Origin of the sequence: Chryseobacterium sp. sg2396 (genome assembly GCF_042610505.1) — a bacterium.
GTDB lineage: Bacteria > Bacteroidota > Bacteroidia > Flavobacteriales > Weeksellaceae > Chryseobacterium.
Window position 1 is genome coordinate 1 of the sequence record NZ_JBHGAQ010000022.1, and the last position, 55386, is coordinate 55386.

The 55386-nt window shown below is 41.3% G+C and carries 50 protein-coding genes and 1 pseudogene; 20 read left to right on the top strand and 31 right to left on the bottom strand.

Features of this window, described 5'->3' with window-relative positions; genetic code table 11:
- Positions 1 to 972: RHS repeat-associated core domain-containing protein (locus ACED20_RS18610; RefSeq protein WP_378106254.1), on the top strand; the 972-nt coding region annotated here is incomplete at its 5' end.
- Between the two features lie 4 nt (positions 973 to 976).
- Positions 977 to 1420 (top strand): hypothetical protein, encoded by a 444-nt coding sequence (locus tag ACED20_RS18615; RefSeq protein ID WP_378106256.1) that lies wholly within the window; start codon positions 977 to 979, stop codon positions 1418 to 1420.
- A gap of 134 nt (positions 1421 to 1554) precedes the next feature.
- On the opposite strand, the gene ACED20_RS18620 is transcribed toward ACED20_RS18615, so the two are convergent.
- From ACED20_RS18620 to ACED20_RS18640, 5 genes are all read right to left on the bottom strand, one after another.
- Positions 1555 to 2136 carry a TIGR00730 family Rossman fold protein gene (locus tag ACED20_RS18620; RefSeq protein ID WP_345767368.1) on the bottom strand — a complete coding sequence of 194 codons (582 nt, stop codon included), beginning with the start codon at positions 2134 to 2136 and terminating at the stop codon, positions 1555 to 1557.
- A 79-nt stretch (positions 2137 to 2215) separates the two neighbouring features.
- A complete protein-coding gene (locus ACED20_RS18625; protein ID WP_345767369.1) occupies positions 2216 to 3661 on the bottom strand; it encodes an aminoacyl-histidine dipeptidase in 1446 nt (481 codons plus the stop codon).
- A gap of 85 nt (positions 3662 to 3746) precedes the next feature.
- Positions 3747 to 4238, bottom strand: coding sequence for a hypothetical protein (locus ACED20_RS18630; RefSeq protein ID WP_345767370.1), 492 nt, complete (start codon positions 4236 to 4238; stop codon positions 3747 to 3749).
- Positions 4239 to 4272: 34 nt separating this feature from the next.
- Positions 4273 to 4632: a hypothetical protein gene (locus ACED20_RS18635; protein WP_294306829.1), complete on the bottom strand. Its 360-nt coding sequence runs from the start codon at positions 4630 to 4632 to the stop codon at positions 4273 to 4275.
- A 114-nt stretch (positions 4633 to 4746) separates the two neighbouring features.
- Complete coding sequence (locus ACED20_RS18640; RefSeq protein WP_294306826.1) at positions 4747 to 5352, bottom strand: hypothetical protein; 606 nt, start codon at positions 5350 to 5352, stop codon at positions 4747 to 4749.
- Positions 5353 to 5539: 187 nt separating this feature from the next.
- Between ACED20_RS18640 and recR the strand changes: the two genes are divergently transcribed.
- The 3 genes from recR to ACED20_RS18655 are packed head-to-tail and all read left to right on the top strand — an operon-like array spanning position 5540 to position 7821.
- Positions 5540 to 6154: a recombination mediator RecR gene (recR, locus tag ACED20_RS18645; protein ID WP_294203625.1), complete on the top strand. Its 615-nt coding sequence runs from the start codon at positions 5540 to 5542 to the stop codon at positions 6152 to 6154.
- 14 nt (positions 6155 to 6168) lie between these two features.
- Positions 6169 to 6972, top strand: a complete 804-nt coding sequence (locus ACED20_RS18650; protein WP_294203624.1) for a glycosyltransferase family 2 protein — start codon at positions 6169 to 6171, stop codon at positions 6970 to 6972.
- Positions 6973 to 6981: 9 nt separating this feature from the next.
- Positions 6982 to 7821 (top strand): glycosyltransferase family 2 protein, encoded by an 840-nt coding sequence (locus tag ACED20_RS18655; protein ID WP_378106289.1) that lies wholly within the window; start codon positions 6982 to 6984, stop codon positions 7819 to 7821.
- Positions 7822 to 7921: 100 nt separating this feature from the next.
- Here the strand turns inward: ACED20_RS18655 and secG are convergent, their stop codons facing one another.
- From secG to ACED20_RS18670, 3 genes are all read right to left on the bottom strand, one after another.
- Positions 7922 to 8269: a preprotein translocase subunit SecG gene (secG, locus tag ACED20_RS18660; RefSeq protein ID WP_294203620.1), complete on the bottom strand. Its 348-nt coding sequence runs from the start codon at positions 8267 to 8269 to the stop codon at positions 7922 to 7924.
- A 130-nt stretch (positions 8270 to 8399) separates the two neighbouring features.
- Positions 8400 to 10445: a M16 family metallopeptidase gene (locus ACED20_RS18665; RefSeq protein WP_378106260.1), complete on the bottom strand. Its 2046-nt coding sequence runs from the start codon at positions 10443 to 10445 to the stop codon at positions 8400 to 8402.
- A 51-nt stretch (positions 10446 to 10496) separates the two neighbouring features.
- A complete protein-coding gene (locus tag ACED20_RS18670) occupies positions 10497 to 11810 on the bottom strand; it encodes a pitrilysin family protein (protein WP_294294268.1) in 1314 nt (437 codons plus the stop codon).
- 182 nt (positions 11811 to 11992) lie between these two features.
- Here ACED20_RS18670 and ACED20_RS18675 point away from each other — a divergent pair, with 182 nt between their 5' ends.
- From ACED20_RS18675 to ACED20_RS18695, 5 genes are all read left to right on the top strand, one after another.
- A complete protein-coding gene (locus tag ACED20_RS18675; protein ID WP_378106263.1) occupies positions 11993 to 13846 on the top strand; it encodes an ATP-binding protein in 1854 nt (617 codons plus the stop codon).
- A gap of 3 nt (positions 13847 to 13849) precedes the next feature.
- Positions 13850 to 14224, top strand: coding sequence for a PleD family two-component system response regulator (locus ACED20_RS18680; RefSeq protein WP_294203614.1), 375 nt, complete (start codon positions 13850 to 13852; stop codon positions 14222 to 14224).
- A gap of 185 nt (positions 14225 to 14409) precedes the next feature.
- The gene (locus tag ACED20_RS18685) at positions 14410 to 16743 is read left to right on the top strand and encodes an ATP-dependent helicase (protein WP_294203612.1); all 2334 of its coding nucleotides are present in this window, start codon (positions 14410 to 14412) and stop codon (positions 16741 to 16743) included.
- Between the two features lie 334 nt (positions 16744 to 17077).
- On the top strand, positions 17078 to 17896 hold the full coding sequence (locus ACED20_RS18690) for an alpha/beta hydrolase (protein WP_345767376.1): 819 nt from the start codon (positions 17078 to 17080) through the stop codon (positions 17894 to 17896).
- Between the two features lie 90 nt (positions 17897 to 17986).
- Entirely contained in the window at positions 17987 to 18754 is a 768-nt protein-coding gene (locus ACED20_RS18695) for a phospholipase D-like domain-containing protein (RefSeq protein WP_378106265.1), read from the top strand.
- 294 nt (positions 18755 to 19048) lie between these two features.
- Here the strand turns inward: ACED20_RS18695 and ACED20_RS18700 are convergent, their stop codons facing one another.
- The 5 genes from ACED20_RS18700 to ACED20_RS18720 form a co-directional block, all read right to left on the bottom strand.
- Positions 19049 to 20890 carry a carbon starvation protein A gene (locus ACED20_RS18700; RefSeq protein WP_294203607.1) on the bottom strand — a complete coding sequence of 614 codons (1842 nt, stop codon included), beginning with the start codon at positions 20888 to 20890 and terminating at the stop codon, positions 19049 to 19051.
- A gap of 191 nt (positions 20891 to 21081) precedes the next feature.
- A complete protein-coding gene (locus tag ACED20_RS18705) occupies positions 21082 to 22173 on the bottom strand; it encodes a serine hydrolase domain-containing protein (RefSeq protein WP_378106267.1) in 1092 nt (363 codons plus the stop codon).
- Between the two features lie 105 nt (positions 22174 to 22278).
- Positions 22279 to 23298, bottom strand: a complete 1020-nt coding sequence (locus ACED20_RS18710; RefSeq protein ID WP_378106269.1) for an alpha/beta hydrolase fold domain-containing protein — start codon at positions 23296 to 23298, stop codon at positions 22279 to 22281.
- Between the two features lie 99 nt (positions 23299 to 23397).
- Positions 23398 to 23781, bottom strand: a complete 384-nt coding sequence (locus ACED20_RS18715; RefSeq protein WP_294294276.1) for a DUF3037 domain-containing protein — start codon at positions 23779 to 23781, stop codon at positions 23398 to 23400.
- A complete protein-coding gene (locus tag ACED20_RS18720) occupies positions 23768 to 24541 on the bottom strand; it encodes a HipA family kinase (protein WP_378106272.1) in 774 nt (257 codons plus the stop codon). Before ACED20_RS18720 ends, ACED20_RS18715 begins: the two co-directional genes overlap by 14 nt.
- 191 nt (positions 24542 to 24732) lie before the next feature.
- Between ACED20_RS18720 and ACED20_RS18725 the strand changes: the two genes are divergently transcribed.
- Together ACED20_RS18725 and ACED20_RS18730 are read left to right on the top strand one after the other, a co-directional pair.
- Positions 24733 to 25581 (top strand): alpha/beta hydrolase family protein, encoded by an 849-nt coding sequence (locus tag ACED20_RS18725; protein ID WP_378106274.1) that lies wholly within the window; start codon positions 24733 to 24735, stop codon positions 25579 to 25581.
- Positions 25582 to 26042: 461 nt separating this feature from the next.
- Positions 26043 to 26258: a hypothetical protein gene (locus ACED20_RS18730; protein ID WP_294203597.1), complete on the top strand. Its 216-nt coding sequence runs from the start codon at positions 26043 to 26045 to the stop codon at positions 26256 to 26258.
- 80 nt (positions 26259 to 26338) lie between these two features.
- Here ACED20_RS18730 and ACED20_RS18735 read toward each other — a convergent pair whose 3' ends face one another.
- From ACED20_RS18735 to ACED20_RS18760, 6 genes are all read right to left on the bottom strand, one after another.
- On the bottom strand, positions 26339 to 27160 hold the full coding sequence (locus ACED20_RS18735) for a flavin reductase family protein (RefSeq protein ID WP_294313182.1): 822 nt from the start codon (positions 27158 to 27160) through the stop codon (positions 26339 to 26341).
- A 90-nt stretch (positions 27161 to 27250) separates the two neighbouring features.
- Complete coding sequence (gene fahA / locus ACED20_RS18740) at positions 27251 to 28498, bottom strand: fumarylacetoacetase (RefSeq protein ID WP_294324451.1); 1248 nt, start codon at positions 28496 to 28498, stop codon at positions 27251 to 27253.
- A gap of 117 nt (positions 28499 to 28615) precedes the next feature.
- Positions 28616 to 29101 (bottom strand): hypothetical protein, encoded by a 486-nt coding sequence (locus ACED20_RS18745; protein WP_294200527.1) that lies wholly within the window; start codon positions 29099 to 29101, stop codon positions 28616 to 28618.
- A 71-nt stretch (positions 29102 to 29172) separates the two neighbouring features.
- Positions 29173 to 30303 (bottom strand): 4-hydroxyphenylpyruvate dioxygenase, encoded by a 1131-nt coding sequence (hppD, locus tag ACED20_RS18750; protein ID WP_294200528.1) that lies wholly within the window; start codon positions 30301 to 30303, stop codon positions 29173 to 29175.
- A gap of 347 nt (positions 30304 to 30650) precedes the next feature.
- A complete protein-coding gene (locus ACED20_RS18755) occupies positions 30651 to 31925 on the bottom strand; it encodes an acetyl-CoA hydrolase/transferase family protein (protein ID WP_295222523.1) in 1275 nt (424 codons plus the stop codon).
- A gap of 210 nt (positions 31926 to 32135) precedes the next feature.
- Positions 32136 to 33323 (bottom strand): homogentisate 1,2-dioxygenase, encoded by a 1188-nt coding sequence (locus ACED20_RS18760; protein WP_378106277.1) that lies wholly within the window; start codon positions 33321 to 33323, stop codon positions 32136 to 32138.
- A gap of 528 nt (positions 33324 to 33851) precedes the next feature.
- Between ACED20_RS18760 and ACED20_RS18765 the strand changes: the two genes are divergently transcribed.
- Both ACED20_RS18765 and ACED20_RS18770 read left to right on the top strand, forming a co-directional pair.
- Positions 33852 to 35924 (top strand): TonB-dependent receptor plug domain-containing protein, encoded by a 2073-nt coding sequence (locus ACED20_RS18765; protein ID WP_378106279.1) that lies wholly within the window; start codon positions 33852 to 33854, stop codon positions 35922 to 35924.
- Between the two features lie 294 nt (positions 35925 to 36218).
- Positions 36219 to 36617: a thiol:disulfide interchange protein gene (locus ACED20_RS18770; protein WP_378106280.1), complete on the top strand. Its 399-nt coding sequence runs from the start codon at positions 36219 to 36221 to the stop codon at positions 36615 to 36617.
- A gap of 212 nt (positions 36618 to 36829) precedes the next feature.
- Here ACED20_RS18770 and ACED20_RS18775 read toward each other — a convergent pair whose 3' ends face one another.
- From ACED20_RS18775 to ACED20_RS18790, 4 genes are all read right to left on the bottom strand, one after another.
- Complete coding sequence (locus ACED20_RS18775; RefSeq protein WP_378106282.1) at positions 36830 to 37684, bottom strand: glycine betaine ABC transporter substrate-binding protein; 855 nt, start codon at positions 37682 to 37684, stop codon at positions 36830 to 36832.
- A gap of 1 nt (position 37685) precedes the next feature.
- The gene (locus ACED20_RS18780) at positions 37686 to 38513 is read right to left on the bottom strand and encodes a proline/glycine betaine ABC transporter permease (RefSeq protein WP_294226038.1); all 828 of its coding nucleotides are present in this window, start codon (positions 38511 to 38513) and stop codon (positions 37686 to 37688) included.
- Between the two features lie 6 nt (positions 38514 to 38519).
- The gene (locus ACED20_RS18785; protein ID WP_378106284.1) at positions 38520 to 39770 is read right to left on the bottom strand and encodes a glycine betaine/L-proline ABC transporter ATP-binding protein; all 1251 of its coding nucleotides are present in this window, start codon (positions 39768 to 39770) and stop codon (positions 38520 to 38522) included.
- A 1374-nt stretch (positions 39771 to 41144) separates the two neighbouring features.
- The gene (locus tag ACED20_RS18790; RefSeq protein WP_294199548.1) at positions 41145 to 41510 is read right to left on the bottom strand and encodes a DUF1304 domain-containing protein; all 366 of its coding nucleotides are present in this window, start codon (positions 41508 to 41510) and stop codon (positions 41145 to 41147) included.
- A gap of 228 nt (positions 41511 to 41738) precedes the next feature.
- Between ACED20_RS18790 and ACED20_RS18795 the strand changes: the two genes are divergently transcribed.
- Positions 41739 to 42311 carry a Crp/Fnr family transcriptional regulator gene (locus tag ACED20_RS18795; protein WP_378106286.1) on the top strand — a complete coding sequence of 191 codons (573 nt, stop codon included), beginning with the start codon at positions 41739 to 41741 and terminating at the stop codon, positions 42309 to 42311.
- A 1738-nt stretch (positions 42312 to 44049) separates the two neighbouring features.
- On the opposite strand, the gene ACED20_RS18800 is transcribed toward ACED20_RS18795, so the two are convergent.
- Entirely contained in the window at positions 44050 to 44322 is a 273-nt protein-coding gene (locus ACED20_RS18800; RefSeq protein ID WP_294229681.1) for a hypothetical protein, read from the bottom strand.
- Positions 44323 to 44395: 73 nt separating this feature from the next.
- Here ACED20_RS18800 and ACED20_RS18805 point away from each other — a divergent pair, with 73 nt between their 5' ends.
- A complete protein-coding gene (locus ACED20_RS18805; protein WP_294308184.1) occupies positions 44396 to 44839 on the top strand; it encodes a carboxymuconolactone decarboxylase family protein in 444 nt (147 codons plus the stop codon).
- 284 nt (positions 44840 to 45123) lie between these two features.
- On the opposite strand, the gene ACED20_RS18810 is transcribed toward ACED20_RS18805, so the two are convergent.
- From ACED20_RS18810 to ACED20_RS18820, 3 genes are read right to left on the bottom strand one after another with little or no spacing between them, the layout of a single operon-like run.
- Positions 45124 to 45411, bottom strand: a complete 288-nt coding sequence (locus tag ACED20_RS18810; protein WP_294229683.1) for a putative quinol monooxygenase — start codon at positions 45409 to 45411, stop codon at positions 45124 to 45126.
- Positions 45412 to 45414: 3 nt separating this feature from the next.
- Positions 45415 to 46299, bottom strand: a complete 885-nt coding sequence (locus ACED20_RS18815; RefSeq protein ID WP_294226052.1) for an NAD-dependent epimerase/dehydratase family protein — start codon at positions 46297 to 46299, stop codon at positions 45415 to 45417.
- A gap of 4 nt (positions 46300 to 46303) precedes the next feature.
- Positions 46304 to 46918, bottom strand: a complete 615-nt coding sequence (locus ACED20_RS18820) for an NAD(P)H-dependent oxidoreductase (protein WP_294226054.1) — start codon at positions 46916 to 46918, stop codon at positions 46304 to 46306.
- 221 nt (positions 46919 to 47139) lie between these two features.
- On the opposite strand from ACED20_RS18820, the gene ACED20_RS18825 reads away from it, so the two are divergent.
- From ACED20_RS18825 to ACED20_RS18835, 3 genes are all read left to right on the top strand, one after another.
- A complete protein-coding gene (locus ACED20_RS18825; RefSeq protein WP_294240202.1) occupies positions 47140 to 48051 on the top strand; it encodes a LysR family transcriptional regulator in 912 nt (303 codons plus the stop codon).
- Positions 48052 to 48075: 24 nt separating this feature from the next.
- Positions 48076 to 48951, top strand: coding sequence for an aldo/keto reductase (locus ACED20_RS18830; RefSeq protein WP_294201364.1), 876 nt, complete (start codon positions 48076 to 48078; stop codon positions 48949 to 48951).
- Positions 48952 to 49124: 173 nt separating this feature from the next.
- Positions 49125 to 49571 (top strand): lipocalin family protein, encoded by a 447-nt coding sequence (locus tag ACED20_RS18835; RefSeq protein WP_294201365.1) that lies wholly within the window; start codon positions 49125 to 49127, stop codon positions 49569 to 49571.
- Positions 49572 to 49848: 277 nt separating this feature from the next.
- On the opposite strand, the gene murC is transcribed toward ACED20_RS18835, so the two are convergent.
- From murC to ACED20_RS18855, 4 genes are read right to left on the bottom strand one after another with little or no spacing between them, the layout of a single operon-like run.
- Entirely contained in the window at positions 49849 to 51186 is a 1338-nt protein-coding gene (gene murC / locus ACED20_RS18840) for a UDP-N-acetylmuramate--L-alanine ligase (RefSeq protein WP_294201367.1), read from the bottom strand.
- A gap of 4 nt (positions 51187 to 51190) precedes the next feature.
- Positions 51191 to 51628, bottom strand: a complete 438-nt coding sequence (locus tag ACED20_RS18845; protein ID WP_294201369.1) for a hypothetical protein — start codon at positions 51626 to 51628, stop codon at positions 51191 to 51193.
- A gap of 12 nt (positions 51629 to 51640) precedes the next feature.
- Positions 51641 to 52447 (bottom strand): 1-acyl-sn-glycerol-3-phosphate acyltransferase, encoded by an 807-nt coding sequence (locus tag ACED20_RS18850; RefSeq protein WP_294226071.1) that lies wholly within the window; start codon positions 52445 to 52447, stop codon positions 51641 to 51643.
- Between the two features lie 26 nt (positions 52448 to 52473).
- Positions 52474 to 53100, bottom strand: a complete 627-nt coding sequence (locus tag ACED20_RS18855) for a CoA pyrophosphatase (protein ID WP_294201372.1) — start codon at positions 53098 to 53100, stop codon at positions 52474 to 52476.
- A gap of 1204 nt (positions 53101 to 54304) precedes the next feature.
- On the opposite strand from ACED20_RS18855, the pseudogene ACED20_RS18860 reads away from it, so the two are divergent.
- Positions 54305 to 55386: pseudogene (locus ACED20_RS18860) on the top strand (T9SS C-terminal target domain-containing protein); the annotation flags it as partial.

Below are 55386 nucleotides of genomic sequence, written 5' to 3' on the forward strand. Positions count from 1 at the left end.
AAAAAAGATCAGTATATTTACCAGTATAAAGATCATTTGGGAAATGTAAGGATCAGTTTCGGAAGAAACAGCTCAGGAGCTTTGCAACTGGTGGATGTAAATGATTATTATCCGTTTGGAATGAATCATCTGAAGAGTGGGAATTCTTTCTTTGGGGCTGGGTCTTACAAGAACTATAAATTTCAGGAGCAGGAGTTGCAAGAGACTGGTTTCTATAACTTTAAGTGGCGAAATTATATGCCGGACGTGGGAAGGTTCTTTAACATAGACCCGCTTGCTGAAAAATTACCTTATAACAGTACTTATGCATTTGCAGAAAATAGAGTTATTGATGGTAGAGAGTTAGAAGGTTTAGAATGGGTAACAGTAAAAAATGATCAAGGAAAAACAATAGAAAGAAAATTGACTGTATCAGTAACGAATGATGCTGGACTTAATGAAAGGCAATATAATAGATTAATAGAGTCAATAAAAACAGATTTTTCAAGTGTATTTGGAGCTGACGGAGCAAGAGCTCAATTAACAATTTCGGATAATTCAACTATGAAAGTTAACTTAAGTAATCAAGTAAGTACACCATTGACGGATGCAAATGACAGTGAATATTCAACTTATCAAGGAGGTGTAACCGCAATCAGAGGAGAGAGTCAAGTAAATTCATTTAGTGTTACTGCTAAAGTTGATGGCACTCGACGAGAAACAAGTGATATTACCAGATCATTTAATCATGAAGCTGCGCATTCTGCTGGGTTAGATCATCCTTGGGAAAATAGAGATCATGTTTCCGATGTTAATCAGAATTCACCAACTGTTCAGCCAAATACAATTAAAAGCAATCTATTAAATTCAGGAGCTAATCCTAATGACAACTATAAATTAAATGCGAGTGGAACAAATTTAACTCCAGGTCAATTTAATTCGATGGATCGTAAAATCCAAAGTCAACAACCACGGCCGCCGCAAAATCCATAAAATTATGAAAGTATATATATTTTTTTTAATATGTTTGTTATTTAGCTGTAAAAGTCATAAAAATTCTATCCAGAAAAGTATATGTAGCAATAATTACGAAATTCAATATGACAAATCAAAAAAAAATTTATTGTCTAAAAAAGAAAAGGATAAAAATTATTTTTTAATTTATTTTGAAAACAATTTTAATGATAAAGTAAAATTAGATATTAATAAAAACAACATTTTTGATAGGTCAGTTATAACGAATAATAGCAACCCTGATGAGTATACAGGAAAATTAATATATAAAATGGATGGAAGTGATAAATATATTATGAATATACAGGGAGAAAATACTAAAACATGTTTTGAAATACCTCTTAATAAGTCATTTAGAATTATATATTTATTTTATTATCAAAATAAATGGATTATAAGATTTTCGAATCAGATAAGGACAAATTAAATAGTCGCTCCTTAACAAAATATCTTTCTCCCACTATCGCACGATTACATCGTGTAGCAGATAACAAAGAGCCCATCGTATTCACGGTGGGTTTGTGTGTTATGAAAGTCTTTAAGCTTGAATCTAAGTATCATTTAAACTTCCTCTTTAGAAATCCACTTTCCAACCGTGGGTGCTTTGTAATTCTTCATCATTTCCAAAAGATCTTCAATACGATCGCTGATCAGCAGCATATCCCGGTTGACCTGTTTTAAAAAACCTTTATCCACCATTGTCTGAACCATTCTAATAAGGTCATCATAAAAGCCATCAATATTCAGAATTCCGATCGGTTTTTGGTGAAGACCGAGCTGCGCCCAGGTAATCATTTCAAAGAATTCTTCCAGCGTTCCGTAGCCTCCGGGAAGAACGATCACGCCGTCGCAGAGATCATTCATTTTGGTTTTTCTTTCGTGCATGGTTTCCACGAGAATGAGTTCGGTCAGTTGTTTGTGGGCAATTTCTTTCGATTGTAAAAAATGGGGGAGAACACCGATAACTTTCCCGTTGGAATTCAACGCTCCATCTGCCACAGCACCCATAAGGCCGACATCTGCTCCGCCATATACCAATCGGATGTCCTGTCTGGCCAGGGTTTGTCCCAATAAGGTTGCCTGTTCTTTATAAATATCGTCCGAACCGAAACTCGATCCGCAGAATACGGTAATGCTTTTCATGATTTAATTTTAGATAAATAAAACAAAAATATCCAAAATCAAAAGACTTTGGATATTTCAGTATAGCAATTTTAGAATTTTATTTCTGTGGAATATTCGCTAAAATATCTTTCAGGAAGCTCCAGAATTTCTGGGTGGAAGGGATGTTGGCCTTTTCATCCGGCGAGTGCGCACCACGGATCGTCGGTCCGAAACTTACCATTTCCATTTCAGGGTAATTGGCCCCGATGATTCCGCATTCCAGTCCGGCGTGGCAGGCTACGACATGAGGTTTCTCCGTGAATTTTTCCGTATAGATCTTCTCCATCAGCTGAACGATCTCAGAACCCGGCTTCGGCTTCCATCCCGGATAAGAACCGCTGAAAACCGTATTCATTCCGGCCAGATCCGCTACCGATTTCAACTGTTCCGCCACAGAATCCTTTGACGATTCCACAGATGATCTGGAAAGATTTAAAATTTTTAAGGAACCTTCTTTTAATTCGACTCTTGCCAAATTGTTTGACGATTCCACTAAATCCTTTACATCCGGACTCATTCGGTATACCCCGTTGTGAAGTGATTTTAAAGCTAAAATGATTTTCTTTGAATCCGCCTCAGAAATAGCATGATCTGAAGTGGTGGCGTGTTCAATATTGATCTGAAGACCTGTTTCAATGCCTGCAAATTCTTCCAGGATTTCATTTTTAAGGCCGTTGGTCAGTTCATCTATGAATTCCTGTGCATTTCTAACAGAGGCAATCGCTACGGCTTCTCTCGGGATGGCATTTCGCAATCCGCCGCCGTCGATGGAAACCAGCTGTATGTTTTCTTTTTCCAGCGCTTTGTATAAAAGACGCCCCACAATGATGTTGGCATTCCCGAAACCTTTGTGGATATCCATTCCCGAATGGCCGCCCTGAAGTCCTTTTACTTCAAACCGGATGATCTGGCCTTTGGCCGCCTCGGTTTTATAATTCTGGGAAATTGTAACATCGATTCCTCCGGCACAGCCGATATCAATTTCATCGTCTTCTTCCGTATCCAGGTTGAGCAGGATGTCACCGGTCAGTTGTCCCGGTTTCAGACCTAAAGCCCCCGTCATTCCCGTTTCTTCATCGATGGTAAACAGGGCCTCCAGCGCGGAATGCGGGATGTCCGAACTTTCCAGGACCGACATAATCGTGGCTACACCGAGTCCGTTATCGGCTCCCAGGGTTGTTCCTTTTGCCCGTACCCAGTCGCCGTCGACTTCCATTCGGATACCTTCCGTTTCAAAGTCGAAATTCACATCATTGTTTTTCTGGCAGACCATATCCAGATGCGACTGAAGCACAACGGATTTCCGGTCTTCCATACCTGCGGTTGCCGGTTTCCTGATGATTACATTTCCTACGGTATCCACCGTGGTTTCAAGTCCGAGGTTTTCACCGAATTCTTTGATGAAGGCAATAACTCTTTCTTCTTTTTTTGACGGTCTCGGAACTGCATTTAATCGGGAAAAATTCTTCCAGATCACCTGCGGTTCTATGTTCGATAATTCCATTGAATTTATTTTTATCAAAATTACAAAATAAAAAAAAGCTTCCGTAAAAACGGAAGCTATATTTTTGCAGGAAGCCATAAGCCGTCTAACATCCGCATTCTCCATAGATCGGCAGCGTTACAACGGTTCCGTCAGGTTTTTCGATCCTGATGGTTCCTTCAAACAGCAGGGCTTCTTCGCTTTTGATTTTCTTTCCCTGTACGGAAATTTTATAATCGCCGCTTTCGATTTCTTTGCTCAGTTCTTCATCCACTTCCATATCGCTGGAAGAGATCAGGTTCATGGCTACTCGTTTCCCGTCCAGTTTCATGTAAGCGGTTTTCCCGGCATCATCGGCATAGATGTACTTTTCGTTTTCAAAATCAGTCTTGTTCTTGGCAAAATAACAGGAGCATTCTTTGATTTCTTTTGGGAAAGGAAAAGTGTCTACCAATATTTTACCGGAGGAAGTTTCTGCTTTTACCGTATCCTGAACAATCGTTACAGAATCTTTTTTTGCTGAACCGGAAATGGTTTCCTTATCCTTTTTACAAGCCACCAACAGGAAAGCTGAAAAGAAAATGATTACATATTTCATCGTAATATTATTTAATTAAAATTTAATTCTGAAATTAGAATTCATCAATTTTCTTCAGAATCGTATTTACCCAGTCTGTATTATCAACTGCTATAATAATTGTTTTAAAACCAAATTTTTTTCCTTCGATTTCCACCCCTGTTGAATCATCGATATGAACATCAATACCGAATTCAGGAGGAAATCTAGAAATATTTCCTCTATTTCTGATCTTTTTCTCATGCAGTTGCTGATTAATAACAAAATCAACCGGAATACCATGAGACAAAAACATTAATTTGATTTTAAAAACATTTCTGTAAGAAGTCGTGTAAATATAAATTTTATGTTTTCGGTCTCTTAATGCCCTAAATAATTCAATTGTTCCCAATCGGATTCTTTCAGCTCTGATCATTTTAGCAAAAAAAGATCTTTTTTCTAAAGAGAATCTGCTGTTGGAAATAATCGTATCATCTAAATCAAATGATATTTTAATAGATTGAAAACTGCTGGAATATTACTGTTGATATTATCCTCTTGCTCTCTCAAGCAGCGTCATCATCAGCAATGAAAGAATGACCAAACTTTCTTCTTCATCATCAATGTCGATCAGGCGGTCGAGCTGGAATCTTCTTCCGAAGAAAGACGGCATTTTTTTCAGTTTGAAATAGGCTTTTCCATCCATCCCCGTTACGGTATACGAAGGATTCAGGAAATAGCCTGTAAACATCCCGATCACCGGGATTTCTCCTACCATATTATCAAACACTTTCACCCATCCGTTGTCTTCCTGAATTTTGAATTTCGGCTGATCGTTGGCGTCCAGAATATCGTAGCTTGCTTTCCAGATGGAACGCATCCCTTTTCTGGCCAGTCTTCCGAAGCTTCGGCCAGTAGCAATTTCGCTTAAAGAATAGGAAGCGTTAAAATCGATCCATTGGTTGGCTTTGATTCTGAAAAGTTCTTTGGATTTGCTCTCGTCATTGAAAACAATCACATCTTCTTTCAGTTTGAACATTTTCTGACGGACGTAAGCTACATAATTCCCGTTTCTGTCCGTAATGTTGAAATCGCTCGAAAGCGTGGTAATCTTAAATTTAAAATCCAGCGGATAATTTAAGTTGTTAAGCGCCATTTGGTTTATTTTTCAAGTTAATATTTAGTGGATCAAAGATAAGATTTTTAATTGAAGAAGGGAAATAGGCAATAGAAGGTTTCCTATTTTTTAAAATAGAAGATACATGGTGTTTTCTGTTAAATTCTGAATTAAAACGGATGGATATCTTCTCTAAACTCTCAACAATAATCACTATTTTTGTGTTATGGATTACCCAAGTAAAGTATTGGCAAAGGCGGTGGAGGAAATCGCCGGGCTTCCCGGAATCGGAAGGAAAACAGCTTTGCGACTGGCGCTACATTTATTGAAGCAGCCCAATTCCAGGGCAGTGAGCCTCGGAACATCCCTTATCAGCCTTGTAAACGATATAAAATACTGTAAAGAATGTCATAATTTTTCAGATTTCGATGTCTGTGAAATATGCAGCAACGATAAGCGGAATGATGAACTGATCTGCATTGTGGAAGATGTAAGGGATGTGATTGCGATTGAAAATACCGGGAAGTACACTGGAAAATACCTGATTCTGGGCGGTAAAATTTCCCCAATGGAAGGGGTAGGGCCGAACCAGCTGAATATCCCGAGCATTGAAAAAAAGCTTAATGAGGGCACAGTGAAGGAATTTATTTTTGCGCTGAGTGCTACAATGGAAGGTGATACGACTGCATATTATATTTATAAAAAATTTAAAAATTCAGGTGTGAATTTTTCCAGTATCGCAAGAGGGATCTCGGTAGGAGATGAGCTTGAATATGCCGATGAGATTTCATTGGGCAGATCGATCATGAATAGGCTTCCTTACAGTGAAGGAAATCCTTAATGTAAATTTTCAAGATGATTTCCGTTATCATTCCGTTATATAATGCTGAAAAAACCATCCTGTCTGCACTGGATTCTATAAAAGCACAGACTGTGGATAAAAAGGAATTTGAAATCATTATCGTCAACGACGGCTCTACAGACGGAAGCAAAGAGGTTGTGGAATTATTCATCAGAGAAAATCCTGATTTGAATATAAAATTTTTGGAACAGTCCAATACCGGTGTTTCAAAAGCCAGGAATTCGGGTCTGAGAATAGCTTCAGGCCAATATATTGCCCTGCTGGATTCGGATGACGAATGGCTTCCGGAAAAAACCGAAAAGCAGCTGGCATTGCTTACGGATAAAAATATATCGGTAGATTTTATCGCTACCCGCCGGAATAACAATAAAATCCTTTTGCCGTACCGCGTGAAGAATAATATAGCGGAAATTACCTTTAAAAAACTGCTCCTGCGCAATGAAGCACAGCCTTCTACGGTTATCTTTAAGCGAAAAGTGCTGGAAAATACCGGATTTTTCAACGAAGACCAGCGGTACGCTGAAGACCTGAACTACTGGATGAAGATCTCCAGGAACAACAAAATGTATATTCTCAATGAAAGCCTGCTGATTGCCGGTGGAGGAAAGAGGACATTCGGGGTTTCCGGGCTTTCGGCCGATCTTTCCGCAATGGAAAAAGGTTTTCAGCGGAACCTGAAGGAAATGTATGCCTTAAAAAATATAAATTTTATTCAATATCTTCTACTGAAGGCTTTTTATAAGACGAAATACTTACTTTTGCTGACGAGAACCTATTATTATAATTTAAAAAAATAACCTAAGGAGATTCATATGAAGTTGTCCGTCATTATCGTCAACTATAATGTCACTCAATTGCTTCGGAACTGTCTTGCGTCGTTACGCAAATACCTGCCGGATACAGGCTGTGAAATAGTCGTGGTAGATAATGCTTCTGCAGATTCTTCCTGGCGAGAACTCATTCCCGAATTCCCGGAAGTTCTTTTTATCTCCTCCGAAACAAACGACGGTTTTGCCAAAGCCAACAATAAAGCCGTTAATGTCGCCAAAGGTGAATACATTCTGCTCCTGAATCCGGATACGGAGCTGGAGGGTTTTTATATGAATGAAATTCTGGACTTCGCTGTTTCCCAAAAAAATTTCGGATGCCTGGGCGTACGGATGCATGATGCGGAAGGCCGTTTTCTGCCGGAAAGCAAACGTTCGGTACCGGATATGTTCAATTCTTTTGAAAAGCTTTTTACCAACTTTAAAAAGAACAGTTCAAAGTCCTATTACCGCTTTGATCTCGATGAGCAGGCCGTGGCAGAAGTGGAGGTGCTTACCGGAGCTTTCCTTCTTATAAAAAGAGAGGTTTACGAAGACGTAGGCGGGCTGGACGAATCGTATTTTATGTACGGGGAAGATATTGATCTTTGCTATACGGTGCTGAGAAAAGGCTTCAGGAACTTTTATTATGGCAAAGCTTCGATCCTTCATCATAAAGGTGAAAGCACCGTAAAAGATGAAGTGTATCTGGAACGCTTTTATGGAGCCATGCATATTTTCATTGATAAATATTATAAAAGGTCCAAACCCTTACAATATTCCTTTCTGAAAGCCGGGCTGAATCTGCGGCATAAAATTGAAAAGATTAAGTTGAAGTAACAGGAAATCGGGCTAAGAGTTTTTTACCCGGATTTATGACATTAAAATAAAAAAGCAACTCCATACAGAGTTGCTTTTTCTATGTAAAATAATTATTTGCTTATTTAGTCGGTGCCGGTGTCTGAACCGGAGCAGTTGTAGAAGAAGGCGCAGCTTTCTGATTAGCCGGAGCTTCTTTTTTGGCAGGAACCTGAACCGGTGTCGCAGCCGATGGCTTACCTGTAATGACAACGCTTAACAGAATAAGAACGATAATTGTTCCCCCAAGCGTCCATGTTGCTTTTTCCATAAAGTCGTTGGTTCTCTGTACCCCGAACTGTGCGGAAGATGCACCTCCGAACGTGCTGGAAAGGCCTCCTCCTTTTGGATTTTGAGCCATGACAATGATTACCAGTAAGATGCTGGCGATCATAATAAGAACCATCAATAGTATAAATATAGAATCCATTAATTTGATATCTTTTTGAATGGGCAAATTTAATCTTTTTTTGCGGAATAGCAAAGAAAGAATCCTTTAAATGTTCCAAAAATAAAAAACGGCAACCAAAGCTGCCGTTTTTATGTAAATAAGAAGGTTTTTATTTAAAATCAGAATCTTTTGCCTGATTGATCTCGTAAGACTTCACGTTCATGGTCATGTCCATTCCCATCTGGTTTACAGAGATCGTGTAAGGCATTTTTACACCTGCCACATCTTTATAATTAGAGAATAAGGTAGGGACGCTGATCTCCTGTCCCTGTGCTTTTACCGTTCTGGTTTCCCCGGTCTTTAATCCGGTTTTAACGCTGTAGTAATAGGTTGTTTCAGGACCTTTGATTGCGTAAGAATCCTCACCACCGATTTTCTCGATGCCTGTCAGCTTATATTCAGGAGATTTGGCGAAAGTCATTTCTTCGAAAACCTCGGTATTCTTCTGTTTTTCGGCGATCTGCTCAGGAGTTACAGGAACTTTTCTGCCCATTTGCTCAGCATATCCGGTTTTCCCGTCAAAGACATCTTTAAAAACAGTCTGTCCCATAGTGGTAACCTGGGTCAACTCTTTTCCGCCCTGTGCCTTAATCGTTTTCACTTCGAGACTCTGCCCCTGCATAGACATCGCAGCGTTTATGGTATACGAAGAAATTTTGGAAACGTTCGCTTTCCCTCCGATGGCATCGATGTATTTATCGGCAACAGAAGCTACCGTTACATTGGCATCCACTTTTTTCGCAGATGGCTTTGCTACAGGATTGGCCTCCGTATCATAATATTTTACAGGGTATCCTAATTTTTCCAGTCCTTCAGAAATATCGGAAGCTTTACCGGCGATGAAAATTCTGCTTTGGTTTGGCATAATCGTCGATTTTACGGCATTCGATACATCGGCAGCCGTTACTTTATCGATAGATTTGAGGTAATTGGTGTAGAAATCATCCGGAAGATCTTGGATCTTCTGGTTCAGGGCAAATCTCGCAATCGTTGCAGGCTGCTCCAGGGCAAGGATGAAAGAACCTTTAAGCTTGGCCTTTGCATTTTCAAGTTCTTCAGGCTTTACGGCAGAAATGGCGTTAAGCTCGTTCATGAATTCTTTTACCGCTTTATCCGTTACTTCGTTCCTTACGCTTGCACTTGCAGAAAACTGCGGCGAATATTTGCTGGCGCTCATGTTTGAATAAGCTCCGTAGGTAAATCCGTTTTTCTCACGAAGGTTCATGAAAAGCCTTGCTTCACCACCACCGCCAAGGATATAGTTGGCAATGGTTGCCGGGAAGTAGTTGGCATCCTTCATCTTCAGCGTATTCAGATTGTTTAGGGAAACTACAGACTGTACGGCAGAAGGAACGTCTACCACATCGATCTCGGTTTTTGCAACATTGGCAGCGGGTTCTACCGGAGTCATCGGTGTGTTGGCTTTTTTCCATCCGCTGAAAGCCTTTTCAACCAAGGACTTTACTTTATCGAATTTCACATCTCCTACGATCACCAGATAAGCATTATCCGGAGCGTAATATTTTTTATAAATATTCTGTACGTCAGCCAGCTGGATTCTGTTGATGGATTCAACGGTTTCAAATTCGCCTCTTGACGTGTTTTTTCCGTACATCAAAGCGTTTGAAACCCTTGAAGCAATAGCAGAAGCATTTTTTTCTTCAGATTTCAGACCCTCGATTGCTCTGGCCTTGGAATCCTGGATTTCCTCTGCTGAAAATTTAGGATTAACGATAGCATCTGCCATTAAGCCCAGTACTTCAGGGAAATATTTTGAAAGTGAGTTGGCGGAAGCTCCGTTGGAAGAGAAATTCAGGTTAGCCCCAAGATAATCCACCTTTTTATTGAAGGCATCTTTGCTCATGCTTGTGGTACCGTTTTCAAACTGTTCCGCCATGATTTCGCTTACTCCCGTTACGTTTCCTTCATAGTAAGGAGGTCTGTCCATGGTAAGGCTTGCACTTACACGCGGAAGCTTGTTGTTTTCCACCACCATTACGGTAAGGCCGTTGCTCATCTTGAAAGTCTTCGGTTTTGCAATATTGATGGCCGGTGTCGGGCCCGGCTTCGGCATGGCGTTAAGATCTATTTTCTGTGCTGAAAACATTCCTGCGAAGAAAAACGCTGCAGCTATATATGTTAATTGCTTTTTCATTTGTAAAAATTTAATTTTTAATAATCATTTTTTAACTTAAAATCCAATAAGTTACTTTTTCTCAGGTACGTAGTTAATGATTACTCTTTGGTTGGAATTAAGATACTTTTTAGCAGCATTCTGAAGATCCTGTCTGGTGATCGATCTGTAAATATCGATCTCTTTATTGATTAGGTTTGTGTCTCCCATCAGTACGTGGTTCGTAGCCAATGAAGCCGCAATTCCCTGGATGCTTGAGTTGGCGTTCACAAACTGGTTCTCAAACTGGTTCTGAAGCTTCTGGTAATCTTCTTCGGAGATCAGGGTTGTCTGCAGCTTTTTTATTTCCGCATCGATGTCTGCCTGAAGAGCCGCTTTTGTAGTCTGCCCCATCGGGATTGCGAAGAAGGCAAAAATTCCATAATCCTCAAGACCCTGGTTGAAAGCCTGTACCTGAAGGGCTTTCTTATCCTGGTCCACTAATTTTTTATATAAAACGGAAGATTTACCGTTGCTTAAATAAGAAGAAAGCATGTCTAAAACATACGCATCTTTTTCTTTATTTGCCGGAGTTCTGTAGGCAAATACATATGCCGGAAGCTGGATGTTAGGATCCGTTGCCGTAACTTCTTTTTCCTGGGTGATCGGCGCGTCTTTCGCGTAGTTTTTAGGGTAAACCGTTCCTTTCGGAATGCCTCCGTAATATTCCTGGATCCATTTTTTAGTCTCTTCAGGCTTAATATCTCCTGCTACAACCAATGTTGCGTTGTTCGGAACATAGAACTTCTTATAGAAAGCCTGGAACTCTTCAAGCTTCGCTTCGTTAAGATCTTCCATAGAACCGATCGTCGGCCAGTTGTACGGGTGGTTGGTGAATAAGTTTTTCTGAATGGTAGTAAAAAGGTTTCCGTAGGGCTGGTTGTCCATTCTCAGCCTTTTTTCCTCTTTTACAACTTCTCTCTGAGTATCAACCCCGATCTGGTTGATAACGGCGTGACGCATTCTTTCCGCTTCCATCCAAAGTCCCAACTGTTCGTTGTTGGATGGGAAAGTTTCGTAGTAATACGTTCTGTCGTTGGTAGTATTAGCGTTGTTTTGCCCCCCGTTGGAAGATACGATCTTGAACCAGTCGCCTCTTTTGATGTTAGGAGTTCCTTCAAATAAAAGATGTTCAAAGAAGTGTGCAAAACCCGTTCTTCCTTTTACTTCATCTTTGGCACCAACATGGTACATTACCCCTGTAGTTACTACCGGAGCAGAATTATCCTGATGAAGAATTACGTGAAGACCATTCGGCAAGTCATATTCCTCAAATTTAATTTGTTGTGCATTCAGGGCCATTCCGAAGAAAGCCGCTGCAGCAACAGAAAGAAGTCGCTTTTTCATAAAGTAGAAATTGTTTTGTCAATAAGTCCCAAAAATACGTTAATTGTTACATTATTGAAATAAAATTTGTATCCGCAAAAATTTCTTTTCATAAGTTTTTTCAAATCATAAAAAGTGGTATTAAATTTATTAGTAAGAATTAGAATAAAAACTAATTTTGTAAATAAGAAATCCCTTTAATAATGAAAAACATTTCACACCAGAATATTTCTCATGATTCACTGGTCACTTTATTCAGCCAGGCACCGGTGGCGATGTCTTTGCTGATGGGTGACGATTTTATCATCAGTAATGCAAATGAGCAGATGCTTGAGCTTTGGGGGAGGGATGCTTCGGTAATAGGCGAATCGATATTTAAGGCAATTCCGGAAATAAAATCACAGGGGTTTGTAGAGATCCTGAATAATGTTTATCGGAAAGGTGAGGTTTTCAACGGTAATAAATGGCCCGTATTTTTAAATAAATATGGAAGCTATGAAGAGCATTTCTTTAATTTCATTTATTCACCGGTTTATAATGAGGAAAAAAAAGTAATAGCAATAAGCGTAGCCGCTACGGAGGTTACTGATCAGGTTATCTCGGAACGTAGGTTAATAGACAGCGAATACCGTTTTGAGGATCTTATTAAAAAATCGGATTACTGTATTGCGATTTATGAGACCGAAGATCTTTATATAGAGCTTGCCAATGAGCCGATGCTGAAGACATGGGGAAAAGATGCTTCGGTTATTGGAATGAAACTCGAAGATGCACTTCCTGAGCTGGAAGGCCAGCCGTTTATCGGTATCCTGAGAGATATTTTCAAAACAGGAAAGACTTATATGGCTACGGAAGATTCAGCAGACCTTGTCGTAGACGGTAGGCTTCAGACTTTTTATTATAACTTTTCATATAAGCCCTTAAAAAATTCTGCCGGTGAAGTATATGCGATCTATAATACGGCTGTAAATGTTACGGATCTTGTAGCCGCCAGGAAAGAAGTACAGGAAAGGGAAAAGAAATACCGCGACCTTGCTGATTCCATGCCGCAGTTTGTCTGGACCAGTGACAGGCATGGCAGGATCAATTACATGAATGACAATTGGTATAAACACATGGGATTCGATAAAAATGAAGATCCCAACGAAGCGCTCAGAAAAATTATCAGACCTGACATTTACCCTAAAATTTCAAAGATCTGGGAAGAAAGTGTAAGAACGGGTAAATCTTTCGAGGTAGAATATGAATTTGCAGATCCTGAAAATTCAGAGGTTTACCGATGGTTTTTGGGAAGGGCAATACCCAATTTTGATCAGAACGGAGAAATCAGTGAGTGGATCGGAACCTTTACGGATATTGATGATTTTAAACAGCTGCAGACACAGAAGGATAATTTTCTGGGAATTGCCAGCCACGAACTGAAAACACCGCTTACGAGCCTTAAACTATATACTCAGTTCATTGAGACAAACCTCAGCAAGCAGGGTGATCTTAAAAATGCTGAGGTAGCCAAAAGAATGAACAGCCAGATCGATAAACTGACGGAGCTTGTGAATGATTTACTGGATGTTACCAAAATCCAGAATGGAAAGATTCAGCTCAATGAATCAGAATTCGATTTTGACCAGCTTGCAGAAGATGTAATTGTAGAGCAGCAGATGACAGCAAGGCACAAAATTATTTTCCATAACAATGAAATCGGAAACGTAACGGCAGACCGGCACCGGATCTCACAGGTGATGAGCAATCTCATCAGCAATGCCATCAAATATTCTCCTGATGCTGATGAAATTATTGTATCTACTGAAATAAGCTGTAATATGGTAAAATTCAGTGTAAAAGATTTCGGAATTGGCATACCGGAAGATAAGCGGCAGAAAGTTTTTGAGCAGTATTACCGGGTAAGCGGTACCAAGGAACATACGTTTCCGGGCTTAGGATTAGGACTTTACATCTCATCGGAAATTATTAAAAGGACGGGTGGCAAAATATATGTTCACTCAATTGAAGGAAAGGGGTCTGATTTTTGCTTCGAGATACCTAAAATTAAAATATAAAACATGTCTACTTCTACCCAAATTTTAGTCTTGGATGACAGTCCTGCAATTGTTGATTCTATTGAAATGATGATGGAACTCGAAGGATTAAGCGTTGCCAAGTTCTATAAAGGATCAGATATGCTCAATGCCTTGATTTCACAACCCAAACCTGACGTTATCCTCATGGACATGTGGCTTTCCGGTGAAGATGGACGCGATATTTGCCGCACCATAAGAGCTGATGAAAATCTTCGTGATATTCCTGTACTTATCATGTCTGCCAGCCGCGGCCTTGAACAATCTGCCCTTGATGCCGGCGCCAACGATTTTATTGCGAAACCTTTTGATATGGGTGATATGATTACTCGCGTAAGAACCTATATCAAGGAAAATTAAACCATTTACATTTATCATTCTCATAAATTACAGTAAACCTTCAGGACTCCTAAAATTCTGAAGGTTTATTATATGTTATGTAATTAAATCCGGAGATCAATACTGACTAGCGTATAGATGTTTACGAATCAGAATTTGAATTCTCCTTATAATACACTAATTTTGTATTCCTAATTTTTTGCAGTATGGAGGATTATTTGAAAGGACTGAATGAATCACAATTTGATGCCGTTACCACGCTTGAAGGACCTTTGATGGTGCTTGCAGGAGCAGGCTCCGGGAAGACACGTGTTCTTACCATGCGGATCGCCCATCTTATTACCAATGGAGTAGACCCCTTCAATATCCTGGCCCTTACTTTTACCAATAAAGCAGCAAAAGAAATGAAGGATCGTATTGCAAAAGTTGTGGGACAAAGCAATGCGAAAAGCTTATGGATGGGAACTTTTCACTCCGTTTTTGCGAGAATTCTCAGAAGCGAGGCGCATTATCTGGGCTATCCCTCCAACTTTACGATTTACGATCAGCAGGATGCCCTCAATGTCATCAAGAAAGTCCTGAAGGACATGAACATCGATGCGGATTTATACAAACCCAAAAAAGTCCAGGCAAGAATCTCCACCTACAAAAATAATCTGATTACGGTAAAAGCCTACTTCAACAATCCGGAATTGCTCGAAGCGGATGAGAAAGCCAATATGAAATTCATCGGGCAAATCTATCAGCGGTACGTGGAACAGTGCTTCAAAAACGGATCGATGGACTTCGATGATTTGCTGCTTAAAACCAATGAGCTGCTGACCCGGTTTCCGGAGGTGCTGGCAAAATATCAGGACCGTTTCCGGTATATCCTTGTGGATGAGTACCAGGATACCAACCATTCCCAGTATCTGATCGTTAAAGCACTGGCTTCAAAATTTGAAAACATCTGCGTGGTAGGTGACGATGCCCAGTCGATTTATTCGTTTCGTGGAGCGAACATCTACAACATCTTAAACTTTAAAAAAGATTATCCTGATGCCATCACCGTGGCCTTGGAGCAGAACTACCGTTCTACCCAGAATATCGTGAATGCGGCTAATGTCGTAATTGCCAAAAACCTTCAGCAGTTTAAGAAAAATGTTTTCAGCGAAAATGAAGAAGGGGAAAAAATCAAAGTATACCGGTCGCTTTCCGATGCGGATGAAGCCAATTTCGTAGCCGGAAACATCTGGGAAACCCGGAACCGGGAGCAACGTAAATACAGCGACTTTGCTATTTTGTACAGAACCAACTCCCAGACGCGTGCTTTTGAAGATGCGCTGAGACGTAAGAATATTCCGTATAAAGTGTTTGGAGGATTGTCTTTTTATCAGAGAAAAGAAGTAAAGGATTTGATTGCCTATCTAAGGCTTCTTGTGAATGAAAACGATTCCGAGGCACTGATGCGGATCATCAATTATCCGGTGAGGGGAATCGGCGAAACCACCCAGAATAAACTGGTCGTTTTCGCAGATGCACAGAACGTTTCCGTATCGAAAGTACTGGATAATCTGCCGATGTATGCGCCGCAGTTGGGCGTAAATAACGGCGTTTTAAACAAGCTCAATGATTTCTGGTCGATGATCAAAGCCTTTCAGGTATTGCTGAAAACCGAAACCGCATATAATGTAGCGATGGAAGTGGCCAAACGGAGCGGACTGATCAAATTCCTGAAGGACGACCAAACGCCGGAAGGAATTTCGAGAGTGGAAAACGTTCAGGAATTGATGAATTCAATGCAGGGATTCATCGAAGAACAGATGCAGCTGGAAGACGGAGATCCGAGTTTGCCGAATTTCCTGGAAAATATTGCGCTTTCTGCCGATACGCAGGATAAGAATAACGATGAAGATATGGTTTCCCTGATGACCATTCACCTTTCAAAAGGACTCGAATTTCCGGTTGTCCATCTGGTAGGTTTGGAAGAAAACCTTTTCCCGAGCTTCATGAGTTCGGCAACCCGTGAAGACCTGGAAGAAGAGAGGCGTTTGTTTTATGTGGCCTTAACAAGGGCCGAAAAGCAGGCCTTTTTCTCTTATGCGGTGTCCCGTTTCCAATGGGGGAAAATTACCGATGCGGAGCCGTCAAGGTTTTTAAGTGAAATCGATGACGAATACATTGAATTTGTAAATCCGGCGATCGAAAAACGGTTTATCAATAATGCTGGAGTTAAATCCAATATCTTCGACGAACATCCTTCGGAAATGAGGAGTTTCAAAAAAGTAGAAAAGAAAACGATTGAAAGATCAGACAGTTCAAAGCCTGTCGCGGAGCCCCGCAAGCTCAAACCTGTCAGCACAGCCAAGATCATCAACCCGAGCGGTGCTTCTTCCCAGGATATTGAAGTGGGCGATAAGGTAAGACATGACCGTTTCGGAGTCGGGGAGGTAACCTTCCTGGACGGAACCGATCCGCAGAACATCAAAGCTAAAGTTGTCTTCCAGCACGAGGGCGAGAAGAACCTGATTTTAAAATACGCTAAACTGACGAAGATTTAAATTTCCACGATGCTGATTTTCAATAGTAGTACTGTAGTCAGATAAGATGCAATCATCTGTGAAAATTGGTGTAAGCTATGAGAAATTTTTTCCACCACAAAAGTCACAAAAGATATTGAAATTGCTCATTAAAGCTGAATACTTTATGGTATAAAAAGTACACAAAAATTTTAAAAAATCTTTGATTTTTAATCTCATGTGTTCTAAAAATATTTTCAAGCTATTCAAACTTTCTCTGTGACTTATGTGTTAAAAATAAACACAATCATCTGTGAAAATCTGCATCATCTGCGGGGAAATACAGATTTCGTATCTTAGCCATAAAAGTTTTACAATGAAAAGGATTCTCTTATTTTTAGTCTTTGCCTTATGTTCGGTACCTTTATTTTCCCAGGAATACAATGCCATACAGAATATTCATTATTACGATGATAAAACAGACAAGTCCGATGCTTACATTAATGAAAGATGCGTGCTGGATATGTATATTCCCAAAAACATAAAGAATTTCCCTACCGTGATCTGGTTTCACGGAGGCGGCTTAACAGGCGGACAGAAAGAAATTCCCGAAGCTTTAAAAAATAAAGGAATCGCTGTAATCGGAGTAAATTACAGGCTTTCTCCCAAAGTAAACGCCCCGAAATATATTGAAGATGCCGCTGCTGCCACAGCCTGGGTTTTTAAAAACATTAAGAATTACGGCGGAAGGAAAGATCTGATTTTCATTTCAGGACATTCGGCCGGTGGATACCTGGCGATTATGGTAGGGTTAAATAAAATGTATTTGAATAAATATGGGATCGATGCCAACAATTTCGCGGGAATTATTCCTTTCAGTGGACAGATGATTTCGCACTTCACCATCCGGAAAGAAAAAGGAATCGACGAATTGGATGCCAGGATCGACGAGTATGCACCGCTTCATTTCATCAGGGCAGACGCGTCGCCATTGCTGCTGATTACCGGCGACCGGGAAAAAGAACTCTTGGGAAGATATGAGGAAAATGCGTACATGGCAAGAATGATGAAGTTAAAAGGACATAAGGAAACAACTTTGTATGAGCTTCAGGGTTTCGACCACGGCGGAATGGCGCAACCTGCATTTCCGCTGTTAATCAACGAAATCAGAAGGGTAGAGAAACTGAAGAAATAAAATTTCCATAAAAAATTAAACATTAGCTTTGCAGAATTTATTTTGCAAAGTTTTTTTATTCTTTGAAATGTGAATTAAATTATATTCGGTATGGGAATTTTCTACAACAATGCGGTTTGCGATATTTATATAGGGAAAAGTGCAGGGGCCAAGATGATGCAGGACATCAGGAATGCTCAGAAAAATGTAAAGATCGTTTCGCCCTATCTTTCGCCTTTCCTCATCAAGGAACTGATTCATCTTCATTCCAGAGGAATTAAGATCAGGCTCATTACCAGTGATGAAATCGAGGATTTTTATGGATATGACAAAAATATTCATAAACTCATCATCCAGCACAGGCATGTTGATGAAAAAGCAAAGCAAACGAGAGATAATCTTCTCAGCTTAGCAGGAACTTTGCTTTTTGCTATGATCGGATTAAGCGTTGTCCTGCTACCTGTGATGTACCTGTTAAGCAATTTCAAACTTGCATATGGCTTTGTTCTGGTTGTACTGATGTTTTTCTTAAGAGATTCGATCGTAAAAAAAATTAAAAAAACGAAAGTTTATCATTACACCTACAAACAGTTGTTCCCGTTTAAGGTTTTTGTTTCTCCGAACAGCGGAAATGCTGCCCATAAAACTTTTATTCACAGTAAGATTTACATCATTGATGACGAGATTGCCTATCTGGGTTCTCTTAACTTTACCGGAAGCGGAGTGAAAGACAATCATGAGACCCGAATCAGAACCACGGATCCGAATGCGGTAGCCAGGATCATCGAAGAAGTAAAAGAAGTTTTTTATCATTCCAACCTGCCTGAAAGGGATATCCAGTTCTGGGGCAGTCAGCTGTACGACGAACCGGATAATTAAAGTGAATGGTCAATTTGCTTCGCAGTTAATGGTGAATTTTGAATAGTCATTAATTGACAAGCGCAGCGAATTGACTACTCACAATTGACTTTCTACAGTTGTTCATGGTCAGTTTTGCTTCGCAGGTGAAAGGTGAATTTTGAATAGTCATTAATTGATAAGCCTAGCGAATTGACTACTCACAATTGACTTTCTACAATTGCTCATGGTCAATTTCGCTTCGCAAGTGAATGGTGAATTGCAGACATACATGAATTGACAAGCGCAGCGAATTCACCATTGACCATTCACCTATTAGCGCTCCACCAATTCCTTCACCTGTTCTCCGTAAAAATCCGTTTCCGTTTTATCGGTTTTCAGCAGCTGATACCATTTCCGGAATGCTCCGATAAAGACAACCAGCATTAAAACCATCGCCACGACGGCTAAAGTCGCCAGAAGATATTGTCCTTTGGGAATATAAATACTTGTCACCTGGATATATCCGGCCCAGAAGGTAATCACCGCCATAAAAACGCCCGGAATAGCTGAGCATAAAGCATATTTACCGCGGTTTAAACGGATGAGCATGGTGGTACAGACAATCAGTCCGCAGGCAGCTAAAAGCTGGTTGCTGATTCCGAACAGCGGCCAGATACTGCTTACGTTTCCGGTAAAGACCAGATAGCCCCATGCAAAAGTGAAAACCAGGCTGCTGATGATAATTCCCGGCATCCAGTTTTTATCGTTGAACTTCGGAATAACGGAGCCCAGCATTTCCTGCAGAAAAAATCTTCCTACCCTTGTCCCTGCATCAATAGCTGTAAGAATAAACACGGCCTCGAACATGATGGCGAAATTATACCAGTATGCCATCAGTTGGTCCATGTAAGGGATCTTATTGAAAATATGGGCCATGCCAACCGCCAGGGAGACCGCACCTCCGGTTCTTCCGTGAAGATCAAGGCCTATTTTCTGTGAGAAATAATCAATATCAACGCCATGCAGAGCAGGATGGGCAGCGAGGAATGCGTCATAAGATTCTTTCGGAGTATTTATAGCGAAATAATCTCCGGGCATTAAAGTACATGCTGCAATTAAAGCCATTAATGCGACAAAACCTTCTACCAGCATCGCCCCGTATCCTACAAAAAGGATTTCTCTTTCTTTATTCAGCATTTTCGGAGTGGTTCCGGTGGCAATGACTGCGTGGAATCCTGAAATTGCCCCGCAGGCAATTACGATAAAGATGAATGGTAATACAGGACCACCGATTACCGGGCCTCCGCCATTTATAAATTGAGTAAGAGCCGGCATCTGTACGGTGGGATGGATAACGATCACCCCAATGGCCAGCATAATGATAGTTCCGATTTTCAGGTAGGTGGAAAGGTAATCTCTTGGAACAAGCAGCAGCCAAACCGGTAATACCGAAGCGAGAAATCCGTACAGCGGAATTGCAATGGAAATTGTTGTGATATCCCATGAAAAAAGGCTGTTTATAGTTTCATTCTGCATCAGGTTATGTCCGCCGATAATCCCTGCAATCAGGAGTACACCTCCTAAAATACTTGCAAATGTTACCGAGTTTTTTCTGTATCGCATGATCAGTCCCATGATAATCGCAATCGGCATGGTGATAATGACCGTAAAAAGCGACCAGGAAGCTTCATGCATCGCGTTGATGCAGGCTAAAGACAGCCCGGCAAGCGTAAGAATCAGGATGAACAGAATGGCAAATCCTGCTACCGTTCCCGTTGTTTTACCGATCTCTTTGGAAGCAATGGTGGCTAAACTCTGGCCTTTATGACGTACGGAAGCAAACAGCACGACCATATCATGAACCCCGCCTCCCAGTACACAGCCGATCAGGATCCATAAAGCGCCGGGCAGATAGCCGAACTGTGCTGCAAGAACCGGTCCTACCAAAGGGCCTGCTGCAGCAATAGCAGCGAAATGATGCCCGAACAAAACATTTTTATTCGTCGCTACATAATCTTTGCCGTCTGCAAATTCTAAGGCTGGTGTGGTATTTTGGTTGTTCAGCTTCAGCACTTTATTGGCCATGAAAATTCCGTAAAAACGATAAGCAATAGCAAAAATCAATACCGAGACGAAAACGATGGTTAGGGCGTTGATGTTATTTAATGAATCCATACCGTACAGTTTTTTTATAAGTAAATAATTAAATTTTTGAGTGATTTTGTTTTGAATACTATAAACAATTGCCAAGTTAATTATTTTAGACACATAAAATGACAGTATGTATATTAATTTAGCAAATTGATAGATTGTTCAGGTATAGTTGATTGATATTTATGGTGCTACGAATCGATAGATATATCAATTTAGTTGATAACAGCATTTATTTTCTGCCAAAGCACATCATCGAAATCAGAAAGTGCGGGATTTACATTGTCCGCAGCATCACCCATTCTGATGATTACGATTTTTTTTCCGGGAACCACGTAAATTTTCTGGTCATTTTTTCCTAACGCACAGAACATATCATCCGGTGCGCTCGGAATGAGCTTTCCGCTGAATTGATACTGGCTTTGCGGGAGGTGATAACTGGATTTTCCATTGAGCCACCATAAATATCCGTAAGCCAGGTTGATACTCTGAGAAGTATTAACAGAATTTTGGAAATAGGTGGAATTGACGATCTGAGTACCATTCCAGTTGCCGTTATTCAGGGCCATCAGGCCAAATCGTGCCATGCTTCTCGTCGTACTCCAGTAGACGCTGTTGTCGCCGCTTTGGATCCAGCTTCCGGTCATTCCGATCTTATCCCGCAGTTTTGCATTGAAATACTGAGGCCAGGTCTGGCCGGTCGCTGCAGCAACAACATACTGGAGCTTAACATAAACGTTATGATAGGCCCAGCGTGTTCCGGCATCGGCTTTATACTTTAGATTGGCCAGGCTCACATCATCACCCAGGCTGTCGTCCAGCCCAGAGGTCATTGTTAAAAGATTCCGGCAGGTAATCAGGTTTTCTTTGGCTAACGGTTCGCTGGTCCATCCGGTTCCGATATATGCGGAAACTTTATTGTTGATATTCAGAAATCCTTCCTGCTCGGCAATGCCCGTTACCGCCGAGGTTAAAGTTTTTCCGGCACTCGCCCAATACCATGGCGTTGAAGCCGTATGTCCCGAGAAGTAATTCTCCATGACGATTCGTCCGTTCTGAATGACCATAAAGCTCTTGGAATGCTTGGTCTCAAGATAATTCAGCAGATCCTGGACTTTATCCTGATGCCATCCCAGAGAAGAAAATGATTTTGTTTCCCAGGTATCGCTGTTCAATGGCGGGAAGTACATGGCTTCCGAAGAGGTTGGGATTTCAGTGGTTGCAGGATTTTCATCTGCGCTTCCGCCACTACACCCACAGCCGATTATGCAAAGCGCAAAAACAGAAAGTAGATTTTTTATATTCATAGGAAATTAGGTTGAATTTTGTTTTTTTAGATGATCAAAAGACCATTTGGTTAAAACAAAATATTAAATCCAACCTAACTTTAGAATTAAATCGAAAAACAAGTTTTACTTTTTATGAGTAACGATAAATTGTATCATTTCATCGGTGAGCTGATCCATATAAGCTTTATCTGTTTTTCCGAAACCGTGAATGCCATCCTTCACCACAACCAGGGTCGCTTCGATATTTTGTTTTTTCAGCTTTCTGACCAGTTTTTTAGAGTGTTTCAAAGGGGCCGCTTTATCCTTATCGCCGTGAAGAATGAAAGTGGGGATTCCGCCTTCCGTATCATTGATGGGCGAAACGGTTTCCAGATAGTCGATGGCTTTTCTCTTTTCGTCATTGATATCATAGCCTGAGATTCCGTAAACCAGTTTTTGTCTGATTTCAACAATCGGCTTGAAAAATAAACCTACAATAGAAACGGGAACTTTGCCTAATCTAGTGTGTAAAAGCTTATTCAGATCCGTAGGCCCGTAATTGTCTACTACATAATTTACCTTTGAAGAATAAGAAGAAAGTTCAGGGCTACCCGGATATTCATTATCAGTAGTATAAGCTGCTAACAGCGAGAGGTGGGCTCCTGACGAGGCTCCGAAAAAACCGATATTATCAGGATCGAAATTAAACTGCTCCGCATTTTTCCGTACCCATCTCACGGCATCTTTCGTATCTTCAATAGGGATAGGGAAATGTACCGTTTCACTGACCAGGGTATAATCGATGCTGATGACGGCATAATTCTTTTCTACAAGTTTTAAAATAAAGTTCTCTATATAATTACCGGCCCTTACCACCTGATCACCTTTGGCCCAGGCACCGCCATGGACATAAATAACCACCGGAAGTTTACCGGTTGCCGGGTTTTTCGGACGGTAGAGATCCAGGGAAACCGGTTTTCCCAAGGAATTGTTTTTATAAACGATATTTTGGGTCAATGCGGTTCTTTCCGGAAGGATGGTGCTGGCAGGAAACTTCTGTTCAGGCAGTTCCTGAGAAAATCCTGATGTAAAGGAAGCTAAAAGGAAAATAAAAAACAGGTTTAAAGAAAACCTGTATAGTATGCTTTGTTGAAATTGTTTCATAAATACTGTGCGGAGAACGTCTGATTTTTCTCCGCAAAAAAGGGTATCAAAAGTCTTACCAATTATTACCTCTCAACTCTGGCCATTGTTTTTTTCCGTTTATAAAACCAATTCCTGAAATAACTTTTCAAATGTTTTTTCAAGATCTTTAGATTTTCCGGGATGTGGTCTTGAAGTCTGTACGGAAGCACTTCGTACGGCTGTGAGCCACCGGAACCGGTCTGGGATATCAAGTAGGGCAATTGGTCCTCCGTCTTTTTTTCCTTCGGCAATTTTTTTGAAGCTTTCCAGATTTTGGCGCACATCATCATAATCCAGCTTGCTTCTCATCAGCCGGAATTTATCGGGACACAGGTAAAAATCTACTTTGATAAATTTCTCTTTTTTTGAAAACATTACCAGTCCGATGTTGAAGAACTCTTCTCTCTCAACCTTCGGAACCAGACGAATCACTGCGTATTCGTAAATTTTATCCTCTTGCATTTTTGGCTTCGTTTAAAAAAATTTCAGAATGTTCAAGTCTTGTCTTCAGGAAATTGAAGTAGATGTCACGGATTTCGTCCGGGCTTTCTTCGGCATCTTCCCAATGCAGCCAATCCTGTGGAATCAGGTCTGTGATTTGCCTGAAAACGCCTTCATTCAACACTTTTTTTGCGAATGTATCGGCTTCGTCCAGCATGGTAGCCTGAGGAAGCAGAACGTGATCTTTTACATACTTAAACGGCGTTTTTGCTGCCGTATCGAAATTCTGCCATGAATGATGGAAATAGAAAGAAGCCCCATTATCGATGATCCATAATTCTTTATGCCACATTAGCATATTGGTATTTTTAAAAGTACGGTCGATATTGGTAATAAAGGCATCCAGCCAGACAATTTTAGAAGCCAGAAGTGGATCGATACGAATGCCCGGATCATAGGTAATGGATTCGGAAAGGTAGTGTAATCCCAGATTCAGCCCTTCCGAATTCTTCAGTAGGTCCTGGATTTCCTCATCGGCTTCCGTTCTCCCGAAATCTACGTCAAGGTTCACAAAAACCAGCTCCGGAATTTTCAATCTCAGTGCTTCGGTAATTTTCCCCCCGAGCAGTTCGGAGATCAGCATCTTGACCCCATGGCCCGCACCACGGAATTTCAATACATATTTAAAATCATCATCAGCTTCTGCCAGCGCAGGAAGCGACCCTCCCTCACGAAGCGGCAGGATATAACGCATTACGGTTACCGTTCTTAAATCCAGCATACGGCAAAAATAAGGTTTTCCTTTGTGTTTATTTCTATTTTTAATATTTTTAAATGAAAATCATCCTCCCGTTAAAAGGTAGGACTGTCACCTGAAGAATGGGGGGAGATTTTGATTTAACAGGAATAAATTCTTTATTATTTGTTCTGTACAAAAAGGGAGTAATAGAAAATTAAGCAAGCAAAATAGATATGGAAATCACAAAAAAACAGAATATCATCATTCCGAATCCCGAAACAAAAGACTTTCTAGCGGATGCTTTTTATCCGGAAGGCGGTGAAAAATTACCGCTGGTTATCTTTGTGCACGGCTATAAAGGTTACAAAGACTGGGGTGCATGGAACCTGATGGCGGAGAAATTTGTCAAGGCCGGATTTTTCTTTGTTAAATTTAATTTTTCACATAACGGAACGACGGTCGACAACCCGTTTAACTTTGGTGATCTCGAAGCTTTCGGGAATAACAATTACTCCAGAGAGCTTTCCGATTTAGGTGTGGTCATCGATTATTTTACTGCGGATCCTGCAGTAGACAAAGACAAGATTATCCTGATCGGTCACAGCAGGGGAGGAGCAATTTCCATTATTAAAACCTATGAAGACGAAAGGATCCACGGGCTGATAACATTGGCAAGTGTGGATACCTTAGACCGTTTCCCGAAGAATGAAGCCTTTGAAAACTGGAAAAGAGCAGGGGTTTATTATGTAATGAACGGGAGAACGAAGCAGGAAATGCCGCATTATTACCAGTTTTACGAAGATTATGAAAAGGATATGCACCGATTTGATGTAGAGCGGGCCACGGAAATGGCAAAAGCCTATTTTTTAATTATCCACGGTACAAATGATGAAAGTGTAAATGTAAAGAATGCCGAGCATCTTCATCTGCTGCATCCGAATTCTGAATTGTTTTTAATTGAAAATGCCAATCACACTTTCGGCGCAAAAGAGCCCTGGGAAAAAAACGAGCTTCCGAAAGACCTGAATACTGTAGTGGAAAAATGTATTGCATTTATAAATGATAAATTAGAGCTTGTGTAATGTGTTGAATTTTAGAGCGGTATTTGGATTTTATAGTTTTTTTCATATATTAGTGACAGAAACAATATCAAAATTACGACTATGAAAAATCTAAAAAAACTAAGCAGAGAAGCTAAAAAAAGTATTGTTGGACAAGGAGCTACATGTCCTCCAAGCGGATGTTACAGGTTTTATTTGAGCGACGGGCAGGGAAGCTGCATCGTGCCGCCTTGTAATTCAGATTATGGGACGGAAGTCGGTGGACAATGTTGCTTTTAAAAAAGAAAAATCAGCGGCTGTTCGGAAGAACAGCCTTTTAATTTATCCATATTGCAAAATAGTTCACTGATGATTCATTGTTTATTAGACCTCTTAAATTCTAAAGTGCCCCAACAGAAATTTTATAAGATATAAAAAATTTTATGATTAGGCATGATAATTTTTCATACCTTAGTGAAAATTAATCCGCTAAATCATACGTTATGAAAAACTTAAGTTTAAAAAACGCCCAAAAATTAAGCAGGGCATCTCAGAAAAATGTTCTGGGAATGGGACCGATATCACCTTCCTGTGCTCCGGCCGGATGTTATGATCAATCTATTAATAACAGCAATGACCGATGCTTTATCCTTTCCTGTCCTTCGGTATATGGTTATATGCAAACCGTTAACGGAACCCGTAAGTGCTGTTTCTTTTAGATAGCAAATATTTTTTGAGCTTTTAAAGTAAATAATAAAGGAGTGAAAATTTTCACTCCTTTTGCTTTTTATAGTTTTCACTATTTGATTAATATTTTCCAGGCTTCTTCAATCTTGCTTTCCAACAATAATTGCTGAGCGTCACGATGGATATTTTCATTGGAATGGTAGTTGCCTTCAGGTAATACTTCCACATTGGCCAGCATGCCGAGGTCATTTCCGGTAAAAATACGGCTGTACCTGATTTCTTCCGGAAGAAGATCAAAGCCGATGCCTTTGGTGACCAACGGTTTCGGAACTTCGAAAAGATTGTTTTCGTTGTTTCGGGAATACCAGTTGCTGCCCAACCGGGCAACCATATCCAGCTTTGCCTGATCCAGGTTTCCGTTTTCATCCAGGTACTCTTCCCGGATATGGATTTTCTGTACCTCGCAGATTACCAGGTTTCCGGCACCGCCCTGACCGCCCAGGGATTTTACTTCCAGTACTTTGCATTCAAAATTGACCGGGCATTCTTCGATCAGCTTTGGCCGTACCAGATCGGCATTTTTCATAGTGAGACCGGATTTGATGAATTCGTTTACGCCGTCGCCGTATTCCGTGGAAGCCAGCGAAATCTGCTGTACGATAGGAAAATTTACGGTTCCGATCACCACTTCCGGAACTTCCAGCACATTCTCAAGGGTGTGTTTGGTGGTATTGTCCCGCACCCTCCTGGATGGGGAAAAAATCAGTACCGGCGGCACTGTACTGAACATATTGAAAAAGCTGAACGGCGATAAATTGCTGTTTCCGTCTTTATCAACCGTTGAGGCCAGCGCAATCGGCCGCGGCGATATAGCGGTCTGCATCACCGTCTGCAGTTGCAGGGAGGTGATTTCTGATGGAATGAGTGTTTTCATTATTACATTAATTTTTAACACATGAGCCACATTAGATTTTAGATCTTGAATCTAATGTGACTTATGTGTTTAATATGTTCAATCCTCAAATTATTTGGTTGGGATAATTTTACCCGAAACTTCACCGAAGCCCACTCTCACACCGTCTTTTTCAGCCCAGGCTTTCATGGTTACCGTATCGTTGTCATTGATGAACTTTCTTTCTTCACCGTTACTTAGCTTGATCGGGTTCTGGCCTCTCCACGTAAGCTCAAGCATGGAACCGAACGATTTCGGATCGCTTCCGGAGATGGTTCCGCTGGCGTACATATCACCCACTTCTACGTTACAGCCATTTACGGTGTGGTGAGCGAGTTGCTGGGTCATGTTCCAGTACATATGCTTGTAGTTGCTTTCGGAGATCAGATTTTGCTCTCCGTTTTCAGGCTGGATATAAACTTCAAGATTGATATCATAATTCTTATCGCCTTCAAATTTCAGGTAGTCCAAAACTTCAGGATCCTGCGTGGGAGAAGCGGTTCTGAATGGTTCCAAAGCTTCCAGTGTAACCACCCAAGGAGAAACGGACGAACCGAAATTTTTAGCAAGGAATGGTCCGAGCGGAACGTATTCCCAGGATTGGATGTCTCTCGCAGACCAGTCGTTGAAAACCACCATTCCGAAAATGGCATCTTCCGCGTCTTTCGTGGAGATGCTTTCGCCCATTTCGGTATTTTTATTAATGATAAAAGCCATTTCCAGCTCGAAATCCAGCTGCTTGCAAGGCCCGAAAACAGGCTGGTCGGCATCGGCAGGTTTCATCTGACCTTTCGGACGGTTGATCTCCGTTCCGGAAACTACAATGGAAGAAGCTCTTCCGTGATATCCTACAGGAAGATGTTTCCAGTTCGGCAATAAAGCATTGGCCGGATCCCTGAACATTTTCCCGACGTTGGTGGCATGTTCGATGCTGCTGTAAAAATCCGTGTAGTTCGGAATGTGTACCGGCATCATCATTTTCACCTGATCCAGGTCGTAGAATGCTTCTTCAATGGTCTTTTCATCTTTTGAAAGGGTAGAGCCTTCCTGCAGCAGTTCCTGGATTTTCAGGCGGACCGCATTAGTAATAGGCTTACCGAGTTCGATAAACTCGTTCAGCGTGTACGCTTCAAATACGTTGTCTATCAGACCTTCGATTTCTTCGAAATACCCAAAGTCATACAGCGTTGCCAGATCGATGATCTGATCGCCGATTCTCGTGCAGCAGCTAATGTATTCTTTATTGAAAACCGCTACGCCGAACGGGATATTATGAATGGAAAAATCTGAATCTGATGAATATTCTACAAATGATTTCATAAGTTTAGCATTTAGGTGGATTAATGAAAATCCGTTAGATTTTGGGTTTTAAAATATTTTTCGGTTAGAATGATCAATGAATGTGCCTCAGGCCTTCATTATTGATATTTAAAATATTTATTTTTTGGATTTAACCTTTCTTTTAGCTTCCGAAAAGGATGCTTCATCAATCCAGCGGTCTTTGTTATTGATGTCGATGAGATAAAGAATATTATCCTGTTTTGTAAGCAACAGGGTTTTAGCGACAGGAACCGGAACCTTCTTGTTTTCCAGCATATCGGCACGCAGGGAAATGATATTTCTTTTGCTTCTTACTACATCTCCCGAAAAGACGTTGGAACTGCTTTGCCCGGTTGCCTTGTCATCAAAAACTTCCACGTAGGTTGCTTTATTTCCTTTAATGACGATAAAATCCCGCTCGGTATGATCGGCTTCATCTTTAATGAAGACAAACTTTTTATTATCAATGTTTACCGATTCCAGGTTTTGGTTAACGCCTTTTCTTTCTTCAAGTTTGGTAAGAATGCTGTTTATCGATCCGTATTGTGCTTTTGCTGCAAAAGCGGTTCCTAACATAAGCATTCCGATTAAAATTTTTTTCATATTGCTGTGTTTGTATAAAAAAGTTTTGCCAGGACTGCTCATCCTGACAAAACTTCCTATTGTTATTAAAATTACAGATTTCCTCTTTTTTCCTGCTCCCTTTCCAATGCTTCAAATAAAGCTTTGAAGTTTCCTGCACCGAAACTCTGTGCACCATGTCGCTCGATTATTTCAAAGAATAGAGTAGGGCGGTCTTCTACCGGCTTGGTAAAGATCTGCAACAGGTATCCTTCTTCATCATGATCGATCAGGATTCCAAGGTCCTGCAGTTTTTTTAGATCTTCGTCAATATGTCCTACTCGTTCAGGAACCATATCGTAATAAGCTTCCGGTGGAGCAGAAAGGAATTCCACGCCGCGTTTTTTCAGTTCGGTTACGGTATGGATGATGTCTTTTGTCGCTACGGCGATATGCTGTACCCCTTCACCTTCATAGAAATCAAGATACTCTTCCACCTGGGATTTCTTTTTACCTTCGGCAGGCTCATTAATTGGAAATTTAGCATATCCGTTTCCGTTGGACATTACTTTAGACATCAAAGCGGAATATTCTGTATTGATCTGCTTGTCATCGAAAGAAAGAATGTTTACAAATCCCATTACTTTCTCATACCATTCAACGGTAGGAATCATTCTGTCCCAGTTTACGTTTCCTACGCAGTGGTCAACATACAGAAGCCCGGCATCTTCCGGATTGTAAGCGCTTTCCCACTTTTCATAACCCGGCATGAAAGCACCATTGTAGTTTTTCCTTTCCACAAACATATGAATAGTTTCTCCGTAAGTATAGATTCCGGACATTCTTACTTCGCCGTGCTCATCAGTTAAGGTAACCGGCTCCAGATAAGGTTTTCCGCCTCTTTTGGTTGTTTCTTCAAAAGCTGAATAGGCATCATCTACCCAAAGTGCCAGGATTTTTACACCGTCACCGTGTTTTTTTACGTGCTCATTGATCGGGGAATCCGATTTCAGTCCGGTAGTAAGCACCAGTCTGATTTTTCCCTGCTGAAGAACATACGATGCACGGTCTCTCACGCCTGTTTCAGGACCTGCATACGCAACAGACTGAAACCCGAAAGCGGTCTTGTAGTAATGCGCGGCCTGCTTGGCATTCCCTACATAAAACTCAATATAATCGGTACCGTTGATCGGCAAAAAATTCTCTGCCTGAGCAATCTTTTCGGCAAATGTAAGTGTTGACATATTCTATTTTTACTTTTATATTTATGGTTGCAAATTACGAATTTATCGTTAATGCGGAAAATATAAACAAACAAACGTTAGGTAAGTGGCTAAGATGTTATTTTAGTCACAAACACAGCATATTAATAATAGCATAAACTAACCACAAAAGTCACAAAAGACTATTATGCTGCATAAAAAGTTAAATGTAAGAAATTAAAAAAGCGCACAAAAGTTTTAAAAAATCTTTGATTTTTTATCTCATGTGATCTAAAATATTTTCACAGCCGGAAACTCATCTGATGTTTTTTATGTGTTAAATATCTGTGCAAATCTCTGCCATCTATGAGAAATAAATTACCAGGTAGTTATAACTTAAACCGTTCGTAAGCCGCTCTCTCCAGCATTTCCCGGTCATCGGGATGCGCAATGCTGATCAGTTCCTGTGCCCGTTGTTTGAGGTTTTTTCCATACAGATAAGCGGTTCCGTATTCAGTAACCACCCAATGGATGTGTCCTCTGGTGGTTACTACACCGGCTCCCTGCTTCAAGAAAGGAACGATCCTGGAAACGCCTCTTTTCGTTCTGGACGTAATGGCAATGATCGGTTTTCCGTCTTCGCTCAGGGCGGCTCCTCTCATAAAGTCCATCTGTCCGCCGATTCCGCTGTACTGCATGGTTCCGATAGAGTCGGCGCAGACCTGTCCGGTAAGGTCGATTTCAATGGCTGAGTTGATGGCGACCATTTTTTTATTCCGCATGATGTTGATCGGGAAATTCACATCGCTTACATCCTTAAAGGCAAAAACCGTATTGTCGTCGACGTAATCATAAAGCCTTCTGGTTCCGAAGCAGAAACTGGTAATCGTTTTATTGTCATTGTAGCCTTTGTATTTGTTGTTGATTACGTCATTCTGGATCAGGGCGATCACGCCGTCACTCAGCATTTCGGTATGGATGCCCAGGTCTTTGTGGTTGTGCAGGCATTTCAGTACCGCATCCGGAATGGTTCCGATTCCCATTTGCAGGGTGGATCTGTCATCGATCAGTTCCGCTACATTTTTTCCCACTTCCATTTCTTCCGTTCCTACCTTGGATCCGTAATCTACGGTCGGAAGTTCTTCTTCATGCCACACCAGTTTGGTGATTTTGCTGATATGGATCATTCCATCCCCATGTGTTCGTGGCATTAACGGATTCACGATGGCTACAATAATTTTTGCCGTATCCACAGCGGCCCTTGCAACATCTACGGAAGTTCCCAAGGTACAAAATCCATGTTTGTCGGGAGGAGAAACGGTTATCAGGGCAACATCCAGCGGCAGGATGTTCTTTCTGAACAGGATCGGGATTTCACTCAGGAAGACCGGTACAAAATCGCCCCGCTCCGAATTGACGGCATCACGCACCGGAGAAGAAACAAATAAGGAATTTACGAAGAACTTTCCGGCATATTCCGGTTTGGCGATTTCCACATTTCCCTGCTGGGTAATGGAAACCATTTCCACGTTGTCCAGACGGTGAGACTGCCTCGCGAGTTCGTCGATTAAGTAATTCGGGGTACAGGCACTTCCGTGAAAGAATACCCGGTTGCCGCTTTTGATAGTATAGATCGCTTCTTCTGCGCTGATGTATTGATCCATAAATTACATTTTATTTGAATACAGATATTTTCTTTTCTTAAAGATAGCTCATATTATTTAGATGAATTAAAAATAAGCAGAGATTTTTGTCATGTTTTGGAAAAATATGATACGAAAAAGGATTAAATGCATTGCACTTAATCCTTTGTTTGTATCGATGGCAAACCTCATAGGTTTAAAAAAACCTATGAGGTTTACAGGCACTTATATTTATTCCTGTAAACGGTCTTTCAGGGTATGATCTTCCTCCTCCAGCCAGGATGTTTTGTAAGAAGGATCTTCCACTTTTAAGGCTTCTTCCGTAATTTTCAGCGGGCGGAACGGATCGACCATCACGGCATATTCTTCCGTAAATTTCTTTCCGATGCTGCGTTCCATGGCACCGGGATGCGGACCATGAACGATTCCTCCCGGATGCAGGGTGAAATCCATCAGGTCGATATGGTTACGGCTCATGAAATCCCCTTCGGTGTAGAAGAGCACTTCATCGGAGTCGATGTTGGAGTGGTTGTAAGGTGCCGGAATTGCCTGCGGATGATAGTCGTACATCCTTGCACAAAACGAGCACACCACAAAGTTGTGGGCCTCAAAAGTCTGGTGCACCGGCGGCGGTTGGTGGATCCTTCCCGTAATCGGTTCAAAATTCTTGATGTTGAATTTATAAGGATAAAAATATCCGTCCCAGCCTACGACATCAAACGGGTGGGTAGCATACACAAAATCGGTGATCTGGTTTTCTTTTTTAACTTTAACTACAAATTCTCCCTTTTCATCTTTCGGTGCTTTATAAGTTGGGGCGACAATGTCTCTTTCGCAGAACGGCGAATGTTCCAGCAGTTGGCCGAACTCATTCCGGTACCGTTTCGGCGTGTAGATCGGAGAGTGGCTTTCCAGGATAAAGAACACGGTATCTTCCGACTGCAGCTCAATCTGGTAAATCGTTCCTCTCGGAATGATGAGGTAGTCGCCGACAGCAAATTCGAGGTCTCCGACAAATGTTTTCAGGATCCCATTTCCGTTGTGGACAAACAGAAGCTCGTCGCATTCCGCATTCTTGTAAAAATAATCCATGGATTTCCGTGGCTTCGACAATCCCATTTTCATGTCGTTGTTCACCATCAGGAACTTACGGCTGTCCAGCACGTCGTCTTCCGGAGTTACATTCATCCCTTTGAACATTCTCGGGGTCACATTTTTATCAACGGCAATCTTCGGCGACACATCTTTGGGCTCCCCGATGGATTTGATCTGGGTAGGGCGGTGGATGTGGTACAGCAAAGAAGAAATTCCGTGGAATCCTTCCGTCCCGAAAAGCTGTTCGTAATAGAATTTATCTTCCGGAGACTTGAAAACCGTATGCCTTTTTGGTGGGATATTTCCCGACTGATGATATCTCATTTTACTTTTATATGTGGATTCTCAAATGTAATAATTTTTAATGAAACGGGAAGATTGTTTAATTGTGAGGTTCAGCAAGGTTATTGAAATGAGAGTGTACATTTGCTCCATAGGAGCAATATCTGTGTAAAAAAGAAAATTTTCAGGCATTCAGCACGCCGTAGGTGTTCTATTGTCCCAAGCTGATGTGTTGTGGCAAGAGATAAAACTCCGCTGGAGTTCAATTTTATTTACTATACTTTTATTCTTACACAGATATTATTCCTACGGAATATTTAGAATATCCTTTCACAAATGTATCTAAAGCAGATTCACTGTTGACCGTTCACCGACTGGCTGTCTTAGCTGAATGAAATCTATGGTGCTGGGCTTGCCGAAATATCCTTGCGATCGAAATTGCTCAATCATATTAGGAAAACTTTGCGAATATTGCGTTGAGAATAAACAGCCCGCATCTTAGATTAATTTTAAATTAATGTTTTCTTTTTAAAAAAATAATTGTTAGTTTTGTCTAACAATTTTAATTTCATGAAGCGAATATCACTTTTTGTTATTCTGTATTCCTCCTTCAGTTTCTCTCAGGCAACGGACAGCCTGAATGTAAACCAATCTTTAAAAGGAGATTCGGCGAGTAGTTTGAAGAAAAAAGAAATGAAAACAAATGATATTGATGATGTCGTGATTACAGGAACCCTAAAGCCGGTCAGCCGTTCCAAAAGTCCGGTAGCGGTAGAAATTTACAGCCAGAAATTCTTCCAAAAAAACCCGACACCGAATATTTTCGAATCCATTGCCATGGTGAATGGAGTAAAACCTCAGCTCAACTGTTCGGTCTGCAATACAGGCGATATTCATATCAATGGGCTGGAAGGCCCTTATACCATGATTCTGATTGACGGAATGCCGATTGTGAGTTCACTTTCCACGGTTTACGGACTGAGCGGAATCCCGAACAGCCTCGTCGACCGGATTGAAGTGGTAAAAGGGCCGGCTTCTTCGATTTACGGTTCCGAAGCAATGGGCGGGGTAATTAATATCATTACCAAAAGTGCGCTGACCGCTCCGAAACTCAGCGTTGATCTGATGACCACTACCTGGAATGAAAACAATGTGGATCTTTCAACGAAATTTAATTTGGGCAAAAAAGCTGCTTCGATAGTAAGCCTGAATTATTTCAATGCCACCCAAAGGTTGGATGAAAACCATGACAATTTTACGGACGGCGCTTTACAGAACAGGATTTCCCTATTTAATAAATGGAACTTTAAGCGAAAAGAAAACCGGCAGGCCAGCTTTGCGCTGAGGTATCTTTATGAAGACCGGTTCGGCGGAGAAATGCAGTGGAACAAATCGTACCGCGGGAGTGATCAGGTGTATGGTGAAAGTATTTACACCAACAGGGTAGAAGCGTTCGGGATGTACCAGTGGCCGTTAAAGGAAAATATCATGACCCAGTTTTCCTACAATTTCCACGACCAGAATTCTTTTTACGGGGATCACCCTTTCCTGGCAACCCAGAAAGTGGCTTTTGCACAGACCTACTGGGATAAAAAGCTGGGAAACCATGATCTTATTGCAGGCGTTACCTTTAAAAGAACGTTCTATGATGACAATACACCGGGCACCTTATCAGCCGACGGTTCCACGAACGAACCGATGAAGTCGCCCATCCTCGGGGTATTCATCCAGGATCAGTGGGAGATCAATGAAAAGAATACGTTGTTACTGGGATACCGGCTGGATTATGACAAAATCCATCACGCCGTCCATTCCCCGCGTTTTGCCTGGAAGTTTTCACCAAACCCTTATCATACGCTAAGGCTCAATTTCGGAACGGGTTTTCGTGTAGTGAACCTTTTTACGGAAGACCATGCGGCACTGACGGGCTCACGGGAAGTGGTGATTCAATCGAATCTGAAACCGGAAAGGTCCGTCAACGGAAACCTGAATTACATCTGGAAGATTCCGGCAGGCGAGCGGCTGATCAATCTGGACGCTTCGGCTTTCTATACCTATTTCAGCAATAAAATTACCGGGGATTTCGATACCGATCCGGGAAAGATCATTTACGACAACCTTCGTGGGTATGGAATTTCAAAGGGTGCTTCGCTGAATGTAGATTACAGCTTCAGTTTTCCGCTGAGCATTAATGTAGGGGTGACGTTTCTTGATGTATACCAAAAATTTGATGATGAAAGAGAGAAATCTCAGCAGCTGCATGCCCCGGAATGGAGCGGAACCTACGCCCTGACTTACCGGTTTCCAAATGATCTGACGGTTGATTTTACCGGTCAGTTCTACGGTCCGATGCGGTTGCCGATTCTCCCGGACGATTACCGCCCGGAATATTCCCCTTGGTATTCCCTGACCAATATCCAGGTTTCCAAAATTTTCAGGTCCGGGTTTGAGGTATACTGTGGCATCAAGAACCTTTTTAATTTTACCCCTAAAGATCCGCTGATGCGCCCTTTCGATCCGTTCGACCGCACGGTGAATGATCCGGTAACCAATCCGAACGGCTATACGTTTGATACGACGTACGGCTATGCACCGATGCAGAAAATCCGAGGATTCCTGGGGGTGAAGTATACTTTGAAGTAGATGAATTTAACCTTGACTTACAGAATAGTAACCGCAAAAATCACAAAACTCTTTAACACATAAATCTCATAAGATTTTTTTGTGGCTAAGCGTAGTCAAAGTCTGCAAAGTTTTAGATCACATAAGAGGAAAATCAAAGATTTTCAGTTCGGTCGCTGTGGCTGAGCGGAGCCGAAGCCACTGCCTGTATCCGGTTCCATCTTCCATCTTTACAAAGTCAAAAAAGAAAATATGAAATCAATAAGCCTCTTTTTAATGATAATTCCGCTTTTTTGTTTCTCTCAGCTCAGGACAATGAGTTTTAAAGATTGGGAAATTAAACAAGCGGAGGAGCCCAAGCCGACGGTTATTCATATTTATACAGATTGGTGTTCCATCTGCAGGATTGAACAATTTGAACTGAATAAAGACCGACAGCTTTTGGAATTGATCAACGAAAAATTTTACTTCATCTCGTTTGAGGCGGAAAAAATGACGGAAACGGTCAGGTTTCAGGAAAAGATCTTTCGTTATCTTCCGAATGGCAATTCCGGGATTCATGAACTGGCTCTGGCATTGTCGAAGAACAAAAGCCGACCGGTATACCCGCTGTGGATTATTTTAAACGAAAATCAAAATCTCGTCGATTATCACGAGGGAATTTTTCTGCCGGAACAATTGGAGAAAAAACTGGTAGAAATTTTGAATTTTTGAAACTGTTAATTTTTTCTCTCGCAGATTGAGCTGATTACGCAGATTTTATTTTATCACAAGGCTAAACAACGAATGGATTCACTTGAATATTCATAAGATAAACAAAGTCGTTTATGATTTTCATTTTGTATTTCCTAAATAAGCGGAGCACCTTTGTTTAGCTTGAAAATCAGCATTATCATGTTCAGAAGCCTTTGTCTGGCTTTGCGATATTATTTCTTATTCAGCCATGAGTTTACCAGCGTCGGATGAGTCTGTACCCATTGTTTGGCGGTTTTTTCCTTATCCTTGCTGTATTCCATTTTGGTTAAAAGATCGGTCATGTCCGCATCGGTATAATGCATGTTGGAGAAGAACTTCGCCAGTTCCGGATGGTCTTTGGTAAAGCTTTTACGACTGTAGGTTTTGATCTGTTCTGCATCGCCGAATGTTCTCCTGGGATCTTCCAGGAATTTCAGCTTCATTTTTCCGAACATCCAGTGCGGCTGCCATCCTGCGACTACAATCCATTGTTTTTGGCGGATCGCATTCTGAAGTTCGGTGATCATCGCAATCGTGGAAGAATTTATCTGGCGGTAATCCAACTGATAGTCCCGGATTGCTTTGTCTGCAGCAGTCGTAAGTCCGGCTCCTTTTTCGATCCCGATGATCCTATGGTTGAACCGGTCTTTATATTGGTTCAGTTCTGTTATTGAGTTTACCGGAACATAATCCGGAACCACAAGACCGATGCGGCCGGCATCGTAATTTGTTCCGAGAACTTTCAGATCGGGAAACCGGTTGACTTTTGAAGCGTGGGTATAAGGTAGCCAGACGCCCATGAAAAGATCGGTGTCTTCATTGTTCATCGAGGCCAGGATCATATCGGTAGAAGCTTTCTGGATGATGACATGATAACCCTGTTCATCAAGGATAGCTTTAGCAACATGCGTCATCGCAACATCTTCCGCCCAGCCGTCTACCATGCCGATGGTGATGTATTTTGAGCTTTTTAACTGCTTACAGGAAATCAGCATGCATGCAATAACGGTTAAAAAAACGGGTATTAAATATTTTAAATGTTTCATTTTACTTTTTTTTCTTTACAAATCCCTGGGTTATACGGTCGAGGATGATGGCTAAAATCACAACGGATAATCCGCTTTCGAATCCTAGTCCGATATCCAGGTTGTTAATGCCTTCCAGTACCTTTTCCCCCAGTCCGCCGGCAGCAATCATCCCGGCAATCACCACCATGGAAAGCGATAATAAGATGGTCTGGTTCACCCCTGCCAGAATGGTCTGCATGGCTAAAGGAAGTTCGACCTTGAATAAAATCTGGCGGTTGGTAGCCCCGAAAGCCCGTGCGGCTTCCACAATATCCTTGGGGACCGAATCGATACCCAGGGTTGTTAAACGTACTGCAGGCGGCATGGCAAAAATAATGGTGGCAAAAGCACCGGGCACCTTACCGATGCTGAAGAACAGCACAGCCGGAATCAGATAAACGAAAGCAGGCATCGTCTGCATCAGGTCGAGCATCGGACGTATTATTTTTGCGGCCACTTTGTTTTTCGCTGCCCAGATCCCCAGCGGAACCGAAAAGAGCAGTGCCGTAAGCGTGGCTACGAAAATCAGCGCTAATGTTTCCATCGTTTCTTTCCAGAATCCCATCAGGAAGATCAGCGTCAGTCCCCCGGCGGTCATCAGAGCGGTCCCTTTGCCGGACTTCCACCACGCAAGCAGGGTAAAAAGAAGGATGATGATATAAAACGGGGTGTTGGTCAGCAGCCATTCGATTCCGAGAATGGAAGCGTTGCCGATGTGTTTAATGATATCAAAAAATGGTTTGGCATTGTCGGTGAGCCAGTTGACGGCCGTCTCTACATATTGCCCTATATCTATAATTTTATGCATGTTATGTTATTGGTTGTTTGCGATTTCTTTTAATTCGATGATTTCCTCTTTGTTGAACCTTGTGGCTTCGATGACCAGCGACAATTGCGTCACCAGCCCCAGGAATTTATTATTTCCGTCCACCACGGCAATCGAGGATTTGCTTCCTGAAATCAACGGCAGCATTTCTTCCACGGTAGCTTCCGGAAATACCGACGGTACATTGCTGTTGATTACCGATTCTACGGTGGGTTCTTTCTTTTTGGCGATCTGCAGGATGTCGTCCAGCTTTACAAATCCCAGGAAGGTATTCTGGAAATCCACTACGGGTAAATTCTCCAGGCCGGTGGCCCTCATTTTCCGGAGCGCGCCTTCCGGGCCGTCTTTCCTGAAACGCACTACCGTAGGTTTATCGAACATTAAAGATTTCGCTGTGATGATGCTTTTGCGGTCTACTTTTTCTACGAAGGCTTTTACATAGTCGCTCGCCGGGTTGGTGAGAATATCTTCGGCGGTCCCGATCTGCTCGATCACCCCGTCTTTCATGATCACGATGCGGTCGCCGATCTTGATGGCTTCGTCGAGGTCGTGGGTAATAAAGACGATGGTTTTCTGAAGCGTCTCCTGGAGTTCCAGCATCTGGTCCTGCATTTCCGATTTGATCAGCGGGTCCAAAGCTGAGAAAGCCTCATCCATCAGCAGGACTTCAGGGTCGTTGGCCAATGCCCTTGCCAGGCCGACCCGCTGCTGCATCCCTCCGGAAAGCTGTGACGGATATTGGTTTTCAAAACCGTTCAGCCCGACAATATCCAGTGCTTTCTGTGCTTTTTCTTCGCGGGATTTTTTATCTTCACCCCGGATCTCCAGTCCGAAAGCAGCGTTGCTCAGCACCGTGTGATGGGGCAGGAGTCCGAATTTCTGGAACACCATGCTCATTTCCGTACGCCGTACTTCCAGCAGGTCTTTGTTGTTTTTGCCGGTAATATTATCGTCGTTGATGTACACGTTTCCCAAAGTCGGCTCGTTCAGCCGGTTCAGGCAGCGCAAAAGGGTAGATTTTCCGCTTCCCGACAATCCCATGATCACGAAGAATTCCCCTTCATAAATTTCAAAATTCGCTTTGTTGATCCCGACCGTGCAGCCGGTTTTCTCAAGGATTTCTTTTTTCGAAAAGCCTTCGTCGAGAAGTTCAAGGGCTTTTTCCTTGTTTTTGCCGAAGATAATCGTGAGATCCTCGACTTTAAGTTTTACTTTCTTTTTATTTTCTATTGTATTCATATCAGATGTTTGTATTTAGCACAGATGTAAATATTTTAATTAAACGTTTAATCTGCTATGGAATTTTACCTGTTGAATAGCATCCTATGAAAGGTTGATGATAACCTCAATGCAAATAATAATATAAAGCATGATGCTTATATGCAATTGCAGATTTTACTTCTTAAAGAAGATCAGAAAAGAAAAATTTTCTTTTTAACAGAGAATCATTATCTCAAAAATAATGATCCGATAGATATACTATACAACTGGAATTTCTACATTTTGACAAAATGCAGGCCAATAAAAAGCATTGCTTTGTAAATTATTGACTCTGCAAATTTACGAAATTTAAATTATATGAATTTTTTCAAGTATAAATAATTGAATTTTAATGATTTAATAAATGAGGGTATTGTCTGAATAATGATAAGTTAGAGTTGTAAATAGTTTGGCTTTTGGATTTTACTAAATTATTGTGAGCTTTTAGCTTTATGGAGTTTGTAATTTTATTCCGGAAGGCATACGGTGTTTTTTAACGCAAAGATTTTATTTTCCTGACGCGTAATTCAAGTGAGCAAAGAATGAATCAGCAAGCTGATTTGAGGAAGCGGCTGTTTTATCTTTACGCTTTTATGAAGGTGTATTAAAAACAGCTGCTTCGCTCAGCAGATTTATTTGTCTTCTTGAGATAAACGCAATCTAATTTTTGCATTTAATTACTTTTAATTCTGTTGCCTTAAAATATGCCCGAATGTAAATACGATTATCAATAGGAACGGGTTTTAACCCGTTTTAATCTAACGTCATTTAAAATCGGCTTTAGCCAAACTTATTATAAATTTTGGCTAAAGCCGAACAATAATCACAATAATGACATCGGGCTAAAGCCCGACGCTATTGATAACCTTTATAATGTTTTGAATATTATACTTTTATTGCTGATTACGTCGGATTTGCATTATGATTTTAACGCAAAGTTTTTATTTTCCTGATACATAATTCAAGGGAGCAAAGAATGAATCAGGAAGCTGATTGAAGAAGCTGTCCGTTCGCTTCGCGCAGCAGATTTATCTGCCTTTGCCTTCTTAAGATAAACGCGGCCTTAATTAATCTTTGTGTTTAGAGTTATCAATACCTTAAAATAAGTCTAAGCGTAAAAACGATTATCAATAGGAATGGGTTTTAACCCGTTCTGATCTAACGTTCATTTTAAATCGGCTTTAGCCAAAATTTATAATAAGTTTTAGTTAAAGTCAGATCCTGATCACAATAATGACATCGAACTAAAGCCCAACGCTATTGATAGCCTGAATAATGTTTCGAATATTAAATTTTAACTGATAATGATAATCGGATTAAGATAGATTACAGACCTGTTTCATTTCCGGATTTTCATTTCAGCAACACCGCCACTATCGCCAGGATTGCAGGCATCGCCTGTACGAAAAATATCTTTTTCGTGGCGGAAATACCGCCGTAAATACCGGCCACAGCTACACATCCGAGGAAGAACAAGGCCACATTCGTCTGCCATTCCGGATCTTTGATCAGAAGGGACCAGATGAGTCCGGCTGCAAGGAAACCGTTGTAAAGCCCCTGATTGGCAGCTAACCCTTTGGTCGGTTTAAACAGGTCTGCCGGAAGGGCATTTCTGAAAACTTCTTTTCCCTTGGTTTCCCAAGCAAACATTTCCATCCACAGGATGTAAAGATGTTCAAGGGCAACGGCGGCGATGAGGATTTTGGCTATGATTTCCATTTATTGTTATTTCGTTTTACTACAGAAGTCAAAAAAGACCAGGCTGCTGAAGATTAAAGTTAATTATTTATGTTCAGAAGTCCGTAAAAGTTTTAAAAATCTTTGATTTTTATTTTCGGACACATCATTTTTCATAAGCAATGTAAAATCATTTTCTGGAATGGCTTTATTAAATGGATTGTTGTAAAAGGCAAAAAAAAGAGTAAGTTTGATGATCTAATTTTAATTATGGAATCATTCAGGGCGCATTTGGAAAAGTTCATCAGCATCGATGATGAGAAATTTGATGCTATCCTCTCGTATTTCCGTGTGGTGGAAGTGAAGAAAAAACAGGATCTGCTGTCTGAAGGGGAAATCTGCCGGCTGATGTTCTTTGTGGTAAAGGGCTGCCTGAGAAAATTTTTCATTAATGAAAAAGGAATTGAACAGACCACTGAATTCGCCATTGAAAACTGGTGGATGACGGATACTTTTGCTTACGAAAGACAGTCGAAAACGGATTTCGGAATCCAGGCCGTGGAAAGGTCGATTGTTTTGGCCATTGATTTTCAGGACCGTGAAAAGTTGCTGGAAAAATATCCGCTAATGGAACGGTATTTCCGGATCGTGTATCAGCGGTCTTCGGCTGCTGCGGAACGGCGGATCCGGTATCTTTACGAATTGTCCAAAGAAGAAGCCTTTATTCGGTTCAGTACATTATATCCATGGTTTATTCAAAGAATTCCGCAGTATCTGGTGGCTTCCTTTCTGGGATTCACCCCGGAGTATTTAAGTGAAATTAGAGCGAAACTTCGTCCCTGAAACTAAAATCGGATATGGCTGAAAGATTTTTCAACGCAAAGTTTTCATTCTATTGACGTATAATTCAAGGGAGCAAAGAAAGAATCAGCAAGCTGATTTGAAGAAGCGGGCGTTTTATCCATGTGCTCTAAAGAGGATACATTGCAACAGCAGTTTCGCGCAGTAAATTTATTTGCCTTTGCTCACTTTAAGAGCCTGTTTAAATTTTAATTCAGCAAACTTTCCGTCATTTCTCTTAATTTTCTCAATTAAATAAACTTTGTTTATTCTTCACTTTAATACGATGATTCCAATTTATTTAATTGAATATCGCCGGGCAATCGGCATATTGATTTTTTTAAGCTAAAATATCTTAAATTCTTAATGTTAAAATATAAAAGGTAAATTTAAACAGGCTCTAAAATATACGGAGTGATTATTAACCTTTTCGTTATGAAATCTGCGCGCTTTATGTAACGCAAAGTTTTCATTTTCTTATCGCATAATTCAAGGGAGCAAAGAATGAATCAGCAAGCTGATTTGAAGAAGCGGGCGTTTTATCCATGTGCTCTAAAGAGAATTTATAATAGCAGCAGCTTCGCGCAGCAAATTTATTTGCCTTTGCTCACTTTAAAATATGCAGAGTGATTATTAACCTTTTCGTTATGAAATCTGCGCGCTTTATGTAATGCAAAGTTTTCATTTTCTTGTCGCATAATTCAAGGGAGCAAAGAATGAATCAGCAAGCTGATTTGAAGAAGCGGGTGTTTTATCCATGTGCTCTAAAGGGAATGTATAATAGCAGCAGCTTCGCGCAGCAAACTTATTTGCCTTTGCTCACTTTAAAATATGCGGAGTGATTATTAACCTTTTCGTTATGCAATCTGCGCGCTTTATGTAATGCAAAGTGTTCATTTTCGGGTTGCATAATTCAAGGGAGCAAAGAATGAATCAGCAAGCTGAGTTGAAGAAGCGGGTGTTTTATCCATGTGCGCTAAAGGGAATGTATAATAGCAGCAGCTTCGCGCAGCAAATTTATTTGCCTTTGCTCACTTTAAAATATGCGGAGTGATTATTAACCTTTTCGTTATGAAATCTGCGCGCTTTATGTAATGCAAAGTTTTCATTTTCTTGTCGCATAATTCAAGGGAGCAAAGAATGAATCAGCAAGCTGATTTGAAGAAGCGGGTGTTTTATCCATGTGCTCTAAAGGGAATGTATAATAGCAGCAGCTTCGCGCAGCAAATTTATTTGCCTTTGCTCACTTTAAAATATGCGGAGTGATTATTAACCTTTTCGTTATGAAATCTGCGCGCTTTATGTAATGCAAAGTTTTCATTTTCTTGTCGCATAATTCAAGGGAGCAAAGAATGAATCAGCAAGCTGATTTGAAGAAGCGGGCGTTTTATCCATGTGCTCTAAAGAGAATTTATAATAGCAGCAGCTTCGCGCAGCAAATTTATTTGCCTTTGCTCACTTTAAAATATGCAGAGTGATTATTAACCTTTTCGTTATGAAATCTGCGCGCTTTATGTAACGCAAAGTTTTCATTTTCTTGACGCATAATTCAAGGGAGCAAAGAATGAATCAGCAAGCTGATTTGAAGAAGCGGGTGTTTTATCCATGTGCTCTAAAGGGAATGTATAATAGCAGCAGCTTCGCGCAGCAAATTTATTTGCCTTTGCTCACTTTAAAATATGCGGAGTGATTATTAACCTTTTCGTTATGAAATCTGCGCGCTTTATGTAATGCAAAGTTTTCATTTTCTTGTCGCATAATTCAAGGGAGCAAAGAATGAATCAGCAAGCTGATTTGAAGAAACATACGTTTTATTCATGTGCTCTAAAGGGAATGTATAATAGCAGCAGCTTCGCGCAGCAAATTTATTTGCCTTTGCCTGCTTCAAAATATGCGGAATAATCATCAATTTTTGCGTTAATTGTAAAGCAGCATTAATATAACGCATACAGAATATGATACCATGAAACTCCCCACGCCTTGCATATTCAACATCAATTTTATAAAAATTCATTTCTTAAACTGGTTTAAGATTTTTGCCGTCCGGAAACGGGAACTTTGCCTCAGAACTTTTAAACAAAATAAAAATGAGTACAAGATTCAACATGGCAGAGGTAAATGCCACCGCTTACCAGGCCGGAACAGGAATGGAAAAAGCCCTTCAAAACAGTTTTTTAACCTCGATCCAAAAGGAGCTGATCAAGATCAGGGCTTCGCAGATCAACGGCTGTGCCTTTTGTCTCGACATGCATACCAAAAATGCTCTGAGATACGGTGAAACGCCACAACGGATTTTCCTTCTGAATTCATGGAAGGATGCCCGGGAACTGTTTACCGAAGAAGAACAGGTGATACTTGCTATTGCGGAGGAAGTTACTCTGATCAGTGAGAAAGGATTATCCGAAGAAACCTACCAAAAAGCAAAACAGATTTTCAGCGAAACCCGGATTGCGGATATCATTATGGCGGCTGTCACGATCAATATGTGGAACCGGATTGCGATTTCTACCCACATGCCGGTTGCAGAATAATATCCCAAGGATTGCGCAGATTTTCACAGATTATTATATCAATAGGAGCGAATTTTAGTCCGCTTTTTAATTTAAAAAGCGCTTCCCGGTATGAGAAGCGCTTTTGTTATTTCGGGCAGCTGAGCTGATCTTTCTGTTGTGCGTTAATGGGGAGTCATCAATGAAAAAAAATAAAATGGTAAAAATATTCTTTAATAGCTTCATCTTCAATTGATTTAATGATTATATGAAATTTCCGCACCCAATAAAATCTTTGCCTCATCATTTCTCAGCGGTTTTTACCGTCAGATGAGCTGTGTTAAATAAATCTGTGGCTGTTCCTGCAGTTTTTCATTGATCAGATCTCCGAAAGCCTTGATATAAGGTTGCTCATTGTGTTTGGCAAGCCCCTCTTTACTTTTCCAGATCTCGTAGAATATAAACTGGTTGTGGTCCTCAATTCCCTGATGGAGCGTATATTGTTCATTGGCTTCTTCCTGGATGGTTTCTCTGACCATATTCTGAAGTGTTTCCAGGACTTCTTCACGGTATTCTTCTTTTGCCTTAATAACGGCGGTAAGGTAGATTTTCATAATTTAAATATAATATTCGATCGATTGATGTTGCGGTTTCCATTGCAGTTCCGTCCGGGCTTTGTCTGAGCTGCACAGACTGTTGGAAGCAAAACCGAAATAGCCTCCCGCAGGGCCGAAGGTATCCACCGCTTCCTGAACGGTTACCGACCGGGCAGGCTGCAGGCTGTAACGGTCGCTTATTTTTTCTGCCAGGTTTTTTATCGTTGAAGCGCCGTTTTCTGCATAATACAGAGATCCTGCTTTTGACTTTTCCAAAGCAAGGATATATAAATCGGCCAGGTCTTCAATGTGTACATTCGACCAGATATTTTCCCCCTTCCCGAAGTAAATTCCGAATCCTTTCTTTTTCGACAAGCTGATAAGAGCAGGAAGCTGGATGCTGTCTTTTTTCAGTCCAAGGCCTTCTCCGTACACCATGGTAGGAACGATAACGATGCTCCTGATATTCTTCCGGGTAGACCGAAGGATATGCTGATTGATGAGAACCCGGGAAGCCATTTCCAGTCGTGGCTGTAGCGGAAAGTCTTCCGTAAATACAAAATCATTTTTTTCTCCGTTCTCCTTTCCTCCGAAAATGGCTGAGCCGGAGGTGAAAATAAAAGTTTTTCCGGTTCCTTCCAAAGCATTTACAATGCTGTCTGCCGCATAGGCGTCATCTGCGGAATCGGCGTTGTGGATCACGGCATCCGCATCGGAAATTGCTTTTTGTAAAACCGTTTCATCATGGATGCTTCCGACAATGGTTTCAATTCCGGCGGCATTCAGTTCTTTGGTATGGACCTCATTACGAACCAGACCAACTACCTTGTATTTTTTATCCAGTAGCTTTTGAGCTATGCTTCCGCCGATATATCCGGTGATTCCCGTAATTAATATCTTTTTCATCCGGTCAGGCAAAATGAGGTTTCAGTTCTTTTTCAAATATGGCGGTCAGGTGTTCGCGGTACCGCTTCATATCGCGCTCCACATCAGCGTTCTTTTCCACATCATGAAAATGGAAACTTTCCATTTTTTCGAGAGAGACAAAAGCGTTCATCCGGTGAAATCCGAACAGCGGTCCGTTATCCACACCGGTTTCGTTAAAGAATTCTCCGGGGAGGGTAAAGGCGGTTTCCGGGGCATTCCAGCTGGTAGTCACCAGGTATTTTCTTCCGCCGAGCATTCCGCCGGTGCCGTAATTGATTTCAGGGTTGTCCGAGCTTCTGCCGTCGTTCAGATAAATTCCTTTGGCTTGGCCTGCCGTGAAAACTTCATCGATGTATTTCTTTAAGCCGTTCGGCAACTGGAACCACCAGATCGGGGTGTGGTAGATGATGTAGTCTGCCCACACAAACTTTTTTACTTCTTCGTCTTTATCATAGCCTTCATCCACGTTCGTAATCTGTACTTCTACATTGCCGAAGCTTTTCAGTACTTCCAGGGTATTTTTTGTAATCGTTTCATTATATTTTCCTCCGGAATGTCCGAAGTTCTGTCCTCCATTGATAATCAATACTTTTTTCATTGCTTTATGATGTTTAAATTTTACAGTACAAAGGTATCAGCTAGATTGCTATCAGAAAAATAATATAATTTATAGTTAAGTATTATTTAAATGATTTAAATGTAGTATATTGAAAGTTAATAATTTAATTATGGTATAGACAGCGGTAATGCTTTTCATTTATGTTGAAAATATTATAATTATTATTATTTGACTAAATTTGCATTATAAAAGTAATACTTATGGTTAATCTGGAATGGTACCGGACTTTTAAAGCGATCTATAATACCGGGACTTTAACGGAAGCTGCAGATTCCTTATTTATTTCCCAGCCGGGGGTAAGTTTGCATCTCAGTTCGCTTGAAGCTTACGTCGGGTATAAATTATTCGACCGGACGGGAAGGAAAATGATTCCTACGGAAAGGGGAAAGGTTTTATTCAATGCGATCTCGGAGCCGTTGACCAAACTGGAAGAGGCGGAAAAAAACTTTCAGAAATCTACGGAGAAACTTACTCCTACTATCAGTGTCGGAATGTGCTTTGAAACTTTTCAGACCACGCTGGAGCAGTATGTTTCCAGCCTGCCGTTCAACCTGATCATCAGTTTCGGACAATACCGGGAAATGCTCGATCAGCTGGATAAAGGGATTTTAGATTTAATTATTACCCCGAAAAAAGGAATTTCGCCGAACATTCAGCACGAAGCATTTTCATCGGAGCGGATTATTCTGGTCGGCGGCAGGGATGTTGATGTACAGGAGTTTGAAAAGACTTTAAATAGTAAAGGAACCGAATATGCTGAGGAATGGCTGAGAAATGAAAAGTGGTATGGGACAGCCGGGGATATGGAGCATCTTTTCCAGTTCTGGATCCTGAATTTCGGCCATAAGCCGGATTTCAGACCTAATTATATTGTACCCAACCTCAATTCCATCGTCCGCTGTCTGAAAGGAGGCTCCGGCGTAGCGGTTGTACCCGATTTCCTCTGCAGAAAAGAAATTGAAGACGGCGAGATCAGGCTGATCTGGGAGGGTGAAAAAAAGCTGGAAAACACTTTATATTTCGGCTGCAGGAAAAAAACGAATTACCTGCAGGAGATTGACCATATCAAAGGGCTATTCCGGAAGGTGATGGGAAAAGAAATTCATGTTTAACAAAATAAAATTATAAATAACAATATGCAAAAGAAAACATACGCAGGGCAACCTGTTATTACCTTAAACAACGGCGTGGATATCCCGGCTTTAGGCTTCGGGGTATGGCAGATGGAAGACCAGCAGGAATGTGAAAACGCGGTGATCAAAGCCATTGAGACCGGTTACCGGATGATCGATACGGCTTCTATTTACCAGAATGAAACGGCCGTAGGAAATGCGGTAAAGAACAGCGGAATCAATCGGGAAGAACTGTTCATCACTTCCAAGCTATGGGTTCAGGATACATCTTATGAAAAGGCAAAAGGTGCTTTTCAGAGAACGGTGGACCGGTTACAGCTGGATTATCTTGATATGTATCTGATCCACTGGCCGTATGCCGATTTTACCGGCGCGTGGAGAGCAATGGAAGAGCTGTATCAGGAAGGAAAGATCAAAGCCATCGGCGTATGCAATTTCCCGAAGGATAAGATGGAAGAACTGAAAGCGGCTGCAACCATTCTTCCGGTAATCAACCAGATCGAACTGCACCCAATCTTCCAGCAAAAGGAACTTCAGAGGTATAACCGGGAAAACAACATCATTACCCAACCGTGGAGCCCGCTTGGAAACGGCAACGCCGGATTGCTGGAGAATGCCGAATTGAAGTCCATCGGTGAAAAATACGGGAAAACCGTAGCGCAGGTCATTTTAAGATGGCACCTTCAGGAAGGTTTCTGTATGATCCCGAAATCGGTAACACCTTCGAGAATCGAAGAAAACTTTAATGTATTTGATTTCGAACTGACGGAAGACGAAATGAATACAGTCCGCTCTCTGGATACCGGAAAAAGGTTGTTCTTCGATCCGAAAGATCCGGAATGGGAACAGAAAATGCTGAAGGCTGTAGCGGATATTTAATTTAACAATTTTAAATGATAAAAAAGATCTGTAATCAACAGTATCAGTCTCTTAATATGTAAGCTTCTTCCTGTGTGAAGGAGCTTTTATTTTGTTGGCCAATAAAGACAATATTTATTAGAATTAAAACAGGAATTAGTTTTATTTTTATCTACTAAAGTATTACTGTAATTATGAAGAAACCTCTTTTGGCACTGGTGCTCTTCTCCGTTGTTTCCTGCGGTGGCAACGATGAAGATCAGGATCCCGGCAACAAAGCATCCATTATCGGAAAATGGTCTGTTGAAAAATCGGAGATTTACAAATCTATCAATCAGCAGATCCTGACCTCTTACTCAACGGATTGCCAGAAAATGGATACTTATGAATTTACCTCTTCCCATCTTATTTCCATTTCCTATGCCGATAACAATAACACCTGCGTAAAAACAGATTTTTCTACAAGGAAATATTCGTTCGATAAAGGAGAAGGTAAATTCTGGTTTGAGGGCGAAGAGAAATATCCGTATTTCATTACCAAGCTTACCGCAAGCGATATGGTGATCGAAGACCGGATGCAGGATTTTGACGGGGACGGAACAAGGGATGTGCTCAGGCGTTTTTATAAAAGAATCAATTAAACTGACGTGCATTCGAAGCAATTCTGACTAACAGGTTGGATGCTGGAAGCTGGATGCTGGAAGTTTTAACGCTACTAACAAAGCTAAAAGTCATTTATGCCATTTGATATTATTTATTTACCAGCTAAGAAATACTATTCAACATTCCAATTCACAAATCTTAATTCTTTTTAGCCTTATCAAGCAACAGGTTGAAAATAAATGACAGATTATCAAATTTACATTAAATTAAAACTCCTTTCGATTGAAAGGAGTTTTTAGTAATATGAAAATAAAATTATTTCGTAAGATCCAGTCCGCCGAAGTTTCCGGAACTCATCATCAGGTAAACGCCCTGCGTTTTATCCAGCGTGTTCCAGTAGGCGTGAAGGTCTTCTGCATGGGTAAAGACTTTCAGGTCTGTATTTTTAAATTTATCGCGGATCAGCTCCGGCGAAATCGGTTCCATTCTTTTGATCTTCAGGGCATCTTCCGAGTAAAAAACAACCGCTTCATCCAGGCCGTCCATCGCGTGGTCGTACTGTTCCAGGAAAACCGGGTTCAGGCTTGAATACGTATGGAGTTCCAGGAAACCGTATTTTTTATCTTTGTTAAACTGTTCGCCAAAAGCTTTTACCGTGGCCTTTACCTTGCTCGGTGCGTGGGCAAAATCTTTGTAAAGAATTCCATTGTCGGTCCTTTCGACCTTCTCCAGACGTTTTGAAGCTCCTTTAAAGCTCATAATGGCTTCGTAGAAATCTTCATCCATGATTCCCAGCGTATGGCAGATATGGCGCGCTCCTTCCATGTTCAGGAGGTTATGGGCTCCGAATACCGAAAGCGGGACATTACCGACTTCCGTCTTCAGATGAACTTTTGCGTTTACGATTTCATATTCAGGCGTACGGTAAGGGATTTTCCGAAAGTAGTTTTCCGCTTCTTCCACGACTTTCACCACTTCTGCATCTTCTTCATTGTATACCAGAACGCCGCCTGCCGTGATGCTGGCTACGAATTTCCTGAACTGTTCGATATAGTCGTCAAATGTTTTAAATACATTGATGTGGTCCCAGGCAATTCCGCTCAGTAAAGCGATATTCGGCTGGTATAATAAAAATTTAGAACGCAGGTCGATCGGGGAGGAGAGGTATTCGTCGCCTTCCAATACCATGAAATCGTTGTCCTGTGTCAGCTTTACCATACAGTCGAAACCTTCCAGTTGGGCCCCTACCATAAAATCCACATCTTTCTGATGAAAATTCAGGACGTGCAGGATCATTGAGGTAATGGTGGTTTTTCCGTGAGAACCGGCAATCACCACTCTGGTTTTGTTTTTCGACTGCTCGTACAGGAACTCGGGATAAGAATAGATCTTCAGCCCCAGTTCTTTTGCTCTGGCCAGTTCCGGGTTGTCCTGATGGGCATGCATGCCTAAAATGACCGCATCGATATCAGCAGTGATCTTTTCCGGGAACCAGCCTGTTTCTGCAGGCAGGATTCCTTTGTTTTCCAGCCGGGTCCTGGACGGTTCGAAAATAGCATCGTCGGAACCGGTTACCTGGTATCCTTTATCTTTTAATGCAATGGCAAGATTGTGCATGGCACTTCCGCCGATCGCGATGAAATGGGTTTTCAATCTGTTACGGTTTTTTTACGTGGGTATTGATGATCTCCTGAAAAGCATTGGTGATGTTGGTCCAGTTTGTTCTGTAGTTGGGCATCACGTCGCTCGCATCCGTCTTACTGCCTTCATTAGGCCCTTTCTTTACGTTGATGGAGATGGCTATATGATCGTAGATCTTTTTATGGTCTTCCTGTATCCTTTTGAAATTGTTCTGGAAAAGGATGGTCTGCAGGTTCATCAGTTCCTCATCCGAAACGTTAAAATCCTGTTTGTATTTTTTACCCTGTCCTTCAAAAGAATAATGTGCAGTATTTCCTTTGATCAGAAGGTTTTCATAGATAGGGGCAAAGCCGCCGCTTTTGGAATAGCTGATGTCGAAATCCGAATATACTTTCTGGCTGTTGCATGATACCAACAGCATTGTTATAAATAAGATTCCTAATATCCTTTTCATAAGTTCCTGCTTTTAATTATCTGATTTTTTTTGTTCTAACTTTTTAGCTTTCAGTTCTTCATCGTATTGATGCAGAAGGTTGAAATCCTCGGTCTGCTCAATGGCCGTCATGATCTTCAGTAAAATCTGCTGTGCATTTTCCTTATCATAATCGATATCCAGAGGTGCCTTGAACTCCATGGTCGGTTTCACCCCGGTAACTTTTACCCGGAGGCCTTTCTTATCGAATGCCCTTCTGAATCCGTTGATTTTAATAGGAATTACAATAGGCCGTTGGTTTTTTACCAGTTTGGCCGTACCCCGTCTTCCCTGGGCAAAGGCAGAAGTGGTTCCCTGTGGGAAAGTGGCTACCCATCCGTTATCCAGGGCTTTCATGATATTGTCGACTTCGCTCATATCCACGATCCGGTTTACGTTTTTGCCTTCGGCCCTCCAGGTCCGCTTTACCGTTACGGCACCGGCGATCTTAAAGATCTTCGGAAGAATCCCTTTGTTCATGGTTTCTTCGGCGGCTACATAATAAAAATCGATTTTCGGGTTCAGTAGGTAAATCGGGTTTTTTATGGTATTCAGGTACCCGTTGTTTACCGAGCAGAATGCATGGTACATGGCGGCCACATCCGCAAAATACGTCTGATGGTTGGACACGAACAGCACATTGGAATCGGGAAGATCCACCAGATGTTCGGTTCCCGTGATTTTAAGTTTATTAAATCCGTTGAATCTTCGGTAAGATACCATTCCTAAAATAAAAATGATAATCCTCTTTAAAAAATAAGGAGTTCCGAACGCGTCGGTAAAAATATTTTTTTTCGCCATCTCTCAATTTACAGGGTGGTGCAAAGTTACATTTTTTTCAGCAACTGGCTGAATTCGCTCAGAATCATGGCCGTAGCGCCCCAGATGATGTATCCGTTGAAGTTGATTACCGGTACTTCATTCCCGCCGGCACCCGGCAGGGCCATGATTTCAGGGCTATCGGGAAGGCTCAGAAAGCTGGTCACGGGAAATTCAATGACTTCTACCGCTTCGGATTGCTGCAGGATGAATTCAGGGTTCTTTTTGGTGTAGGAAATGTAAGGATATACATAGAAATTGCTGGGCGGAATGTAAATCGGCGACATTTCGCGGATCATCCTTACATAATGTTTTTCGATACCGATTTCTTCAGAGGTTTCCCTTACGGCCGTTTCCGCAAAATCGCGGTCCGTCTCTTCCCGTTTTCCGCCAGGCAGCGAGATCTGTCCGCTGTGGCGGTCATGCTCATTAATGGTTCTCTGGATCAGAGGGAAGTGCCACTCGTCATTCTTTAGGTACAAAACGATATTGACGGCCGCAAACTTCGGGTTCCGCTCCAGAATTTCATCATAGGTGAAAACAGGCCTTGAAGGAGGAGAAAAAACACCGTGGGCATGGATTCCCGGTAATGCTGTAGTTTTTATTTTTCTTAATAAATCTTTTCCAAAACTCATTCTCAAATTTAATCATTTCTTTTGAAGGAAAGAAGAGTGGGGGTGTTAATTAATGGTAAAAACAGAAGAGTATTTTCTATTTGATGCAAGGTATAATGAACTATAAAATCTTGCATCAAAAAAATATCACGCAGATTTTTTGCTGGCTGAAGTTTTTCAACGCAAAGATGAATTTACAGGTGGTTGATTCCAGAAAACCAAGGTAAATGGAATTTGTTGCGCGAATCTTGGGCGTCCGCTTCATCGAATCAGCCTGCTGATTCCTTCTTTGCTCTCTTGACATAATCGGATTAGATTGAAAATCTTTGCGTGAAAAAAGCCTCATGCAGATTTTGCAGATAATGCAGATTATTTGTGGAAAGTTTTTCAACGCAAAGACGCATTTTCATACTGCTGATTTTAGTAAGCAAAGGCAAATAAATTTGCTGCGCGAAGTTTGGACGTGCGCTTCATCAAATCAGCTTGCTGACTCTTTCTTTGCTCACTTTAGATATGCAGGTTTTTCAACAAAATCTTTGCGTGGTAAAGATTAGCGGTATCAAGCTTTGCTGCTATCTGTCTTACACAAAATTGAATTAATATTTTTTTTGCATTTAAGCGAATATTATTCATCTTAAAATTATAAAATCAGGAATCAGCTATATTGAAAATTGAAAAAAAGTAAATATTTTTCATTTGTAAGTTTTGATTAATGATCTTATAATCATTGGTTTACAGGATATTTTTTTGTACGTCAAATTATTTTTTCTATTTTAGCCGCAGATTTTAACGAAAACAAGCGTAAGCTATCATATTGGGTCAAAGAAAACCGCTAAACTTCTTAAAAGGACAAGATGTTGATAGACTTACGCCCGTGTATCCATACGGCGCGGGCGGAGTCTTTTTTGTCCTTTAGGTTCTTAGCGGTACCTCTTTGCCAGATTGACTTTCGCTCCGCGCTTTTTTTTGTTTGATTTCCAACCTTATGGAAAAAAATGCATCTTTAATTATAATACGACGTGTTTTGTCGCATGTGAGGATTAGCTTTGCAGACAGATAAAAATTAATAAATTAAAAACAAAACCATGACCGGCAACCGCAGCGTTCCGTCTTTTACGGAAAACCATGATTACTATTCTTCAGGAATACGGTTAACCTTATTTTCTTTAAGGAAACGCTTCTTAATTTCGCATAAAAATAATAACAATATCAAAAATTCAATAGCATGAAAAGACTTTACATGAGCGCACTTACGATGTGCACGGTACTGGGCGTCTCGGCCCAGGAAGTGGTCTGGCAGAAGGACATCAGCTCCTCGACACAGGATTTCCTTTCGCAGGTGACGACCACCATAGACGGACAATATCTTATTACAGGAAGTTCTATTCAGGCACCGACCCCTTCAACCCCTTCGAGAACCTCAGGGGCCGGATCGGGAGCCGGACATCAACAAAACGCGGGCTACAACTATCACCTGATAAAATTAAATCCACAAGGAGAAGAAGTCTGGGAAAAATACTTTTCCGGAAAAAACCATGATTTTTTATCGGCTACGATAAATACACAGGAAGGAGGATATCTTCTTGCCGGAACCTCCTACAGTGGTAAAGGCCTGGATAAGAAGGAAGAGTCCAAAGGCGGAAGTGATTTTTGGCTGATCCGCATCAACGAATTCGGCGATGAGCTGTGGCAGAAAACCATCGGCAGTGCTTCTGATGAAGAAGCGAGGGCGGTGATCCAAACGACGGATTTTGGGTTTTATGTTGCCGGAAACATCCAGAATTCAGAGAAGGGCTACGGTTCCAAAGATGTTTTAATCGTACGATTAGATAAAAACGGAAAAGAGCTATCGCAGCTTGTTTTGGGCGGCAGAGGACTGGACGAAGTGGAGAAAATGATTCCGACGATTGATGGCGGAGCCTTATTAGGGATATATTCACGGAGCGGAGAAATAGCAGAAAGCGGAAAGACGCAGGCCGGAAGTACACAACAGCCTGCAAATCCATCCTCAACAGCCAGAAGCAAGCAGCCCAAAGCCAGCAGTAATTACGGTGAAGGCGACTACTGGATCGTAAAGCTTTCCAAAGACGGTAAAGTGGAATGGGAGAAGAATTTCGGCGGCAAAGGCGATGATCACTTAAGAACGTTAGCGATGACTTCCACCGGATATCTGATTGGCGGGGAATCCAGATCGGAGAGATCGGGCAATAAAACGGTGGGCATCGAAGAAGGAACCGACCTATGGTTAATCTCCGTAAATGCAAAGGGGGAAGAGATCTGGCAGAAATCCTACAGTTTCAAAAACCG

Coding starts and splice junctions, on each gene's coding strand:
- ACED20_RS18695 (WP_378106265.1), top strand. CDS start 17,987: ATGGGAATTTTCTACAACAATGCGGTTTGCGATATTTATATAGGGAAA.
- ACED20_RS18795 (WP_378106286.1), top strand. CDS start 41,739: ATGGAATCATTCAGGGCGCATTTGGAAAAGTTCATCAGCATCGATGAT.
- ACED20_RS18685 (WP_294203612.1), top strand. CDS start 14,410: ATGGAGGATTATTTGAAAGGACTGAATGAATCACAATTTGATGCCGTT.
- ACED20_RS18665 (WP_378106260.1), bottom strand. CDS start 10,445: ATGAAAAAGCAATTAACATATATAGCTGCAGCGTTTTTCTTCGCAGGA.
- ACED20_RS18700 (WP_294203607.1), bottom strand. CDS start 20,890: ATGGATTCATTAAATAACATCAACGCCCTAACCATCGTTTTCGTCTCG.
- ACED20_RS18815 (WP_294226052.1), bottom strand. CDS start 46,299: ATGAAAAAGATATTAATTACGGGAATCACCGGATATATCGGCGGAAGC.
- ACED20_RS18770 (WP_378106280.1), top strand. CDS start 36,219: ATGAGTTTTAAAGATTGGGAAATTAAACAAGCGGAGGAGCCCAAGCCG.
- ACED20_RS18675 (WP_378106263.1), top strand. CDS start 11,993: ATGAAAAACATTTCACACCAGAATATTTCTCATGATTCACTGGTCACT.
- ACED20_RS18710 (WP_378106269.1), bottom strand. CDS start 23,298: ATGAAACAATTTCAACAAAGCATACTATACAGGTTTTCTTTAAACCTG.
- ACED20_RS18760 (WP_378106277.1), bottom strand. CDS start 33,323: ATGAGATATCATCAGTCGGGAAATATCCCACCAAAAAGGCATACGGTT.
- ACED20_RS18855 (WP_294201372.1), bottom strand. CDS start 53,100: ATGAGTTTTGGAAAAGATTTATTAAGAAAAATAAAAACTACAGCATTA.
- ACED20_RS18850 (WP_294226071.1), bottom strand. CDS start 52,447: ATGGCGAAAAAAAATATTTTTACCGACGCGTTCGGAACTCCTTATTTT.
- ACED20_RS18635 (WP_294306829.1), bottom strand. CDS start 4,632: ATGATCAGAGCTGAAAGAATCCGATTGGGAACAATTGAATTATTTAGG.
- ACED20_RS18780 (WP_294226038.1), bottom strand. CDS start 38,513: ATGCATAAAATTATAGATATAGGGCAATATGTAGAGACGGCCGTCAAC.
- ACED20_RS18765 (WP_378106279.1), top strand. CDS start 33,852: ATGAAGCGAATATCACTTTTTGTTATTCTGTATTCCTCCTTCAGTTTC.
- ACED20_RS18690 (WP_345767376.1), top strand. CDS start 17,078: ATGAAAAGGATTCTCTTATTTTTAGTCTTTGCCTTATGTTCGGTACCT.
- ACED20_RS18745 (WP_294200527.1), bottom strand. CDS start 29,101: ATGAAAAAAATTTTAATCGGAATGCTTATGTTAGGAACCGCTTTTGCA.
- hppD (WP_294200528.1), bottom strand. CDS start 30,303: ATGTCAACACTTACATTTGCCGAAAAGATTGCTCAGGCAGAGAATTTT.
- ACED20_RS18800 (WP_294229681.1), bottom strand. CDS start 44,322: ATGAATTTTTATAAAATTGATGTTGAATATGCAAGGCGTGGGGAGTTT.
- ACED20_RS18825 (WP_294240202.1), top strand. CDS start 47,140: ATGGTTAATCTGGAATGGTACCGGACTTTTAAAGCGATCTATAATACC.
- ACED20_RS18835 (WP_294201365.1), top strand. CDS start 49,125: ATGAAGAAACCTCTTTTGGCACTGGTGCTCTTCTCCGTTGTTTCCTGC.
- ACED20_RS18680 (WP_294203614.1), top strand. CDS start 13,850: ATGTCTACTTCTACCCAAATTTTAGTCTTGGATGACAGTCCTGCAATT.
- ACED20_RS18705 (WP_378106267.1), bottom strand. CDS start 22,173: ATGAATATAAAAAATCTACTTTCTGTTTTTGCGCTTTGCATAATCGGC.
- ACED20_RS18650 (WP_294203624.1), top strand. CDS start 6,169: ATGATTTCCGTTATCATTCCGTTATATAATGCTGAAAAAACCATCCTG.
- ACED20_RS18625 (WP_345767369.1), bottom strand. CDS start 3,661: ATGGAATTATCGAACATAGAACCGCAGGTGATCTGGAAGAATTTTTCC.
- fahA (WP_294324451.1), bottom strand. CDS start 28,498: ATGAAATCATTTGTAGAATATTCATCAGATTCAGATTTTTCCATTCAT.
- ACED20_RS18720 (WP_378106272.1), bottom strand. CDS start 24,541: ATGCTGGATTTAAGAACGGTAACCGTAATGCGTTATATCCTGCCGCTT.
- recR (WP_294203625.1), top strand. CDS start 5,540: ATGGATTACCCAAGTAAAGTATTGGCAAAGGCGGTGGAGGAAATCGCC.
- ACED20_RS18775 (WP_378106282.1), bottom strand. CDS start 37,684: ATGAAACATTTAAAATATTTAATACCCGTTTTTTTAACCGTTATTGCA.
- ACED20_RS18845 (WP_294201369.1), bottom strand. CDS start 51,628: ATGAAAAGGATATTAGGAATCTTATTTATAACAATGCTGTTGGTATCA.
- ACED20_RS18785 (WP_378106284.1), bottom strand. CDS start 39,770: ATGAATACAATAGAAAATAAAAAGAAAGTAAAACTTAAAGTCGAGGAT.
- ACED20_RS18810 (WP_294229683.1), bottom strand. CDS start 45,411: ATGAAAATCTACCTTACCGCCGTTATTAAGGCAAAAGAAGAATACCGT.
- ACED20_RS18805 (WP_294308184.1), top strand. CDS start 44,396: ATGAGTACAAGATTCAACATGGCAGAGGTAAATGCCACCGCTTACCAG.
- ACED20_RS18730 (WP_294203597.1), top strand. CDS start 26,043: ATGAAAAACTTAAGTTTAAAAAACGCCCAAAAATTAAGCAGGGCATCT.
- ACED20_RS18715 (WP_294294276.1), bottom strand. CDS start 23,781: ATGCAAGAGGATAAAATTTACGAATACGCAGTGATTCGTCTGGTTCCG.
- ACED20_RS18725 (WP_378106274.1), top strand. CDS start 24,733: ATGGAAATCACAAAAAAACAGAATATCATCATTCCGAATCCCGAAACA.
- ACED20_RS18640 (WP_294306826.1), bottom strand. CDS start 5,352: ATGGCGCTTAACAACTTAAATTATCCGCTGGATTTTAAATTTAAGATT.
- ACED20_RS18615 (WP_378106256.1), top strand. CDS start 977: ATGAAAGTATATATATTTTTTTTAATATGTTTGTTATTTAGCTGTAAA.
- ACED20_RS18790 (WP_294199548.1), bottom strand. CDS start 41,510: ATGGAAATCATAGCCAAAATCCTCATCGCCGCCGTTGCCCTTGAACAT.
- ACED20_RS18755 (WP_295222523.1), bottom strand. CDS start 31,925: ATGGATCAATACATCAGCGCAGAAGAAGCGATCTATACTATCAAAAGC.
- ACED20_RS18620 (WP_345767368.1), bottom strand. CDS start 2,136: ATGAAAAGCATTACCGTATTCTGCGGATCGAGTTTCGGTTCGGACGAT.
- ACED20_RS18670 (WP_294294268.1), bottom strand. CDS start 11,810: ATGAAAAAGCGACTTCTTTCTGTTGCTGCAGCGGCTTTCTTCGGAATG.
- ACED20_RS18630 (WP_345767370.1), bottom strand. CDS start 4,238: ATGAAATATGTAATCATTTTCTTTTCAGCTTTCCTGTTGGTGGCTTGT.
- ACED20_RS18820 (WP_294226054.1), bottom strand. CDS start 46,918: ATGAAAAAAGTATTGATTATCAATGGAGGACAGAACTTCGGACATTCC.
- secG (WP_294203620.1), bottom strand. CDS start 8,269: ATGGATTCTATATTTATACTATTGATGGTTCTTATTATGATCGCCAGC.
- ACED20_RS18830 (WP_294201364.1), top strand. CDS start 48,076: ATGCAAAAGAAAACATACGCAGGGCAACCTGTTATTACCTTAAACAAC.
- ACED20_RS18735 (WP_294313182.1), bottom strand. CDS start 27,160: ATGAAAACACTCATTCCATCAGAAATCACCTCCCTGCAACTGCAGACG.